This is a genomic window from Chromohalobacter sp. (assembly GCF_039830575.1).
In the GTDB taxonomy this organism is placed as follows: domain Bacteria; phylum Pseudomonadota; class Gammaproteobacteria; order Pseudomonadales; family Halomonadaceae; genus Chromohalobacter; species Chromohalobacter israelensis.
In genome coordinates, this window is record NZ_JBDOOX010000003.1 from 339918 (window position 1) to 395289 (window position 55372).

A 55372-nucleotide genomic window follows, 5' to 3' on the forward strand; every position below is an offset into this window, starting at 1 on the left:
GGCGGCCGGGGCCTGCTCGGTGTTGATCATGGCTTTGTTACTCATGGCATGGCTCCTTGTCGTTATGCGAAGTGCACGTTGCGATGGACAAAAACGGCGACGCCGCCGCACCCGCGTGAGCGGGGGCGCCGAGCATCGCCAAAACGAAACGACCGACCCGCCGCGACAGGGGCGGCGGATCGGTCGCCATGGCGTTAACTGCGAACGCGGGTGATCTTGCCGACGTGGGGCAGGTTGCGCAGTCGTTTCATGATACTTGCCAGATGCACGCGGTCATGGACCGCCAGCGTCAAGTTGACGATCGACAGGCGTGCGTCGCGTTCTTCGATGCCGATGCGCTCGATGTTGGCATCGGCATCGGTCACCAGGCCGGCCAGTTCGGCGACCAGGCCGCGTCGCGTCTCGACGTGGAGACGCAGCGCCACCGGAAAGTCCTGGTCGATCTGCTGCGACCACTCCAGGGCGAACAGCTTGTCGGGGTCGTCGCGCAGCTCCTGCAGGTTACCACAGTCATGGCGATGCACCACGATCCCCTTGCCGACCGAGAGATGGCCGATGACCGGATCGCCGGGCAACGGATAGCAGCAACGCGCGAAGCTGATCACCATGCCCTCGGCACCGTTGATCACGATCGGTCCGCCGGAATGCGGCGAGGTCGCGACCTCCTCGGCGCTCGCAGGCTCGGTGGAGGCCAGCAGGCGCCGGGCGATGGCATAGGCCATGCGGGTACCGAGCCCGATCGATTCGAGCAGATCATCCTCGTGCTTGAGTTCCAGCTCGTCGAGCACCGCCGCCATGCGCGGCTCGGGCAGTTCCTCGAGGCTGGTCTCGAAGGCGCCCAGCGCACGGTTGAGCAGACGCCGGCCCAACTGCACGGACTCGGTGCGCTGCTGATGCTTGATCGCATGGCGGATCGCCGAACGTGCCTTGGCGGTGACCACGAAATTGAGCCAGGCGAGGTTGGGACGAGCGCCGGGAGCGGTGATGATCTCCAGCGTCTGGCCGCTTTCCAGCGTCGAGGAAAGCGGTGCCAGATGACGGTCGATGCGACAGGCGATGCAGCTGTTGCCGATGTCGGTATGCACGGTATAGGCGAAATCCACCGCGGTGGCACCGCCGGGCAGCTCCATGATGTCGCCCTTGGGCGTGAACACGTAGATATCGTCGGGGAACAGGTCGTTCTTGACGTGTTCGATGAATTCCAGGGAGTTGCCGGCGTGGCGCTGCATCTCGAGCAGGCCGCGCACCCACTCGCGGGCCCGGGCATGGCTGCCGGCGCCGATGGGGCGCTCGGTCTGGCCGGCCTTGTAGAGCCAGTGCGCGGCGATGCCGTTGTTGGCCATCGCCTCCATCTCGCGGGTACGGATCTGTACCTCGATGGGCATGCCGTTGGGGCCGAACAGCGTGGTGTGCAGGCTCTGGTAGCCGTTGGCCTTGGGGATGGCGATATAGTCCTTGAAGCGCCCCGGCACCGGCTTGTAGAGGTTGTGCACCGCGCCCAGGATGCGATAGCAGGTATCCACGTCGTCGGTGATGATGCGAAACCCGAAGACGTCCATGATCTCGACGAAGGGTTTGCGCTGGTCGCGCATCTTGCGATAGATCGACAGCAGGTGCTTCTGGCGCCCGACCACGCTGCCCACGAGCGCGTCGTCGTCGAGGCATTTCTGCAGGCTGTCCTGGATCTGGCGCATCATCGAGCGACGATTGCCGCGCGCCTTGGTGACCGCGCGCTTGATGCGCTCGGCGCGCATCGGATGAATCGCCTGGAAGGAAAGATCCTCGAGCTCGACGCGAATGGTGTTGATGCCCAGGCGGCTGGCGATACGGGCGTAGATTTCCAGCGTCTCGCGGGCGATGCGGCGTTTCTTGTCCGGACGCAGCGCGCCGAGCGTGCGCATGTTGTGCAGGCGGTCGGCGAGCTTGACGATGATCACGCGGATGTCCTTGGACATCGCCAGGACCATCTTCTGGAAGTTTTCCGCCTGGGCGACCGCCTTGTCCTCGAAGGTGATCTGGGTCAGCTTGGAGACGCCGTCGACCAGCTCGGCCACGGGGTCGCCGAACTGACGCGCCAGCGCCTCCTTGGTGATGCCGGTGTCCTCGATGACGTCGTGCAGCATGGCGGCCATCAGGCTCTGATGGTCCATGTGCATGTTGGCGAGGATGTTGGCGACGGCCAGCGGATGCGTGACGTAGGGTTCGCCGGAGCGCCGACGCTGGCCGTCATGGGCCTGCTCGGCGTAATAGAAGGCGCGCTTGACCTGCAGTATTTCCTCGGGCGGCAAGTAGCCGCCCAGCCGGTCTGCCAGATCGTCGATGGTGAACATAGCGCGCGCCTGTCGAGAAGTGAGCGAACTCAGTCGTTGAACTCTCGCTCGGGACGCGGCTTGGCGGCGGGCGGTTCGACGGCCTCGTTGAGAATGCTGCGGTCGACCAGGCCGGCGGCGATTTCACGCAGCGCCATGACCGTGGGCTTGTCGTTTTCCCAAGGCAGTTGGGCGTCGCGCGAGCCGCGTGCGAGCTGGCGCGAACGCTGGGTCGCGACCATGACCAGCTGGAAACGGTTATCGACGTTGTCGAGGCAATCTTCTACGGTAACGCGTGCCATGAGTGTGAACCCTGATCGAGAAATGAAAACGGCATAAGCCGGACCTGCGGAAGGACCCTCGAGTCTACTCGACGTCTTCCACGCGTGACAAGAGCGCCGCCAGCAGCGGGGCGTGCTCTGCCTGCACCCGCGGCATGCGGGTACGCTGGGCATGCACCAGGCAGCTCAGTTCGTCGAGCGCATGGTCGAAGGTGTCGTTGATGATGACATGCTCGTATTCGTCGTAATGCGACATTTCGTCGACCGCGTCGCGCATGCGCCGGGCGATGGTCGCCGCGTCGTCGGTGCCGCGCCCGGCAAGCCGTGCGTGGAGCGCTTCCCGCGAGGGCGGGAGAATGAAGATCGAGACGGCCTCGTCGAAGGCCTCGCGTACCTGGCGGGCACCTTGCCAGTCGATCTCCAGGATGACGTCCTGGCCGGCGTCGAGCAGGGCCTGCACGGCGGCGCGCGAGGTGCCGTAATAATTGTCGAAGACCCGCGCATGCTCGATGAAATCGCCGCTTTCGATCAGGCGCTCGAAGGTGGCGACGTCGACGAAGTGATAGTTGATGCCATTCTGCTCGCCGGGGCGCATGGCCCGGGTGGTGTGCGAGACGCTGACCTGGATGCCCGCGACGCGTTCGAGCAGGGCGCGCACCAGGCTGGTCTTGCCTGCGCCGGAAGGCGCCGAGACGATGTAGAGTGTCCCTTTTGACGGAGGCTGGATGGGCATATGGCGTGTCCGGTTGAGCCGCTTCTGGGGTAATCGGACATTATCGCATAGACTTCGTGCCCTGCCGATATCGGGTCTCTTGCGCCTTCACGATAAGGAACTTGTTGCATGTCCCATGCCGATGCGACCCCCCGACTCGCCTTTGCCGGGGTGGCCTTTGCCTTTCTCGTCACCATGCTGGGGACGACCTTGCCGACACCGCTGTACCCGGGGTATCAAACCGCCTTCGGCTTTTCCCAGCTCATCATCACGGTGATCTTCGCCGCCTATGCCGTGGGCGTGATTGCGGCACTGCTGGTGGCCGGTCGCTGGTCCGATCAGCTGGGACGTCGGCCGTTGCTTTTCGCCGGCCTGACGGCAGCGGCGCTCAGCGACCTCGTCTTCCTGGGGGCCGAGGGATTGTCGTCGCTGCTGGCCGGGCGTGTGCTGTCGGGCATGTCGGCCGGCATCTTCACCGGCACCGCCACGGTGGCCGTGGTCGAGTCGGCACCGGTGGCCTGGAAACGCACCGCGACCTTCGTGGCCACCGCCGCCAACATGGGCGGTCTGGGGCTGGGGCCGGTGGTCGCCGGGGCGCTGGCCGAATACGTGGCCTGGCCGCTGCATCTGGCCTATGCCGTGCATCTGGGACTGCTGGTGATAGCCGTGCTGGGGGTCGCCGTGGCGGCGGAGACCGTGACGCGACCGCCCCGGATTCGCCTGCGCGTTCAGCGCCTGAAGGTTCCCGCCGAGGTGCGCGGTGTCTTCATGCCGGCGGTGATCGCGGGCTTTGCCGGTTTCGCGGTCCTGGGGTTCTTCACCGCGACGGCGCCGGCCTTCATGGCACAGGTGCTGGGTCACGATAACCTGCTGGCCATCGGCCTGGTGGCGGGCTGCGTGTTCTTCGCCTCGACCCTGGGACAGCTGGCGCAGGACCGCCTGCCGCCCGCCCGGCGATTGCCGCTGGGGTGTGCCGTGGTGATCGTCGGCGCACTGGTCGTCGGCGCCGGCCTGGCCCTGGCGACACTCTGGGGCTTCCTGCTGGGGGCGCTGATCGTCGGTCTGGGGCAGGGGATCGCGTTTCGTGCCGGGCTGGGTGCGGTGGCCGCGGCCTGCCCGATGAACCAGCGTGGCGCGGTGACCTCGACCTTCTTCGTCATCGTCTATGTGGCGATCTCGATTCCCGTGGTGGGCATCGGCGTGGTGGTACGCCTCGTCGGCCTGCAAGCCACCGGCGTGGGATTCGCCATCGGCGTGGCCCTCCTTGCCGGCGTGGCGCTGGTATCATTGCAACGTCGTCGCGCCGCCGCGGTGGCCGACTGAGTTTCTCGTCCCGTTATCGTCATCAGGAGTCCGCGCATGTCCGAGTCCCCTACCCGCCTGCGAATCCGTCGCCCCGACGACTGGCACCTTCACCTGCGTGACGGCGACGTGATGCGCCTGGTGCTGCCGGCGACCAGCCGTGTCTTCGCACGCGCCATCGTGATGCCCAACCTGATGCCGCCGGTCACCACCCTGGATGCCGCCGAGGCGTATCGCGCGCGGATCCTCGAGGCGTTGCCGGCAGGGCATGACTTCACGCCGCTGATGACCTGTTATCTCAACGAGAGCGTCAGCGCCGAGACGCTGGAGGCGGGGCATGCCAGCGGATTGCTGACGGCGGCCAAGCTGTACCCGGCCAATGCCACCACCAACTCGCAACATGGCGTCAAGCGTATCCAGGACATCTACCCGTTGCTCGAGGTGATGCAGCGCATCGGCATGCCGCTGCTGGTGCATGGCGAAGTCACGCGTGGCGAGATCGACATCTTCGATCGCGAAAAAGCCTTCATCGACGAGGTGATGACACCGCTGCGCGAGCATTTCCCGGCGCTCAAGGTGGTGTTCGAGCACATCACCACGGCGGAGGCGGCGCAGTACGTCCTGGAGGGCAACGACAATCTGGCCGCGACGCTGACGCCGCAGCACCTGGCGCACAATCGCAACGACATGCTGGTCGGCGGCATTCGCCCGCACCTTTATTGCCTGCCGATCCTCAAGCGCGCCGAGCACCAGCGGGCGCTGCGCGCGGCGGTCGCCAGCGGTCATCCGCGGTTCTTTCTGGGCACCGACTCGGCACCGCACGTGGTCGCCGCCAAGGAGACCAGTTGCGGCTGTGCCGGGGTGTTCAACGCCCAGGCCGCGCTCTCGGTCTATGCGGAGGTATTCGAGGAAGAAGGTGCGCTCGAGCACTTCGCGGCGTTCTGCTCGGAGAACGGGCCGCGCTTCTATGGCCTGCCGCTCAACGAGGATCACATCGAGCTCGTGCGCCAGCCGACGACCATGCCCGAACGCATCGAAGGCCATGGCGAAACGTTGAAGCCCTTCAAGGCCGGGGAAACCCTGGCCTGGACGGTCGCCGCCGGGCGCGATTGAGGCGAACGGTCAGGCTCAGGACGAAGCCGTCACGCGCGGCAAGTGGGCCACGTCCTCTTCCTGCAGGGGGCGAATCTCCCAACTGCGAACTCCGCGGGGCGCGACCCACTGCGGAATGGCATTGTCGGTGCGCGGCCCTTCCGGTGTGCCGGTGTCGAGATAGCGAATCACTCGGATCAGGCCGGAATGGCCGACGACCAGCGGCGTTTCGTGTTCGAGGAGCAGGGCATTGAGGGTGGCGACGATGCGCGTGACGAAATCGTCCCAGCGTTCCCCGCCGTCGGGCGCCAGCAGGTACGGCATCGTCTCGGGGATCGGGCGCTCTTCGTAGGTGCCCCAGTCGCGTTCCTTGAGACCGCCGACCAGACAGTGCGGAGCACGCCCGGTGGCCAGTTCGGCGGTGCGCCGGGCACGCGCCAGGGGGCTGGAGACGATCAGCGGCCAATCGATGGTGGCGAGCAGCGTCGCCGCCTGGCGTGCCTCGTGCTCGCCTTGCGCGGTGAGCGGCACGTCGCGTTGACCGGCAATGCGCTGCGCCAGGTTGCTGGTGCTCTGGCCGTGGCGCAGAAACACGAAGGGACGGCGAATCAACTCGGGCATGGCGAATGGCTCCACGGGCGATGATGTCTCGATCCTACCAGTTCATGCGTGTCGCGGCGTGCCCTCCTGCGTCGCGGACGTCGACGTGCCGCGCCATGATGCATCGCTCATGTTTAGACTTAAGTCTAAGTGCGAGACAATGCACCATTCACCACCTCGGCTTTCACAACAGGGAAACGACATGAGCACATCCACGGACAGCTCACGCCATGCCGGCGGGGCCGCGCATCCTCGTCTGGCGGAACTCGCGCTGGCGCTCGGCGGCTTCGGCATCGGCACCGGCGAATTCGTGATCATGGGGCTGATGAGCCGCGTCGCCGAGGACCTTCAGGTATCGGTGCCCGATGTCGGCTACGCCATCAGCAGCTATGCGCTCGGGGTCGTCGTCGGAGCGCCGATCATTTCCGCACTGGCGGCGCGTCTGCCCAAGCGGGCATTGCTGATCGGGCTGATGCTGCTGTTCGCCATCGGCAATTTCGCCAGCATCATGGCGCCGCATTTCGGCACCTTCGTGGGCCTGCGCTTCATCGCCGGCCTGCCCCACGGGGCCTACTTCGGGGTCGCGGCGCTGGTCGCGGCGGCGGCGGTGCCCGTCGAGCAGCGCGCCCGCGCGGTGGCCAGGGTGATGACCGGACTGACCGTGGCAATCCTGATCGGGGCGCCGCTGGCCACCTGGACGGGCAACCTGCTCGGCTGGCAGGCGGCCTTCGCCGGCGTGGGCGGCATTGCGCTGCTGACGGCGCTGATGGTGCGACTGTGGGTGCCGTATCAGCCCGCCGACCACCAGGCCAGTCCCAAGCGCGAGATGACCGCGATGATCAAGCCGCGTGTCCTGTTCACGCTGGGTGTGGCCTGCTTCGGATGCGGCGGCATGTTCGCGGTCTTCAGCTACGTCATGCCCACGCTGACCCAGCAGGCGGGCATGGCCGAGTCGCTGGGGCCGCTGGTGCTGGCGATCTTCGGGATGGGCACCATCCTCGGCAATTTCGCGGGTGCGCGCATCGCCGATTGGAACCTGCTGCGCGGCATCCCGATCATCCTGCTGTGGGTTGCCTGCGTGCAGGGCGGCTTCTACTTCGCCGCCAACACGGTATGGACGGGGCTGTTGTTCGTCGCCTTGGTGGGGACCAGCATGGCCGTCGCCCCGGCGATGCAGACCCGGTTGATGGATGTCGCCGAGGATGCCCAGACCATGGCCGCCTCGCTCAATCACGCTGCCTTCAACATGGCCAATGCCCTGGGCGCCTGGCTGGCCGGCGTCACCATCAAGATGGGGCTGGCGTGGTCTTCCACCGGCCTGGTCGGCACTTCGCTGGCCCTGCTGGGCATCGCGATCTTCGCCACGGGGCGCTGGATGGAAAAGCGCGAGGCACGTCCGCATCGCTCCGTCTCGTCTTAATGTAAGATTTTGCTTATGCTTGCCGATGACGTTTACAGGGCTCTGCCGCCGAGAGGTGTCGCAGGTCGTCGGCACGAGAGCCCGGGATCGTTGAGGACTCACTCGGTGATACCTGTGGAGAAGACGCTATGGCGGGGACGGAGACGGGGAGCGTGGTGCCGGCGGCGGCCGGTCCGGTGTGCGGGTTTGCGTTGTCATGTCGGTTGCAGGGCGCGGCGCCGGACGCCGTGGGACACCTGCTGAAGGCCCTGGAGGAAGAGCTCGAGACGCGTGGCCTGGTCATGGGCGGTGGCGTCGACGCGCAGCGCCTGGATGTCTTCATCCTGCCGCGCAAGGGTGTCGCCCCCTCGCGGGACGATCGCCTCGCGCTGGCCGACTGGCTCGCGCGGCAGCCTGCATGCTTCGAGGTCGCGGTGGGCGACTGGGTGGAAGCTTACTGAGCGTTCGGTGGGTCCTCTGGCCCGGCGGCTCATTCGGCCCCGGCGACGAAATGCCGCTGAAGATGGCGAAATTCATCGCTGACGCGCGCCACGCTCGGTGTCGAGAGGTAATGCGCCACCCGGTCGGCGACATGGGCGATGAGTTGCGGGTCGCTCAGTGCCGTTGACCAATCCTCGCCCCGGGCGAGCGCGTCGCGCTCACGGCGGTGCAGCTGCCACCACTTGGCGCACCAGGTGATCGACCACAGCCACATGGCACGACGCGTGGCGAGCAATGCCACCTCATCGGCCAGCGGGTTGTTCGCCCCTATCTGTGCCTGCCATTGGCGATAAAACTGGATCACGGTATCGGGCTCGAGTACCGCGTGGCTAGCGGGGTCCCAGGTCGTGGAGGTATACAGCGAGGCGTGGGCCAGGTCGAAGCCGGGATGGCTGTAGCGGCATTTTTCCAGGTCCACCAGCACGGCCTTCCCCTCGGGCGTGATCAAGAAGTTGCCGGGATGCGCGTCGAAGCTGATCAGGCAACGCCGGGTATCGATGCCGGCGGCCGCAGCGTCGTTGCCGTCCAGCGAGGCGAGTGCCGCATCGATGTGGCGGCGCGCTTCGCGGTCGAGCAATGTGGAAGGCAGCGTATCGAGATGGTGTGCCTGCGCCATGACCTCCTCGCGCATGGCCTGCCAGGGCGAAGCCGCACTGGCCAGTGGCGGGCGCGTCGCCGCTGCGGGCAAAGGCAACCGATGGATGGCGGCGAGTGCCTCGGCGATGGCGGGAAGATCCTCGGGAAGCCGTGCCGGACGACCATGGATGGCGGTGACCAGCAAACCGCCGCGCGGCAGTGTCGCGTCGATGGGCAGTCGCCCGTGAAGCGTTGGTGTGTGGCCACTCTCGCTGGTGCGTCGATAGCAGTGTGCCTGGAAGTCCAGGTTGTCCTCGACACCGAGCTGCATCTGGCTCTGCTTGGGCAGACGGGCGACCCAGTCCGGGCCGTGTCGGCGGCGGATCCAGATATGGTCGTGGGCGAGGCCGGTGTCGGGCATGGGGTGCAGGTCGACGCCGGTTTCGCCCCGGGACGCGAGATGCGCGCGCACGGCGTCGCAGAGTGCCTTGGCGTTTCGTGTCTTGTCGGTGGTGGCGGTCATGGAGAACGAGGGCTCGATCGAGTCGCAGGAAAGCCGGGCGCTCCGGCTCGTCCCGCCAAATGGCACGGTGGTCACGCGTTGTCGGGAGCACAGGCGCAGAATAGCGGTCGGGCGAGCATCGCGAAACACGCGGATGGCCCGGTGCCAGGGAGCCTGCACGGCGCGGCGGCCACCTGTCGAGAGTGATACGTTCGGGTCGATATATTCTTATCGATGTGGTGATGTTGTGGTATGTCCTGATGCAGGGAATGGGTGGGTGGCCGCACCACGCCCGGGTCGGCGATCAATCGAGGGAGAGAGGCATGACGTATTCGCGAGGCTTGCTGGTAGCGGCGTTGTCGCTGTTGCCGACCATGGGGCAGGCATACGAGTTGTCCGACTGGGAATCGGTGACCGAGGCGGCCCGGGGGCAGACCGTCTACTGGAATGCCTGGGGCGGCGATCCGCGTACCAACGCCTATATCGACTGGGTGGCCGAGCAGGTCGACAAGCGCTACGCAATCGACCTCGAGCACGTCAAGGTGGGCGATACCGGCGAGGCGGTGACCCGTGTGCTGGCCGAGAAGGCGGCGGGTAACGACGAGCAGGGCGCGGTCGACCTGATCTGGCTCAATGGCGAGAATTTCGCCGCCATGAAGGACAACGACCTGCTCTATGGCCCCTGGGCCGAGCAGCTGCCCCACTTCCCGCTGACCGCGCCCGAGCAGAACCCCGAGGTGCGCGAGGACTTCACCCTGCCGGTCGAGGGCTACGAAGCGCCCTGGGGACGTGCGCAGATCACCTTCTATTACGACAGCGCGCGTGTCGATGCGCCGCCGCGCAGCATTCCCGCACTGCTCGACTGGGCCCGGGAGCATCCGGGGCGCTTCACCTATCCCCAGCCGCCGGCCTTTCTGGGCACGACCTTCCTCAAGCAGGCACTGCTGGCCTTGACCGAGCACCGCGAGGCGCTTTATGCACCGGTCGACGAGGCCGATTTCGAGTCCGTCACCGCGCCGCTGTGGGCCTACCTGGACCGCTTGCATCCCGCTCTGTGGCGCGAGGGCGAGAGCTTCCCCGCGGGCGGGCCTCAGATGCTCCAGCTGATGGGCGACGGAGCGTTGAGCCTGGCGTTCACCTTTACCCCCTCCGCCCCGGCCGCCGCGGTCCTCGATTATCAACTGTCACCGACCACGCGCAGCTACATCCTCGACGATGGCACGCTGGGCAACGTGCATTTCGTCGCCATTCCCTTCAATGCCCAGCACAAGGCCGGCGCCTTGACGGTCGCCAACTTCCTGCTCTCGCCCGAGGCCCAGGCCCGCAAGCAGGATCTCTCGTTGTGGGGCGATGCCACGGTGCTGGACATGTCGCGCCTGAGCCCCAAGCAGCGTGAGGCGTTCGCGCGCGATGGCCGGGCCGCCGAGAGCCTGCCGCCGCCCTCCCTGGGCGAGACGCTGCGCGAACCCCATCCCTCCTGGATCGAGCCGCTCGAGAAGGCCTGGCGGCAGCGTTACGGCGCGCAATGACATCGGCCGTTGCCTATCGGCTCGTCGTCGGTGTCCTGCCCTGGCTGACCATCGCCCTGCTCAGCGTGCCGGTGGTCGCCGGTGTGCTTGGGGCGCTGGCACCGGCGTTCGGCTGGCTGCCGGCACTCGGCGGTGAACGCCTGACCCTGGCGCCCTGGCGGCAGCTCTTCGAGGTGCCGGGGATCGTCGACATGGCACGGCTAAGCCTGGTGACCGGGCTGGTCAGCGCGGCGCTGTCGCTGGGTCTGGTGGTGCTGTTTCTGGGCAGTTTCCTGCATACGGCGCTGTATCGGCGCATCCAGCGCTGGCTGTCGCCGTTGCTGGCGGTGCCCCACGCGGCGGCAGCGATCGGCCTGGCGTTCCTGCTGGCGCCGTCGGGATGGGTGGCGCGGGGGATCTCGCCCTGGCTGAGCGGCTGGGCCTACCCGCCGGATTATGCGTTTCCCGGCGATGCCTGGGGGCTGTCGTTGATCCTGGGGCTGGTCGTCAAGGAGGTGCCCTTCCTGCTGCTGATGAGCCTGGCGGCCCTGGTGCAGTGCCAGGCCGGCGAGCGCCTGCGCGTGGCGCGCAGCCTGGGCTATCGTCCGCTGACGGCCTTTCTCAAGGGTGTCATGCCCGAGCTCTATCCCTTGCTGCGGTTGCCCCTCTACGCGGTGATCGCCTTCGCCACCTCGACGGTGGACGTGGCCATGATCCTGGGCCCCACGACGCCTTCCACGCTTGCGGTGTCGGTGGTCGGCTGGCTCAACGATCCTACGCTGTCGATGCGCTTCATGGCCTCGGCGGGGGCGATGCTGCAGCTGCTGCTGACGCTGGCTGCCTTGTCGATCTGGTGGGCGCTGGAGCGATTGGTGGCGCGCACCAGCCGGGGCTGGTGTCGGGACGGGCGGCGCCAGTGCGGCGATCGCTGGCTGGCCGGTATGGCCTGGCTGGCCATGCGCACCGTGCTGGGCCTGATGATGGCCGCGCTGGCGGGACTGGCGCTGTGGTCGGTGGCTGGATACTGGCCGTTCCCGGCGTTCCTGCCCTGGCCGCCGACCGCGCACAACTGGCTGAACGCGGCCGATGATCTGGTCGCCCCGGTGTGGCAGTCGCTCGGCGTCGCGCTCGCCGCGACCCTGGTCTCCGTGGTGCTGGTGCTGGGCGCGCTGGAGGCGGAGACCCAGCGCCGTCGGCCGATGCGCCCCTGGGCGCAACTGATCCTGTACCTGCCGTTGCTGGTGCCCTCGGTGGCGTTTCTGTTCGGGCTGGTCATGATGCAGGCGCAAATGGGCGTCCGGCCCGGCCTGGGTGCGGTCATCATCGGTCACGCGGTGTTCGTGCTGCCCTACGTCTTCCTGTCGCTGGCGGAAAGCTATCGACGCCTGGATCCGCGCTGGAGCCAGCAGGCGAGCAGCCTCGGTGCCGGCCCCTGGCGGGTCTTCTGGCGCGTGCGTCTGCCGCTGTTGCTGACACCGGTACTGACCGCGGCGGCGGTGGGCTTCGCGGTGAGCATCGGCCAGTATCTGCCGACCTTGCTGCTGGGCGCCGGGCGCGTGGTCACGGTGACCACCGAGGCGGTCAGCCTGGCGAGCGGGGGAGACCGCCGGCTGACGGCCATTTACGCCCTGCTGCAACTGTTGCTGCCGGCGCTGGGCTTCATGCTGGCGATGCTGGTGCCGCGTTATGTGTTTCGACGGCGGCGCGGTCTGCTGCCAGGTGCCGACTGACGAAAGGATTCATGCCATGGCGTCACTGATTCTCGACGACATCGTCATCCATCAGGGGCAGCAACGTCTGCTGAGCCTGGACACGGCGGTCGCCCCCGGCGAGGTACTGACCGTCATGGGACCCTCCGGCGTCGGCAAGTCCACCTTGCTGGCGTTCATCGCGGGGTTTTTGAGCCCGGCTTTCCAGGCGCAAGGGCGCGTGCTGCTCGAGGAGACGCGAATCGACACGCTACCCGCCGAGCAGCGCCATGTGGGACTACTCTTTCAGGATCCGCTGCTGTTTCCGCATCTCGATGTGGCGGGCAATCTGGCCTTCGGCATGGTGCGTGAAGGGACGCGCCGGCAACGCCGTGCGCGAATTCATGACGCCCTGTCGTCGGTGGGGCTGGAGGCGTTCGCGGGGCGCGATCCGGCGACGCTCTCCGGCGGGCAGAAGGCGCGAGTGGCCCTGTTGCGGGTGCTGTTGTCGCAGCCGCGCGCGATCCTGCTCGACGAGCCGTTCTCCAAGCTGGATGCCGCCCGGCGCGACGAGATCCGTCACTGGGTCTTCGCGCGTGTGCGGGATCATCGCCTCCCGACGTTGATGGTGACCCACGACGAAGCCGACGCCCGGGCGGCCGGCGGGCGTATCCTGAGGTTGACCGAACGAGGCACCGTCATGGGGCTCACCGATCAGGAGGAAGGTGCATGACGACGCATCGCTGGGTGGGATGGGCGCTGGTTCTGGGCGGCTTGACGCTCTCGACGGGCGCCTCGGCCGCCGACATCGCGTTTTCCGCCCGGGACATGGCGGCGTGGGAGACGCGTTCCTTCGAGGGACAGACGCGTTACGCAGTGGTCAGCGACAACGGCGTCGAGGTGCTCGAGGCCAGCGCTCAGGGTCAGGCGTCCGCCAAGTACCTGGAGCGCGAGGTCGACCTGGACGAGACCCCTTACCTGCACTGGTGCTGGAAGGTGGACGCCCGCTACTCCGGGCTCGACGAGCGCACCCGGGCCGGCGACGACTATCCCGCCCGACTCTACGTGGCGCGCAAGACAGGCCTGCTGCCGTGGCAGGTGCAATCGGTGAACTACGTATGGTCCTCCAATCAGGCCGTCGGGGCGCGCTGGCCGAATGCCTTCACCGACCGGGCGATGCTGCTGGCTCTTCAGGGGGAGCAGTCAGCGGTCGGCGAATGGCGGGCGGAAGTGCGCGACGTGAGCGCCGATTACCAGGCGCTGTTCGGCGAGGACGTGAGCGAGATCGACGGTGTGGCGCTGATGAGCGATGGCGACAATGCGGGCGGCAACGGCACCGCCTGGTATTACGGCGTCGGCTTTTCCGGCTCGCCGACGCCCCCGAATTGTCCAGGGTGAACCAGAGGAGATGGCAGCATGCTGACAATGATACAGCGGTTGTTGGGGGATAAAGACATGCCTGAGCGGTCTCCACAAGCCCAGGAAGAGGCCGATCGCGAAGCACGCAAGCTGGCCCTCTACCATTTCGAGGGATGCCCTTTCTGCTGGAAGGTCAGGCGTGCCCTGACCAAGTTGCGTGTCGATATCACGATGCATGACATCCGCAAGGATCCCGCTGCCAGAGCGCAACTGGTGGCCGGCGGCGGCAAGCAGACCGTGCCGTGCCTGCGGATCGACGAAGGCGGGACGACCACCTGGCTTTATGAGTCCAGCGATATCGTCGAGCATTTGAAGCATCGATTTGCCGTGTCACCGTCCGCATGAGCGAGGTCATGGCACAAGAAAGCCTGACAACGCCATGGTTGAGCGTGATCGTGCCGGTGGTGAATGAAGCTGCGACGATCCAGGCCTGCCTGACCGCCTTGTCGCCGTTGAGGGACCGCGGCGTCGAGATCGTGGTCGTCGACGGCGGCAGCGACGACGACACCGTCGCGCTGGCGCACCCCCTGGCGGATCGGGTGCTGGTCAGTGTGCGCGGCCGTGCCCGACAGATGAACCACGGTGGTCGGGAGAGTCGCGGCGACGGCCTGGTCTTCGTGCATGCCGATACGCGCCTGCCAGATCGCGCCGACCGGTTGATCGACACAGCACTGAAGGGGGCGGCATGCTGGGGGCGCTTCGACGTCGAGATCGAGCGCGGATTCGTGCTGGCGGGGCTGGTCGGCTGGAGCATGAACCGGCGCTCGCGCCTCACCGGCATCGCCACGGGTGACCAGGCGATCTTCATGACCCGCGAAGCGTTCGAGCTCGTCGGCGGTTTCCCCGACCAGCCGCTGATGGAAGACATCGAAATCAGCCGGCGCCTGCGTCGTCTGTCCGCGCCGGCTTGTCTCGCCCCGCGGGTGACCACGTCCGCGCGGCGCTGGCAGCAGCACGGCCCGTTACGCACCATCGTCACGATGTGGTGGCTGCGCCTGCGCTACTGGTGCGGTGTATCGCCCTGGACCCTGGCGGGGGAGTACACCGATGTCCGCTGACGCGATGAGCTCCGGCGCCGAGGTGACGCTGCTGGTGTTCGCCAAGGCGCCGATCCCAGGCAAGGTCAAGACCCGGCTGATGCCGGTACTCGATGCCGAGCAGGCGCGCGACGTGCATGTCGCGCTGCTCGAACGCACGCTCGAGGTGGCCTGCCAGGCCTTTCCCGCCGCACGGATACAGCTGTGGGCGGGGCTGGCGCCGCGCCATCCGCTGCTCGAAGCGCTGGCGGCGCGACATGGCATCGCGCTGCACGCCCAGCCGTCGGGGGATCTCGGGCAGCGAATGCACACCGCCTTGTCCGCCCAGCGCGGCCCGGCGTTGCTGATCGGCAGCGACTGCCCGGTGTTGACGTCGGCGCTATTGGCGCGCTGCGTGCGGGCGCTGAACGCTCACGATCTGGTGATGCTGCCCGCCGAGGACGGCGGTTATGCACTGATCGGGGGCCATCGGCTCCCCGCCCGGCTGTTCACGGACATGGCCTGGGGCGGCAGCGAGGTGGCGGCGCAGACGCACGCAAGGGCACGAGAACTGGGCCTTCGCGTGGCCTGCCCCGGTACGGTGTGGGACCTCGACACCCCGCGCGATCTCGAGCGCTGGCGCATGTTGGACGCCGCGACATGAAGGCGCGTCCGGGCGAGTGGTGGACGACGCGTTTTGTTGCCATGATGGAGACGCATCGATTTGGACAGGGTGCCGCCAAGCCATGATGGCCGGATGACAGCCCGCAGAAGGGGAAAGGGATTGAAACATTACCGCGTGGTGATTCTCGGCCTGGTCCTGGTGGCGATCGTGGCCTTCTTCGCGAGTGGCTTCGACGATTACCTGACGCTCGAGTCCATCAAGTCGCTGCAAGGGCGGTTCGATCGATGGTTCGCCGACGCGCCCTGGCTCGTCGCCGGCGGCTTCTTCCTCGCCTATGTACTGATCGCCGCGCTCTCGCTGCCCGGCGCCGCCTTCCTGACGCTGCTGGGGGGCGCCCTGTTCGGCCTGGGCTGGGGATTCTTGATCATCTCCTTTGCCAGCACGATTGGCGCCACCCTGGCCTTTCTGGTCTCGCGGACCCTGTTTCGGGAACTGATCGAGCGTCGTTTCGCGCGGCAGATCGAGACGATCAACCGCGGCATCGAGCGCGACGGTGCGTTGTATCTGTTCAGCCTGCGCCTGGTGCCGATCTTCCCGTTCTTCGTGGTCAATCTGGCCATGGGCCTGACCCGGCTGCGCACCTCGGTGTTCTATGTCGCCAGCCAGATCGGCATGATTCCGGGCACGCTGGTCTACGTGAATGCCGGCCAGCAACTCGGCGAGCTGCAATCGCTGGGTGGCGTCGTGTCGCCGTCGCTGCTGCTTTCCTTCGCCCTGCTGGGCGTCTTCCCGCTGATCGCACGTTGGGTCGTCGACGGGCTGCAACGCCGCAAGCGCTACCGGGGATATACCAAGCCCCGGCGTTTCGATTACGACATCCTGGTGATCGGCGGCGGCTCGGCGGGGCTCGTGACCAGCTACATCGCCAGTGCGGTGCGGGCGAAGGTCGCGCTCGTCGAACGCGACGCCATGGGGGGCGACTGTCTCAATACCGGGTGCGTGCCTTCCAAGGCGCTGATTCGCGCCGCGCGGGCCGCCCAGAACGTGCGCGATGCCGAGCGGCTGGGTGTGCACGCAGGAGTGCCGCGTATCGACTTCGGCGAGGTCATGGGCCACGTGCGGCGAGTCATCGAGGAGGTGGCGCCCCATGACAGCGAGGAACGCTATACCGGACTGGGCGTCGAGGTGAAACGCGGCACGGCGCGGCTGCTGTCACCGTGGACGGTGGATGTCGACGGCCAGCCGCTGACGGCTCGGCATATCGTCATCGCCACCGGCGCCACGCCCAAGGTACCGCCGATTCCCGGCATCGAGCAGGTCGACGTGCTGACTTCCGAGAACCTGTGGACGCTGACCGAGCAGCCGCGCCGCCTGGTAGTGCTGGGCGGTGGCGCGATCGGCTGCGAGCTCGGCCAGAGCTTCGCCCGCCTGGGCAGCCAGGTCACGCTGGTCGAGGGCGCCGAGCAGCTGCTGGGGCGCGAGGATGACGACGTCGGCGAGCTCGTCACCGGCCTGCTCGCCGAGGAAGGCCTCGAGATCATGACTCGTACCCGGGCGCTGTCGGTGACGGTCGAGAACGGCGAGAACCAGCTCCTCGTCGAGACGGCCGACGGTCGCCAGACGCGCATTCCCTTCGACCGCCTGCTGGTCAGCGTCGGTCGTCAGGCCAACGTCGAAGGGCTCGGACTGGAAGCACTGGGGATCGCCACTCGCGACAACGGGACCCTGGAGGTCAATGAGCAGCTACAGACCAAGCTGCCCAACATCTGGGCCTGCGGCGATGTCACCGGCCCTTATCAGTTGACCCACGCCGCCGCGCACCAGGCCTGGCATGCCGCCGTCAACGCCCTGTTCGGCGAGTTCAAGCGTTTCAAGGTCGACTACCGCATCATGCCCGCGGTGACGTACCTGCAACCCGAAGTGGCGCGCGTGGGGCTCAACGAGCGCGAGGCCAGGGCCCAGGGCATCGCCTACGAGGTCACTCGCTACGCGATGGCCGAGAGCGATCGGGCCATCGCCGAGCGCGCCACCACCGGCTTCGTCAAGATCCTCACCGTCCCCGGCAAGGATCGCATCCTCGGTGCCACCCTGGTCGGCGAAAATGCCGGTGAATGGCTGGCGGAGGTGACGCTGGCCATGAAGCACAACATCGGGCTCAACAAGTTGCTCGGCACGATTCATCCCTATCCGACCCTCTCGGAAGCCGTCAAAGGCACCGCCGGCGTATGGAAGAACGCCCACAAGCCCGAGCGCCTGCTCGGCTGGCTGGCGCGTTATTTCCGGTGGCGGCGGGGGTGAGGCACCTCGTGCGTGCTGTCATCGGCCGTCGGCCCGACCCCTTCAATCCACCCCCTGGGTCGACGCCACCTGCCGGTTGCGCCCCGCGCCCAGCGCCATGACCAGTGCCCCGAGGGCGATCGCGCTCACCAGAACGCCCACCACGTTCCAGCCGCCGCTCCAGTCGTGCAGCACCCCGACCAGCAGCGGCCCCGCTGCCGCCAGGGTGTAGCCGATGCCCTGGGCCATCGCCGAGAGGCTGGCGGCGGTCGTGGCGTCCGGCGCGCGCAGGGCCAGCAGCGTCAACGCCATGCTGAAAGTGCCGCCCTGCCCCAGCCCCAGCACCACGATCCACAGCCACACACTGCCGATCGGCGCGTAGAGACAGCCCAGCAGCCCGATCAGCGTGAGCGTCATCACGACGGCCAGCACCGTCCGCTGGTCGCGCATGCGGCTGCCGATCCAAGGCGCCAGGATCGCGGTGGACACCTGCAGCAGGATCGACACCGATAGCGCCAGTCCTGCGGTGACGGCCGTCAGTCCGCGATCCTGCAGGATCGTCGGCAGCCAGCCGAACACGATGTATGCCAGTGACGACTGCAGCCCCATGAACAGCGATACTTGCCAGGCCAGTGAATCGTGGCGCAGCCGCGCGCCGCGCCGCGCGGGAACGCGAGTGGGCTTGGTGCCCCTGAGCTGCGGCAGCCACAGCAGCGCGGCGATCACCGCCGGCAGCAACCAGAACGCCAGCGCACCCTGCCAGGCACTGAGGGAAGCCCCTTGCGCAACGTCATCCAGCAGTTGACGCAGCGGCTCCGTGGTGCCCGCGGCAGTCGAAGCACCCAGATTGAGCGCCACGGTGTAGAGGCCGGTCATGATGCTGACGCGTCGAGGAAAATCCCGCTTGACGATGCCCGGCAGCAGCACCCCGATGATCCCGATGCAGCCGCCGGCGACCGCCGTGCCCAGAAAGAGCCCCATCGTGCCGATATAGGGCCGCACGAGCAGTGCCACTGCTAGTACCACGAGGGCTGCAAACACGCTGCGTTCAGGGCCGATCCGGCGGACCAGGCGTGGTGCCAGCGGCGCCGCCAGACCCAGAAACAGCACCGGCAATGTGGTCAGGATGCCCTGCCAACTGGGGGAGAGCGCCAGCGCCTCACCGATGTTGCCGAGCACCGGCGACACGCTGGTCAGCGCCGGACGAAGGTTGAGCGCCACCAGCAGCAGCGCGACGAGGGTCAGAACGCCCCGACGGGGCATCGCAGAAGTCGACAAGAGAGCCATCCTTGGAAATCGAAAGAAGCCATATCGGCGGCAAGCCGAGGACGCAAGGGTAGCCGATTACGGCCAAAACCGGGATGGTTCTACGCCAATGGTCGAGGGCCGGCAGTGGTTTAGACTTTCTGGATGGCCACTGGCCGTAGTGGCGTTCTACTTACTGTACGTCGGTCGTCAGGCCAGCGTCGATGGGCTCGGGTTGGAAGCACGGGGGTTGCTGCTCGCGACAACAGGATTCCGAAGATCAGCGAGCAGCTACGGAACACGCCGCCGCGCATCAAGCTTGGCATGTCGTCCTCAACGCCTCACTCGGCGAGTTAAAGTGCTTTAAGACCGATTACCGCATTATACCCGTGGTGATGTGCCTTGCTGTGCCCTCGAGAAGAAGTCTTCTCCTCCGATCTGGCCGCCCTTGAGCACTACCTCCAACCCCTCTATCGGTGAGCCTGGAGCGATTAGGCGACAAAGGTGACCGCCCTGTGCTTCATCAAAAGCAACCAACTCCAAGGCATCAGCGCCGATACGGCGCATGGCATGGCTGGATGTGTCACCGCCGGCGAAGACGATACGGGGGATGGCCGTTTCTCTCCGAAGGTGCTGAGCCAATAGAGCGTATGCTTCTCCCACTGCCAGCGATAAACGATCACTAGCCAGCCCGTCGACGAGATCGGTGTCTTGGAACGTAGTTGCGATACCGACTGTCTGGCTCTGAGTGAAGGCCTCCATTACTTCCTGGGCGAGCCTTTCCGATAGTGCACTGGGGGAACGCAATGCCTCCATGGGTGATATTGCCACGATGCAGCCGCCTTGCGCTTCCATGTGCGCGAGTTGCTTACGGGTCTGAGGCGAGCAACTGCCGGATAGCACCAGTAGCCTATCCACTCCAGGATACGTCGTGGGCAGTGGCTCGCGTTGTTCCATGTCGCGCGTAACCAGTCCACCTAGGGCATCGGCCAGACCCTGCGCCGCTACTGCAAGGGTAGGATGTCGCTCGGCAAGCTTAAGAATAAGCTTGGCGGCATGGTGTATCTCGGCTGCTTGTGTCGCATCCATAACCACGAAGCGTTGCTCTTCCACGGCGGATGCCAAGCACTGCCAGCCGCCATCAGGCTGTTGATAATCCAGTAACGTGACTGCTGCCGGAGGGATGGCGGTCTGCGCCATGAGGTGACGTCGTAGGTCGGCTTCGCCCATTGGGGTCGATGGGTGATATGCCATCGCAGGGTTCTGATCCAGACGGCATATTTCGTTTTCATAACGTGTAAACAGATGGGAAAAGGCCGTGTACCGACCAAAAGCCGGCGTGGCAGGCAAGATGGGAAGAGCACATTCCGGCCATCGGCGTCGGGCTAGATCCATGACATGCCCTATGCTGCCGACCGTGGGCGAGGAATCGAAAGTCGAGCAAACCTTAAACTGCTTGAGGCGGGGACTTAGGGTGTCTAACAAGGCTAGAGCAGGGGCCACTTCTTCTGTCATTGCCGAGGGAGCCAGGCCACGAGCTGTGCCTGCCAACCCCACTACGTCCAGTTCGGAGGCCATCTCAAGAATCGCCTCTCGGTTGCTGCTGGTGAAGAATAACCTGCCCCGAAGCCCATGGCGGCAGAATTGCGCCAAGTTTTCCGTCGAGCCTGTGAAATCATCGCCATAGAAGGCGGCCAAGAGTTGTTTCATGCCATGATCTCTCTATTGACGATCCTCAAGTGCTTTCGCGTGTGATCAAGCGATAGCCGATATCGATCCGAGGTTGAGAAGGCGACCGACCTTCTAGCCGCTCTAGCAGTAGCTTCGCCGCCTCGACTCCCATTTCGAATCGTGGCACCGACACGGTGGTCAGCGTAGGCGATAGGTGTTCGCCGAGAGACAGGCCCAGATAGCTGCCAATGGCGATGTCTTCAGGCACGCGGATTCCCTGACGATTTGCCTCGAGGATCGCGCCGGCTGCGAGGTTGTCGTTGGCAAAGTGAAGCGCATCGAGGTCGGGGCGGGCAGCCAGCGCTTCAAGGAAAACACGGCGTCCTGCTGCATAAGAGGATGGTTCCTCACTCGTAAACAGAAGGTCACTCTCGACCCCTGCGGCAGCCAGCACCTCGCGATGTCCTTCGAAACGTTGCCGGGCACGATAGTCACGCGCCATCCCGACCCCGAGAAAGGCGATGCGGCGATAGCCACGGTCAAGGAGATGCTGGGCCATACAGGCCCCCGCTCGAGGGTTGTCGACACCGACATTCATATCGATGCAAGGCAGTCCCAGTTCCATGATCTCGACCACTGGCCGGCCCCAGGCCTTGAGGCGTTGCACGGTGCTATCGTTATGCCTTAGACCTGTCAAAATGACCCCCGACGGCGAGTAGCCCAGCACCGAATCGATCAGTGAAGTTTCACGATCCAAGTCGAAATCGGTCGAACCCAATAACACTTGATAGCCAGCGTCTTCGAGCGTCTGCTGGATGCCGTGTACTACTTCGATAAAGGTCAGGATGGATAGCGATGGCACCACGACCGGTATGACTCGCGTACCCGCTGATGCGAGACCTCCGGCGATGAGGTTGGGGACATAGCCCAGTGACGTCACTGCTTGATCGACACGTTCGCGTAGTTTGGCCGACACCTTATCAGGCGTGTTCAAAGCTCGAGACACCGTAATCGGGGCCACCCCAGCTTCTTTTGCCACATCGTCGATGGTGACTCGGTTGTCGCCATGATGGCGGCGTCTACCCCGCGGTGATGGCTTCTCGTTTGCCATGAAAGGTGTCCTCGTGCTGTACAGATTGTATTCCTGCTATCCCATTCTGATGGGAATTATCTGGTAGCGCTACCAATAAGTCTAAGTCGAATGCTTGCCCTTTTGGTAGCGCTACCAAAAAGCCCATGCTAGCTTGTTTGATAACAACGACAAACGACCGGTTCTGGTCGGCAGGAGCACGCCAATGGAGTTATCCCGGCATGAAGGGCAATTGCCACGGATCACTGCCCGCTATCGTATCGAGACCCCGTGCGACCCCGAACGGGCTGCCGAGGCGATGGCCGGCGAACAATCCTCCGGCACGTTCCTCAAGCTGGCTGGAGAGACAGAGGCGCTGCGTGAGCGCCATGCTGCCCGGGTCGAGTCGGTGACCTGTCTGGAGGTCGGCACCACGCCCTCCTTGCCGGGGGCTCTGCCCGGAGAAACCTACACATCTGCCGATGTGGTTCTGTCATGGCCACTCGAAAACATCGGGACAAGTCTGCCTAACTTATTGGCCACGGTATTCGGCAACCTCACCGAGTTGCGTGAGCTCTCTGGCATACGCCTAACGGATCTCGTTATGCCGGCTTGCTTTATCGAAGCATTACCGGGCCCGCAATTCTCCATCGAAGGCACTCGACGTCTGTGCGGTACCGAGCAGGGCCCTTTGGTCGGCACCATCATCAAGCCGAGCGTCGGGCTTACCCCAGAGGAAACGGCGACACTGGTCAAACAGCTCATCGAAGGGGGAATCGACTTCATCAAGGATGACGAGTTGATTGCCGATCCTCCCTATTCGCCATTGAGCGAGCGAGTTCCCGCGATCATGCAGGTCATCAACGAGCATGCTCAGCGGACCGGGCGTAAGCCGATGTATGCCTTCAATATCACGGGTGATACCGACGAGATGCGCCATCGCCACGATCTGGTCCGCGATCATGGGGGGACGTGCGTCATGGCCAGCGTCAACTGGATCGGCCTGGGGGCACTGGCTGCGCTGCGACGACACTCGCAATTGGCAATTCACGGTCACCGCAACGGATGGGGCGTGTTTTATCGTCATCCACAACTCGGTATTAGCTATCGCGCTTATCAGGCTTTGTTGCGACTGGCGGGGACCGATCACCTACATGTCAACGGTCTCGCCAGCAAGTTCGCTGAAGAGGATGCATCGGTCATGGACTCCGCTCGCGCCTGCCTTACGCCATTGCTTGAGGGAGCGGAGCGCGATGACCGTGCCATGCCGGTATTTTCTTCGGCGCAAACCGTCCATCAAGCATGCCCCACCTTCCAACAGTTGCAGTCGACCGATCTGATCTACACCTGCGGGGGAGGCATCATGGCTCATCCCGATGGTGTCGCCGCGGGGTGTCGCAGCATACGTGCTGCATGGGAGGCCGCATCCATTGGTGTCTCCCTAGAGGACCACGCCAAGCAGGAACCCGACCTTGCGGTCGCGTTGCGGGCCTTTCACAGCCCGTTTTCAGGATGAAGTAGCGATTACGCTAACTAAGCTCAATCCGCCAAGGAGAAGCCGACATGAAGACAATAAAAGCAAGCGGCATCGTGCTCGCCGGTCTCATCACTCTGGGGACTACATCCAATGCCTCGGCCGAGGAAATGGCCATTGCGCTGCATGTGGAACCTTCACACCCCATGTTCAAGATCGGGGAAAGGATCAAGCAACGTATCGAGTCGCAGACCGACGGTGAATACTCGGTGACCCTGCTGGGTACCGAAGTCGGAGGAGAACGCGACCAGTTGGAAGGGGCGAGTTACGGTGAATATGACATCGCCCTGGGGGGGTCGATGCCCATGACGCTATATGCAGAGAAGTTTGCCGCGGCCGACTTGCCCTTTGTTTACAGTTCCAGCGATGAAGCTCGTGAGGTTTATCGTGGCGAGAGTGGCAAATTGCTCAACGAGCAATTGGTGGCCAATGGCAACCTCAGACTGGTGGGACTCTCGGCACGTAATCCACGCAATCTGACCTCTAACTTCCCGGTTAAAACTCCCGAGGATATTCAGGGAGTGCGTATGCGGGTTCCCGAGATTGCGCCTTGGATCAAAATCTGGAAGCAGATCGGTGCGCTACCGAGTCCCATCGCCTGGCCTGAAGTCTATACATCGCTGCAGACCGGGGTGATCGAGATGCAGGAAAATCCGGTCGATTTGATTCAGGCCGGTAAGCTTTATGAGGTACAGGATTACGTCAATCGGACCGAGCATGTGTATTCGTTCTTCCATTGGCTGATGAACGAGGATTTCTATGAGGGGCTCTCCGATGAGAACCGCGAGATCATTCTCGGTGCCATCGAAGAAGCCACCGCATGGGGCGACGATATGGTAGCCAATGGGCAGGAGGAAACGTACGCCGAGCTTAAAGAAGAGGGAATGGAGGTCGTGGAACCGGACGTTGCCGCCTTCCGTGAAGCGGCGAAACCCGCCATTCGTGAGATCGCCTCAGGCTATAACCCACAGGTACGCGACTACGTATTGTCGCTGATTGAGTAAGTGGCTGGGCGGGCCAGCGCTCATCGGAGCTTCTGGGCCGCCTTCGCTATCCTTTCTGGCCTACCTCTGAACGGAGGTCCACCTGTGAAAAAAGCGGAACGTATCACCTATATGGTCGATCTGTTTTGGAAGCTTTTGACCGCCATCGTCATGACGGCTTTCGCTCTGATGCTGATCATCATGGCGATCCAGGTCATCTCGCGCTATGCCCTGGGCATGGCAGTTCCCTGGACCGATGAAGCCTCGCGCTACCTGTTCCTCGCTGAAATTTTCTTGGGCTCCGTATTAGCGCTGCGCTTGCAGGAACACATTCGGATTACTGTCGTGACCGATATGCTACCGCGTCCCCTGCGTCATCTGGCAGGTATCTTGGCAGATATTGCGTGCATGTTGGTGCTGCTGATGTTGATAGGTGGTGCCTGGAACATGATGGAGCGCACGGCGGGTGTCATGGCTAGCACATTCGATATGAGTTTTTCCTATATCTATTTGGTCCAGATGATCTCCGCTCTCCTGATGATGGGCATCTTACTTGTCAATTTGTACCGACGAATCGTGTCTATCTGTCTGCCCGTTAGCGATCAACGCCGGAGTCTATGACTATGGAAGTATTCACCATCATGTTCATTGGGTTGATCGTCCTGCTAATGCTGGGCGTCCCCGTTGCGTTTGCCATGATCGCGTCTTCTGCCCTCGTATTGGGCTATACGCGAGGCTTCGATGCCATCCCCATAGAAATGATCTCTCAGCGCACTCTCTACGGAGTCAACAGTTTTACCTTGTTGGCTATTCCTGCTTTTCTCTTCATTGGCCGCTTGATGAACTCGGCAGGCATATCGGACCGCGTTTTCGACGTGGCACGTACCATGGTTGGCCATTTCAAAGGGGGATTGGGCCACGTCAATGTGGTAGCCAGCATGCTGTTTGCAGGTATGTCGGGGTCGGCAGTCGCTGATGCCGGTGGCCTTGGAGCGTTGGAAATAAAAGCCATGGAAGATGATGGATATCCAACGGGGTTCAGTGCTGCTGTCACCGCCAGTTCAGCCACTATCGGTCCGATCATTCCACCCAGTATTCCCGCCGTCATTTACGGGGCTTTGGCGAATGCTTCAATCGCTTCCATCTTCCTCGCGTCGATCATTCCCGGTTTGTTCATGGGGCTGGGACTGATGCTCATGGTGGCTATCATTTCACATCGCCGTGGATTCCCTACACGAACTCGGGCACGCCTCAACGATGTCTTGCGGGCGCTTTCGCGTGGGCTGTTACCTATGTTGACCCCGTTGATCATCATCGTGGGGATTCTCTCAGGCGTGTTTACGCCTACAGAAGCCTCGGTGATTGCCCTGTTGTATTGCATGATCATCTCGTTCCTGGTTTATCGCTCGATCACCTTTAGGGAGTTTCTGGGGATTCTCCGAGCCACTGCCATCGATACTGCCGCACTGCTTTTCATCATTGCTGGAAGCGCTCTTTATAGCTGGGTGCTGGCGCGTTACCAAGTCACGGCGTTAGTAGCGGATTTTTTGTTGGCTACTGTGACCGATCCGCTCGGCCTGATGTTGTTGTTGGTCGTGTTCATCCTGCTGATCGGGTTGTTTATCGATTCGGTACCGGCTTTGTTTCTCTTGACCCCCCTGTTGGTGCCGGTAGTGACTCAATATGGCATCGACCCCGTTCACTTTGGTGTGGTCATGATCTTTACCTTGATGATCGGTTTGATCACGCCACCGGTGGGTACGGTCCTATTCACCATACAAAAAATAACCGGGATGTCATTCGTAGGGTTGGTACGGGAGACCATACCTTTCTATATCCCTTTGTTCGTGGTGCTTCTGATCATTACGTGTTTTCCATCTATCGTCATGTTTTTGCCCAGTTTGATTCTTGGTTGACCAGCAAAAGTTAGTAATAACGTAAAATAAGGAGAGTTTTCCATGTCCGTATTGATTACAGGTGGGCTCGGCCACGTCGGCTCCTGGGTGGCCTACCAATTAGCCAAGCAGGGCAAGCAAGTCATTATCTGCGATATGGCAGCAGGCCGTTTCGAGAATTTAGGGCTTGACTATCTGGAAACGGTTCGCGACAAGCTGATTCTGGAAAGTATCGATGTGTTGGACTATCACAGCTTGTTTGAAGTCATGCTGCGACATCGAGGAGACTTAGAGGGAGTGGTGCATGGTGTCTCGGTGATCGCCGGGCCGAATTTTCAAACACGGCCGTACAAGCACACCACTATCAACACCAATGGCACCCTTAATGTGCTTGAGACTTGTCGTATCTTGGGCATCAAAAAAGTGGTCAATATGAGCTCTGGTGCCGTGTATGGCGATGCGTCGGGCCCACAGAGCGAAGCGACACCCTACAAGGCGACCGATCTGTATGGAGCCACCAAGATCGCGGGCGAATTGTTCGGTTTGCAGTACACAGATACTTTTGGCATGGACGTAAGAAATGCCCGGTTGTTCTTTGTCTACGGCCCTGGCAAGCGTCCTTCGGACATGCACCAAGTCTATCAAGCCATGTTTGGTCCCTTGGAAGGGCTGGATAACATTCTAGCGCCCAATGGCTCGGAACAGGCTTTGGACTGGACCCACGTGCATGACACGGCGACCGGCATCGTGCAGCTGTTCGAAAAGGAAAGTGTTACTCACCGCAACTTCAATATCTCCAGCGGCGTGACGGTGGCACACACCGACATCATCAGGCATGTTGCCGACCTGATCGGAAAGACATCCAACGTCCAGCTTGGACCTGGCGTATTCGTGGGCCGTGGCGCACCGCTGGATATCTCGTTGGCGGAGCGAGAAATAGGCTTTGCCCCAAAGTTCACCGATATCCGAGAAGGATTGCACGATTATTGGCAATGGCTGAAGGGCATTCAGGGGCGCGCCTGAAGGTGTTCGTTAGCCTTCATTTTACTCGAAATGCTGCATCTATCCGCTCAACACCTTCGCCTCCATAGCGCAGAGAGTGGCGTTGGTGATCAGATCGCGAATAGGGACAAAACGCTGCCCCGATAGCGAGCTGTGCTGCGCCCCCATGTGGAGGTTGCCGACCATAAGAGGCAGGAAAACGCCGGTACGGATCCGTACCGGCGTTTCAGAGTTCAATGATATGCGAGGCGGGGGTAAGGCCCCCGCCTGCCGTGTCATGGTCAGCTAGCCGAGTCGTACTGTGCAGATGCTTTCGGGCCCCATGCCCAGCGCAATACAAGCACCACCGTGAACAGTGCGGCCACGCCGCTGAGTCCCCCTATCCAGGCTGAGTCCGTCAGCCCGGCGACGAAGAAGGCGATGATGCCGGATGTTCCTGCGCTCATTGCATAGGGTAATTGGGTCCGTACGTGGTCGATGTGGTCACACGAAGAGCCGGCCGAGGAGAGGATGGTGGTATCCGAAATCGGCGAGCAATGATCGCCGAAGATACCGCCGCTGAGCACAGCGGCAATGGCCAGCGATAACGACATGTCCATTGCAGCAGCCACCGGCATGGCGATGGGGATCATGATCGCGAAGGTGCCGTAGGAGGTGCCGGTGGTGAAGGCGACGAGCGAGCCGATCAAGAACAGCAAGACGGGAATCAGGCTCGGCGCGATGCCGGCCTGGGCCAGCGTGACCAGGTAATCTGCAGTGCCCAGCTGTGAGGTCACGCTACCGATCGACCAGGCCAGGGTGAGAATGATGTAAACCAGCGTCATGCTCTTGATGCCGGTGACCACCAGGTCCATCGCTTCGCGAAAATCGAACAGCCGCTGTTGCAGTCCCATGCCCAGCGCTACGCTGACCGCCAGGAAGGTAGCGATCAGGATCGACAGGCCGCCCTCGGCTTCTCCCATCGCCGTGATCAGGTCGTTCTCGGGGAAGTTGCCGGTCCACAGGAACAGGGGCGGAATCATTCCCACCAGCACCAGGATCGGCACGAGCATGTTGCGCTTGCGCGAGCTCTCTTCGGCAACGCCCAGCATCTCGGTCGCTTCGCGATCGGACGGCGGCTGGGCGTCATCCGCCAGCAGCTTGCCACTCACCCGTGCGCGCTGCTCGGCCTTGGCCATGGGGCCGAAATCCGATTGGGTGACGACGATCACCAGAATCAACAGCAGCGCCAGCCAGGCATAGAAATTGAGCGGAATCGACGACAGGTATATCAGATACTCGGAGCCCGTCATGTCCATCTCGCCAAGCTGGGTGCCGATCAGCCCCATGACGAACACCACCCAGGTGGATACGGGCCCCAACAGGCACATGGGGGCCGAGGTCGAATCGACGATGTAGGCGAGCTTTTCTCGCGAGACGCGCATGCGGTCGGTGATCGGCCGCATGACACTTCCCACCGTCAATGCATTGAAATAATCCTCGAAGAAGATCAGTACCCCGAAGCCCAGGGTGGCGCCCTGGGCGCCACGCGGAGAGGCCACCTTCGAGGAAATGGCGCGGGCGATGGCATGAGCGCCGCCGGTTCGCTGCAGCACGGTGATCAGCACCCCGAACAGGCCGCAGTAGATGAGAACGGTAGCGCTCCACTCATCGCCCACGCTGGGAATGATGAAATCCGCGAAGCTATCGTAGAGTCCGGCTGCCGGATTGCCACCACTGAGCATCGTCGCTCCCAGCCAGACCCCACAGAATAACGCGGGAATCACGTTGCGGGTCACCAGCGCCAGCAGGATCGCGAGCAACGGAGGGAAAAGGGAAAACAGGCCAAAGGACATGAAGCGTCTCCATCATGTAATTGTTGTGCGTCGTATCAAGAGCGGGGCGGCAGGCCCAACCGTTGGAAGGGTGTCCCCGGTCCGCGTTCGATCGCCATGGCTACACCCGGCGGCCGTTTGCGGCGATCCCGGGCATGGCCAGCTGAAGCCCACCGGCATTCAGGCCAGCGGGAAGGCCCACGACACAGCACCGAGGGTAATGGTGGCGTAGAACACGTTCGTGTGCGGCAGTGTAAGCGTCCAGCGCCGTGATCGCATCTCGCTTGTCGCCTTGGCTCAAGGCGATCCCGTTCTCGGCGAATGGTCGATATACTACGGACGACACGCAAGTGCATGTCCGGTGATGGAGGGCGCCGTTCTCGGGGAGCGCCAAACATTCCATGAATGGTCTGAACAACCTTTGGGAGCAGGCATGTCGGGTCGTCTAACTTTCCGGGAGCGCCGCGTTTGTGACGGGCTGCTTCTCGTAGCATTGCTGATGCCGTTACCGGCGGCTGCTCACCCGCATGGCTGGGTGGATTATCGGGTCACGCTGCACTTCGACGACCAGGCCCACGTCGTCGCCCTGGAGCAGGCCTGGAAAATGGACCCCTTCTACAGCCTGACCCTGACCGAGGAACTGGCTCGCGCCGAGGGCGAGGAGAGCATGGAAGAGCGCCTGGACATGCTCGGCCAGGAGATCGCCCAGAACCTGAGCCGCTCGAACTATCTGACCCATGTCGCGCATGACGGCGAGAACGTCCCCCTGGGGCAATTGCGCGACTACACCACTCGGCTCGATGGGCAGCGCCTGGAGTTCTCCTTCGTCGTGCCCCTGGCCGAGCCGCTGGCGCTCGACGGCTCGCCCTTGACCTGGAAAGTCTACGACGACACCTACTACATCGAGTTTCTCTACGACGAGGACGTGGCAGAGCCGATCACTCTGCGCAATGCCCCCGAAGGTTGTGCGAGCCGGGTCATCGCCGCCGACCCCGATCCGCAGAAAGTGGCCGAAGCGGCGGCGCTGGACATCGATGCCGACGCCCCGGGCGGTCTCGGCCGATTCTTCGCCGAAGCCGGGGAGGTGACATGTCCCGCACGCTAGGTGTGCTGATCGCCCTGCTGCCGCTGCTGGCCCTTGCCATACTCGCCACGACCGACTGGGGACAGGCCATGGCGCAACTCGTCATGGCCCAGACGCATGACTGGCAGCGCTCGCTGCAGCGCGGCCTGACCCTGTCGACGATGGCCCTGTCGCGGCAGCCGTCGCTCGATACCAGTCTCAGCCTGATGGCGTTGAGCCTGGGGTACGGCGTCTTTCATGCCGTGGGCCCGGGGCACGGCAAGGCGGTGATCACCGCCTACCTGCTTTCGCACCCCACCGCCCTGCGACGCGGGCTGTCACTGACCGTGGCGGCAGCGCTGCTCCAGGGGCTGGTGGCCATTGCGCTGGTCGGCGTGCTGGTATGGGGGCTGGGCCTGCTGACCCGCGATGCCATGGCACAGACCGGCCTGCTCGAGCGGCTCAGCTTCATCGTCCTGATCGGGCTCGGCGCCTGGCTGACCCTGCGTGCCTTGGCCCGGCTCAGGCGGGCACTGGGCCAGTCGCGGCGAGCCCCCCTGGCCGCCGACGCCAGTGGCCATCCTGCATCGTTCGAGGGCATGGCCTTCGAGGTTGCGCCGAGCGCTTCGAAGCGGCCCATCGAGCCGCACGCTGGCGCGGCATGCGATCGCTGCGGCGGTCATCATCACATCGACCCCAACGCCACGGGCACGATCCGCGAGAGCCTGGGCACTTTGCTGGCGATCGGCCTGCGGCCCTGCAGCGGCGCCGTCATGGTACTGGGCGTTGCCAGTCTGCTGGGCTATTGGTGGGTTGGCGTCCTGGCGGTGGTGGCCATGTCGGTGGGGACGGCGGTGACCACCTCCTGCCTGGCAATCTTCGCCGTTTTCGCTCAGCAACGCGCGTCGCGCCTGCTGGCGCGCTCGACGCCTCACTGGCAGCGCCTGGCCGGGCACGGGATTGCCCTGTGCGGGGGCGTGCTGATCCTGGCGCTGGGGATCGGGCTGCTGATCAGTGTTCCAGGCACCTCGGGGGTGGCCCTGCCGGGGATTCGCTGAGGTTCCTGAATTCAGGAACTCGTCTGCGTGCGCCCCCGTCTTCGCAGGCCCTCTGCATATATCCGTGTCCGCTCAGTCAGGCCACCAGCATGCGCCGCTACGTTGCGGTGATGACTTCGTGGCGATGGCTGCGACGTCGGTGACGTGCCAGCAAGTCGCCTGGCGTCAGTCATTCACTCCAGATTCTGGATCTGAAGATGTAATTTGATGTATTTTTTATTTATAAAACAGTTGGTTAGTTTTATTTTGTGCATAGTTTTTTATTTGTTCCTACCCATCTTACTCCCCATCTGGTAGGAGAGAGACAGTCCTAGCTGAGAGCAAATGCAAACCTACCACAATCAGCTCAAGGTGACGCTCTCGCAGGGGGCTTCGTGCGTGCGATGAAATGTCCACCACCTCTGGGCTGGTATTGAGAGTAATGTCAGCAGCGTAGTGGTGAAAATGCCGCTACTGACCTTGGGGGCGTGCATGATGTCCTGTTCAAGGCTTCCCAGACACCGTTCGCTGCGGGGAACCTTCTTCTTGTTCTGTTGCTGAGCCTGAGCGACAGAAATCTGCTTCATCGGTTGGCTTTGGTCAGACAGTGGCAAGAAAGCCAGGTTTTACCCTGCGGTTGACTCTCCGTCAGCTGCGGAGGTGTTTACGCAGCGCTTCCCTAGCCCCACAGCTACTCACTCTGCGACGGAAATGGGGCTCCCTCGCTTTCTTCCGCCTGATGACGTCGTTGCTCCGGCGTCCATAACGTCTTGAGATAGTTCACCACGGAGCGGATCTCGGCGGGGGTCAGGACATTCTCGAAGGCCGGCATCGTCAGTCGCTCGGTCTTGTTCCAGGGGTCGCGCCATCCCTCGGCGATGATCCGGTAGAGCATCGCATCGGAGTGTTTCCAGGTATGCCCCTCCGGCCCGTGAGGGGGAGCGGGCAATTCGCCCTGGGCATTCTGGTGCTCCCAGTTCGGCTGGCCCTCGCCCTCGCTGCCGTGGCAGCTGGCACAGTACTGCTGGTAGATCCTTTCTCCCTCTTCCAGCCGAGAGGTATCGCGCGAAGAGGGGCCACCCCCCGCCATGGCCTGCCCGGCGGCACTCATCAGCAGCCACGTTGTGACGAGGATCCAGAGCTTACGCATCGGGGGGTGTCCAGGTTTGGCCCTGATCTTCGCTGCGCATGAGCTCCCCCTCGCGATCCAGGGCATAGAGCGTTCCCTGCGGCGCAAGCGTAAGCGTGACGAACGTCGGGCCATCACCCTTTACTTGCTGCCACTCCTGGCCGCCATTGTCGCTGCGCCACAGGCCTTGCTCCGTGGCCACATAGACGTGTTCGGGATCGTCGAGCTTGTAGGCCAGATCATAGACTCTGCCGGCATCGAGCTCCCCGGTCGGTCGCCAGCCGCAGAAGCAATCCATCGACAGGCGAACCGCATCGTCGGACACCGCATAGAGCCAGCCAGTCTGCATGCTCCCCTCCATATCGGAGTGGATGAGCCGGCGAACGGGTTGGGCAGGACCGCTATCCATCTTCTTCCAGGTCGTGCCGGCATCCTCACTCTGGTAGAGGCCGTCGTCGGCAATCACCACATAGAGTGTCTCGGGCTGATGGCGGTGCACGTCCAAGGCGGTAACGTCCTGGTTAGGCAAGCCATCGTTGAGTTCCTGCCAGGTTTCTCCATGATCGGTGCTGCGCTGCACCCCGATCGAGGGGCCGGCGATATAGAGGGCCTGTTCGGCTGTTGCCGGTTCCGATACCGTTACCAACCGTCCCTCCGCTACTTCGTCGGGCAAGGGAATCATCGTCCAGGCCGCCCCGCCATCCGTGCTTTCGAAAAGCTGGTTGGCCTGTACTTTGAGCAGCCGTTCGCCTGTTTGGTCATAACTCAGCGACGGCAATGCCTCCTCGGCGGCCCCGGCCATACTGACGAAGCTCAGACTGGCCATGACCCAGCTCGTCAGTGACAGGGCACGCCAGAAGCGACCCGTGATTTTGTTCATTGCAATATTTCCTCGAATAATGGCTAGCCGATGCTGCCTAGCGCCGGAAAGGTGCGCAATAACCAATAGGACAGCTCGGTCAGTTTGCCGGTGATCATCAAGATGCCCATCAGGATCATGATCAGCCCGGCCGCCAGATGCATGACTCGGCCCCAGCGGCGCAGGAATGGCTGGTGGTGCAGGAAGCGATCGAGCGACACCGCCGTCAACAGAAAGGGCACCCCCAGGCCCAGCGAATAGATGCCGAGCAACGCCATTCCGCTCGAGGCATTGGCCGTCGAGGCGCTGACGGTCAGAATGGCGCCCAGGATCGGGCCGATGCAGGGGGTCCAGCCGAAGGCGAACGCCACACCTAGGAGGTAGGCCGCACCAGGCCCCCCGCCCGCTTCCTTGAGGCGGCCGATCAACCGCCATTCCCGCTGTAACCAGTGCAGCGGAATGAGCCCGGTCATGAAGGCACCGAACAGGATGACGATGAGACCGCCGACCAGGTTCGCCTCCTGGCGATAGATCAGCAGCAGACGCCCGATGGCCGTGGCACTGGCGCCCAGCATCAGGAATATCGTGGTGAACCCGAGCACGAACCAGATCGACTGGGTTAACACCCGGAGTCGCTCCCGTCGATCCGCTTCCCGTATCTGCCCCAGCGAGCGCCCGGCGACGAAGGAGAGATAGCCAGGCACGAGCGGTAAGACACAGGGCGAAGCGAACGAGATCAGGCCCGCCAGAAAGGCCGTCGCCAGGCCGATATTGGCAAGCTCCAGCATCCTCCCCTATCCCGCGGCTAGGCTTGGAGCTTGGATATGGGCCGCTCGGACGGCACCTGGTGATTCGCCGCTTGGCGATTGGCGGATGTCGTCTCCGTGGGTACCGCGGTAGAGGCTTCCACCCCGGCTTGTGTATCAGTGACTTCGTCCTGGTCGGTCGACTTGTTTGTCTTGTCCTTGCATTTCATCATGCACAGTCCTAATCCGCACATGACAAGGCAAGGCAAGAGGCTCACCAAGAGAGGCGCGAGCCCAAGCAGGACCAACTGATCCCAGCCCATGGCAAGACCACCAGCCACCGCCACAGCGCCCAGCAGCATCCAGCGGCGTGGGCCTGTTACCAGGCCTTTCAGTCCGGCTTTCTCTTGGCCCTTTTGGGGCTTGTCGTCACAGCAACTCATGGCGCGTCCTCCTGGGTGGTTTCTATGGTTTCGGCAAGAAAGTCGATCATTTCAGGGGTATCCCAGTCGGCCTCCCCGACCAGGCGTCCGATCTCCCTGCCCTGGCGGTCGAGCAGAAGCGTCGTGGGAATACCCACGGCACTGAGGTTCGCGCTGGCCATGCCGGTTGGATCGACGTAGGGAGCGAGATGCTCGATCCCCACCTCCTGATAGAATTCGTTGACGACCTCGATGCCTTTGCGATCGATCGAGAGTGCGACGACCTCGAAATCTGTCCCACCCAATTCAGCCTGGAGGGCATCCAGGGTGGGCATTTCCTCGCGGCAAGGGCCACACCATGTCGCCCAGATGTTGAGCAGGATCAGCTTTCCTCCGAAGGTGGTCAGCGTCAGCGGAGTACCGTCGCCAGCCTCGAAGCTGATTTCCGACACCTCGCGTGGGCTTTCCCAGAGAAGAAACCCATTCGGCCCCACACGTTTGGGTGGTTCGGCGACGGCCAAAGAAGTGATCATTCCCCACAATGCCACCGCTACCCAACTGGTCCCGATCAGTTGTCTCATCACCAAGGCTCACCTTCAGTGGGTGGCGTAAACTTCAGGGGTATCGGTCGGCTGAAAGGCCAGGGTGTAAACCTCCAGTGGGCCCTGTTTCTCGCCCGACATCCCCGGTGAGCCAAGTGGCATTCCGGGTACGCTCAGGCCTTTGATGAAAGGTTTCTCTTCGAGTACCTGGGTGACGCTTTCCACGGGTACGTGGCCCTCGAAGACATAGTTGTCGATGAGCGTGGTATGGCAACCCTGCAGTTTCTCGGAAACATCGTGTTCGGCTTTCATCTTCGCGAGATCGTGAGTATCGATTGTCTCCACTTCGAACCCGTTTCGTTCGAGATACTTGGCATATTCGGCGCAACAGCCACAGTTGGGGTTCTTGTAGAGGGTTGCCGACGTCTCGGCTGCCAACCCTGTCAGGGGGAAGGTCAATAGAGAAGCGATGGTCAGCGCTTTCCAGTGTTTCATACGCTAAGGCTCCATAGAGTTCACGAGAACGTTCGGCAGCGAGGCCGGCTATACTCTCGCGGCATTAATCGAAGGTGTTGACGACAGTATGGCGAATGCGAACCCACACACCGGTGGATAATGTCTCTGGTCCTTCTGCCAACACCTTTACATAGGAAACTAGGTGCTCCGGATCGAATTTGAGCCCATGAAAGCGGGCCCGTATCCGTCCTGATTGGTCGATGACATGAGTCACAACGCCATGCGCCTGGACGCCCTCGGCCACATCGTCGAATTTCAGACCGTAGGCTTCCGCGACCTGGCGTGTGGTGTCGACAAACTCATTTTCGCTTCGATAAAGAAACCGCCAGTTGGCGGGGTCCAGATCGAAATTTTCACCGTAGGCCCGCATGTTGTTGTGCGTGCCGGCAAAGTCCTCGCTGTCGGTAGCGATGGTGATAAATTCAACATCATCTCGTAGGCCGGTATCGTTGACTCGCTCTTGCACCTCGGCAATCAGGTTCATGTGCACCGGGCAGGCTTCCTGGCAGCGGGTGTAGATAAAATTGAGCACCACGACGCGACCTTCCAGGTCGGAAGATGCCACGATGTTGCCCTCAACACCGGCCAGGGAAAAAGTCGGGGCCGGCTGGTCGACAAACTGGGCGTAGCGTTCCCGCTCTTGCAACTCTGCCTCGGCATCTTCAAGGGAATGAGCAAAGGACGAAGCACTTGCCACCAGCCAGAGAATGGCTAATGGAGCATAGATGCATTTACGCAAATGCTGTTCTCCCCTCGCTCCACTAAAATGTAAATGGCTGCTCCTCTGCGGAGCAGCCCCTGGCGATCTCACGTCAGGCGTTACTGTCGGTTTCATGACCCTGTTGCATTTTATCCATCATGGCATTGCATTTTTCCATCATGGTATTCATGTCACTCATCATCCCCATCATGCCACCTTCTTGCATCATGTCCCCATGCATGCCCTTGCCCTCCATTGGCTCCTGCTGCGGATCTTCCTGTGCAAGGAGCGAGCCGGTCCCGAAGGCACTGGTGGCGATGATAGCGACAGTCAGGACTGCAGTGTGACGTTTCCGCATGACACTCTCCTCGATCTTCTTGGGACTCACCTTTCCACCAGCAAGGCTGATGGCACGGCTTGGCTTTGATTTCCACCCTGCAGCAGCGCTGCTTCTTGGAAAGGTATCCTTGAAGCCTACTTCAAGGTCAAGCCCTTATTTTTTGGCGTTTCCGCGTCATGCGGGCGGCCACCCATTGAGCGCTATAACCAGGCCTTGACCTTTGGGCGGCCTCACGATTGTAGGCTGACTGAAACTGAGTAGGTAAGGAAAAGGCAATGCGAGTCACTGAACTGGCTCGGGCTGGTGGGGTCACTGCGGAAACGGTACGTCACTACACACGTGAGGGGTTGTTACGACCGCAACGGGACCCGCGCAACGGCTATCAACTCTATGACGAGGAGGCACTGGGTCGCCTGCGCCTCATTGATTGCCTTCGCTCGTTGGGAGTCGGCCTCCCAGAAATCAAGCAGATATTGACCTGGGCGGACCAAGACAGCCCTCCGGTTGTTGATAGGCACACGCCGCTGGCTGAACAAGGGCGCCACATTTGCATGAGGATTCAAGAACTTCAGGCGATAGCGCGATGGCTGGATAGCATCGGCCACGATGATGGTCCCGAGGCCCCTAGCCTGAAGCAACTGATCGAATCGCTGGGATCGGAGCAACCGGCCATCGTCACGGATGGTCCGCGCATTGGCCATCAGTGATGCGACGGCGCCATGCTGGCCATATCGTCCATGCCGGTCATGGAGTGCAGATGCCAGAGTTGCCAGACGGCAAACGCTATGATCAGCAACGCCGCCAGCGTGCGGGTCGCTGGATGGCGAATCCATAGCGAGACGCGGCGGGCTGCCATACCGGTCGCCAGGACGACGGGCAGGGTGCCGAGCCCGAAGGCCCCCATCATCTTCGCGGCGCGTAGCGGCTCGGCCACGGCCAGACTCCAGGCCAGCATTGAATAGATCAGCCCGCAGGGCATCCAGCCCCAGATCGAGCCCAGCGCGAAGGCCTGGGGCACCTTCACGACGGGCATCAAGCCTCGACCAAGCGGTTCGATACGCCGCCACAGCGAGCGACCCAGGGCTTCGACACGTAGCAACCCCTTCCACCAGTTGGCGATATACAGCGCCATCAGAATCAGCATGACCGCCGCCAGGATACGCAGCACCAGGGCGATGCCGTCCAGGGCATGGTTGAGCACGGAACCGAGCAGCGCCACCAGGGCACCGGCGAGCATGTAGCTGGTGATGCGGCCCAGGTTGTAGCCGAGCAGGAGGCCCGCCAGGCGGCTCGGCTGCCGCATGCTGGGGGGCACGGCAAAGGTCAGGGCACTCATGATCCCGCCACACATGCCGATGCAGTGCGCCCCTCCGAGCAGGCCGAAGACGAAAGCCGCCGCCAATGGCGGTAGGCTCAGGCCGGTGGGATCCATTCAAGGCGCTCTATTTTCGCTATCCCCAGTACCACGAGGAGGAGAATCGAAGGCTGCCGGAGGCGACCCGTGAAGCGCGTCGAGCTCGACCTGCTCGGGTGGATAGCAAAGTCCCCGATCGGAGCAGCCCTGAAAGGTCACCGTGATGGCCAGCGGCCCGGTAGCGGCATCGCTCGCCTCGATGGGCGCACTAAATACCACCTGGTCATAGAACACCTCGATCTCCCCCAGAGACGCGTGCACCATGGGTTCGCCGGGGGGAATTGCCAGCTCACCGAAGCTGACGTCCGCGTCGCGGCTGTCCAGGGCGAATTGGTGGAGATGGAGGTAATAGTCCTCGGCATTGAGGAAGCCGACATAGAGCCGTTCATCGTCTCGCCAGGCGCTAGCCCGGAAGGCTTCATCGGCCGGCAGGAATTCCCGTTGAGCCGAGTTACTGAAGGTGGAGCCTTTGCCACCGCCCACGGGAAACTCTCCACGGGCCGCTACGGGTGTAGCGACGAACAGCAGCACCAGTAGAAAAGCGAAGGCCGTGTTCATGAGGTCGCCGCCGCCTTCGCCCTATCCACTGGCTGACGCCTCGACCAGATGACCAGGGCCAGCCCCGCAATGAGCATCGGTAAGGTCAACAGTTGCCCCATGGTCAGCCAGCCGAAGGCGATGAACCCCAGTTGGGGGTCGGGCAGGCGCACGAACTCCACGCCGAAGCGGAAGGTGCCATAAAGCACCAGGAACAACCCCGAGATGAGCCCTCGCTGGCGCGGTCGGCGCGACAACCACCACAGCACGGCAAACAGTACTACCCCTTCCAGGGCGAACTCGTAGAGCGCTGAAGGGTGGCGCGGCTCCGGCCCCAGCCCCATCATGGGAGGGAAGACCATCGCCCAAGGGATATCGCTGACCCTTCCCGGCAACTCGTGATTGATGAAGTTGCCGAGGCGCCCGGCACCCAGGCCGATCGGCACTAGCGGGGCGATGAAATCGGTCAACTGAAAGAAGGCCAGGCGGTGCTTGCGGGCAAACAGCCATGCCGCGAGCAACACACCGGCCAGGCCGCCATGAAAGCTCATGCCGCCGTCCCAGATTCTGAAGAGCCACAGTGGGTTGGCCAGCAGTTGCTCGAGCCCGTAGAACAGCGCATAGCCCAGACGACCACCGAGGATGATCCCCATGGCACCGTAAAAGATCAGATCGCCGATATCATCGTGATTCAGGTCCAGGCGGTGGGCACGACGACGCCCCAGCCACCAGGCGGCGACCAGCCCGACTACGTACATCAGGCCGTACCAGTGAATCTGTACTGGCCCCAGAGAAATGGCCACGGGATCAATCTGAGGATATTGCAGCATAAGCCTTCCTTATCTGACCGTTACCGGCCGCGTTATCAATAAAAGTAACTTTCAGCACGCTCGATGACTCATTGCTGCCATTTTTCTATCTCCTGAATAACTTTCTCAACATCCTCGGGAGTGATATAGCCCGTATGCTTATAGCGGATAATGCCCTCGGTATCGACGAGGAAAGTCTCTGGCACACCATAGACACCTAGCTCGAACCCAAGATCGCCATCCGGATCAAAAATATTGACTTCGAAAGGTCGTCCAAAATGGTCAAGAAACTCCAGCCCCTTGGCACGGGTGTCCTTGTAGTTGATGCCAATCAAGCGCACACCACGTTCGGCCAGTGTCAGCAACTGGGGCATCTCTTCCTTACAGGTTGGACACCACTCCGCCCAGACATTGACCAGCGTGACCTCACCCTTGAGGAGGGACTCGTCAACACGGCGTGAGGGGGCTTCCAGAGTTGTCAGGGTAAAGGGTGGGAAATGCTTGGCCAGTAGAGCCGAATCGCGAGCGAAAGGATTCATTTCCAAACCACGATAGAGGAAGAACCCCAGTCCCAGGAAAACCAACAGAGGAATAAGCAGTAACAGTCGCCGTTTCACGTATGCGTCTCACAGGATGTCAGCTGTCATGGTTCATGTATTCCGAGCCCAGACGAGTTTTGCCAGGATCGGCAGGAGCGTGATGCCACTGATCAGAATCAACGCGACCGCGAGGCCGTGGGAGTCGGTAGCTATGAGTATCTCCCCGAACATGACGATCAAGTACGCCGTCGGAAGTACGCCAGCCAGCGTGGCAATCAAGAAACGCCAGAAGGCCAGCGGTGTCAGGCCTGCCGCGTAGCTGACGGCATCAAACGAAATGAATGGCACCAATCGCGATGCGAATACGACGAGCATCAACCCCGTCTGAGAGCGTTCTCTGCCCAGCCAGTCGAGGATGGGGCGAGTACGCGACCAGCGATGGATCACCTCATAGCCGAGCAGGCGAGCGATGCCGAAAGCGAGCAACGCGCCGGCCTCGGCACCGATGACCACATACGCCGTCCCCCATAGAGGGCCGTAGATCGCACCGGCCACCATGGCTATCGGCCCACTGGGTATCGGGCTCATGACAATGGCCGCTATCATCATGGCGATAATGGTCAATGGCCCCCAGACCCCCAACTGGCCAACCCACTCACGCAGGACCTGCTTATTGGTGAGCGTCGATAAGGCACCGGTCTCCATCAGGATCCAATAGAGGATCACCAAGCCAATCAGCACAGAAGCTCCCAATATGAGCCTGTGTTTTACACCGAGCGTGCTTGCCATACTCATCTCAGTTGTGTGAGATGACATCTCATGTCACCCCTGTGCCGTTATGGCGCGTCATTCGACACCCAATATGTCGCGAAGCCGGTCGGTCGACACCGCACCATTGATGCGCTGCACATTACCTTCATCATCGCGGTAATAGCTGGTCGGCGTTCCCGTGGCGCCGGCCTCTCGCATGAGCTGGGCATGCCGCCTAAGAAGCGCTCGACTCTCCTCCGACGGCACCACCGGACTGATGCCGCCATTGCGGAAGTTCAATTCATGGGTTTCGAGGGCTTTGGTTGGGGCATTCGACTCAAGGATCGCGGCCGCCTTGCGGAGACTGCCCTCTGACAGAACGCCGACCAGCACATGACGAAGCTGAAGTTCACCTTGATCGATTAGAGGTCGTGAGCTCTTCCACAGTGCATTGCAGTAGGGACAATTGGGGTCGGTCAGCGTATACACGATATGTGATGCATCATCATCCCCTTCCGGAATGAAGCGAGTGTCCTCGAACGCGCTCCAGGTAGCTTCCAGCATCGGTTCCAGCACCAGAGCTTGAAGCTGGTTTTCCATTACAGCGTTGCCCTGAGGATCAATTAAGGTACCGATGATAGCGTGGTCGGAAGTGGAGGGAATATAAGCCGCCACGGGCTCATTATCATAGGACAAGGCATAACCTTGTATATCGTCCGGGGCATTAAAGGTTCCATGGAATTTGAGTCCTTGATCCAATAATGTCGTAATCGATGCGGGCAGGGGAGCTCCAGTATCGGCTGCACTAATGGCCTGGTGGCCTTCAAGGGAATCGCCCCCCGCTTCCTCCGCCAGAGCGGGAAGCGTAATGAGACCGAACAGCCCTACAACAGCAAGGCAATAAGTGGAGTAGATGATTTTCTTCATGAACGGCCTCTTCATCGCTCTCTGATCAACCCGGGGAATAGAACCTGTCGTAGCGATTGGTTGTCAGCTATCGCGCTTCTTGTTGAAAAATAGATATTTGACGAGCGCGGCGACGCCAAGCACCAACGCAATAATCAGCAGGATGGAAATGAGCCCCATCCCCGCCATCCCCCACGTGCATGCTTCGCTTCCCATCATCTTGGTCTCCTATTAAATTTTGCTACTCAGAAAACTTGGGGTATCCGGAATAAGTGGTTGATGCGGCTAACCAGCTTCACGCTCCCTAAGCGTGAAATGGGCATATAGGAACTGCTGTGCTTTTCCTCCCGGCGTTCGGTGCTCTTCGAGATTGCTACTAATTAGGTCGAAAAGGGGACCTAAATGCTCGCACAGCAATTTAATATCGTGGCGGACTACTTCCAACCCACTACACTGTCGAGGCCCTTCTGGCCCGAAGATAGCCATTATCAGATGTCCATGGGGGGCTAGGCTGCGTAGCGCTTGGCGGACATAGGCAGCACGTTGCTCGGGCTCGACCAGGAAGTGGAAGACAGCACGGTCATGCCAAACGGTATATCGCTGTTTGGGAAGGATCGCCTTGGTGACATCTTCCTCGAGCCACTCCACTGTGTTTGCAGCAGCCCCTAAGCGCTGCTGTGCCACTTGGATCGCCTTATGTGATATTTCCAGAACGCTGACATGCTGATAGCCAAGCATCAGCAGATCATCGACCAATGTAGACTCACCGCCACCTACATCAATGATAGCGGCGCTTCGATCCGGTGCTGCCTCTTCGATGAGCTGAACCGACTTCTCAAGGTGTGGACGATACCAACTTACTTCGTCGGGTGCCTTCTCACCGTACACAGCTTCCCAGTGAGTCTTGAATGACATAGCTTCCTCCTATCGACCAGACAGCCTGGGCTGGACTGATTAGTACCACCGTGAGCTACACGAGCGTCTTATCAAGTTATCTGAAGCTTGGTCATAGGAAGCCCCCTATCAACCAATTAATCCGGATACCCCAGACCCTTGGCGGGCCCGAACCGCCTGAGGCTCACCGCCCGTCACCGGCGAAGCGTCATCGATATCCGGCGTGAAGCGGCGTAGCCGCAACGAGTTGGTCAACACGAAGACGCTGGAGACGCTCATGGCGGCTGCCGCCAGCATGGGGCTGAGCAATACGCCGATGAACGGATAGAGTACGCCCGCTGCCACGGGGATCAGCGCCACGTTGTAGCCATAGGCCCAGACGAAATTCCCGATGATGGTCCGGTGGGTACGCTTGGAGAGCGCCACGGCATTGACGATGCCCCTCAGGTCGCCACGCATCAGCACCACATCGCCGGCCTCGATGGCGATATCCGTCCCGGTGCCGATGGCGATGCCCACGTCGGCTTGTGCCAACGCCGGTGCATCGTTGATGCCGTCGCCCACGAAGGCGACCTTACCGCCCTCGGCCTGTAGTCGCTTGATCTCGTCCGCCTTCTGGTCAGGCAGCACCTCGGCGAGTACGCGCTGAATGCCGACCTGTCGGGCGATCGCGTCGGCGGTGGCGCGGTTGTCGCCGGTGAGCATCGCCACTTCCAGCCCCAGCGCCTTGAGTGCTGAAATGGCTTCGGCCGAGCCCTCCTTGAGCGGATCGGCCACCGCGATGACCGCCGCAAGCCGACCGTCCACCGCGGCATAGAGGGGGCTCTTGGCGTCTTCGGCGAGCGCCTTGGCGCGCTCTTCCGCCTTGCCGAGCCCAATCCCGAGCCGGTTCATGTAGCGATCGGCCCCCACGTGAAGCCGGTGACCGGCGACGTCAGCCTCGATGCCGTAGCCCGGCTCGGCGCTGAAATGGCTGACGGCCGGCAGCTCGAGTCCACGTGCTCGGGCGCCGCGCACGATGGCCTCGGCAATGGGGTGTTCGCTCTGCGCTTCCACCGCCGCGACCAGGCGAAGCACCTCGTTCTCGTGCCCCTCGATCACCTCGAAATCGGTCAGCTCGGGGCGACCCTGAGTCAGGGTGCCGGTCTTGTCGAGCACGACGGTATCCATCTTGGCCAACGTCTCAAGCGCCGCGCCCTTGCGAAACAACACTCCTATCTCGGCCCCTTTGCCGGTACTGACCATGATCGCGGTCGGGGTGGCTAGGCCCATCGCGCAGGGGCAGGCGATCAGCAGCACGCTCACCGTGGTAACGAAGGCGAAGGACAGCGCCGGGGCCGGCCCGACGGCGAACCACACACCGAAGGTGATCAGGGCGATGACGATCACCGCGGGCACGAACACCCCGGCGATCTTGTCGGCCAACTGCTGGATCGGGGGTTTCTCGGCCTGGGCCGCTTCCACCATCTTGACGATTTGCGACAGCACGGTGTCGGCACCGACCCGCGTGGCGCGGAAGGTAAGCGCGCCGTTCTTGTTGATGGTGCCGCCGACGACTTCGGCATCCTGCTGCTTGGCAACCGGTACCGGTTCGCCACTGATCATCGACTCGTCGACGAAGGAATGGCCTTCTTCAACGATGCCATCCACCGGGATACGCTCGCCCGGGCGGGCCAGGATGCGATCGCCGGGCACGACGGCCTCGATCGGCACCTCGACCGCTTCGCCATCGCGGATGACGCGGGCGGTTTTTGCCTGCAACTGCAGGAGCTTCTTGATCGCCTCGGAGGTACGGCCTTTGGCGATGTGCTCGAAGTAGCGTCCCAACAGGATCAGCGTCACGATCACCGCCGCCGCCTCGAAGTAGCTCACGGCGGTATCAGCCGGGAAAAAGCCGGGTACCAGCAGAGCGGCGACCGAATAGAAGTAGGCGGCGCTCGAGCCGATCATGACCAGACTGTTCATGCCCGGGTTGAGATGCCGGAGTTCGGCATAGCCACCGCGATAGAAGCGTGCCCCAGCATAGAACTGCACGGGCGTGGTCAGCAGCCACTCGACGCCCATCCAGCCGCGATGCGGCATCATGCTCGCCAAGAGCGTATCAAAGGCGGGAATCACTTTTCCCATGGCGATGATGACCACCGGGATGGTGAGCACTGCCGCGAGCATGACCCGGTGGCGAAGCCGTCGTCCCTCGCGATCCTCGTCGTCCGCCTGCTGCTGCGACTCGGTTTCCTGCGGTTCATAGCCCGCCTCGCGGATGGCATGCTGAATGCGTGCCAGCGATACGGTCCCCGGCAGGAAACGGACGAAGGCCTTCTGGGTCGCCAGATTGACACTCGCCTCCACCATGCCGGGCAGCTTGCCGAGCGCTCGTTCTATCCGCGAGACGCAGGATCCGCAGCTCATGCCGGTGACGGGAATCTCGAGGCTCTCCACCACCGGCTGATAGCCCGCCGTTTCGATGGCGCCGAGCAGGCTGGCCGTCGTGGAACCTCCCTCCATCTGGATCGCCGCCTTCTGCGTGGCCATGTTCACCTGAGCGTGAATCACGCCCGGCTGCTGGCCGAGGGCCCGCTCCACCCGTCCGACGCAGGACGCACAGGACATACCCCGAATCTCGATATCGACGTTTTCCGTCATTACTGTGGTCTCCTGGCTTGGTTACCTGCCGGCCCGGCGTGCGCGCTTCGGGACGCCGGCGTTACACTTCCAGCGGCGACGACGTCGCTCATTCGGCCTTCTCGGCGATGGCCTCGACGATGGGGCAGCCTTCCTGCATCGGCCCTTCGCCCGCACATTCCTCAAGGGTTTGGGACAGCACGGCCTCAATCCGCGAGAGATGCTTGATCTGCTCGCGAATCTTGTGCAGCTTCTCGTCGGCGATGCGCTTTGCCTGTGCCCGGTCGCCGTTGGCATCCTGGAGAATCAGCAGCTCACGGATCTCGTCGAGCGTGAAGCCCCACTGCTTGGCATGAACGATGAATTGCAGCCTGGCCACGGCATCCAGGGGATAACGCCGATAATTGGCTTCCGTCCGTTGGGGGGCGGGCATGAGCTTCTCTTTCTCGTAATATCGGATCGCTTGGCTGGCGATCCCACTACGTTCGGCAAGCTCACCGATACTGAGGGTTTGCATGGCTTCACCTCTCACACTGTGGATCGGAGCTTCCGGCTGCCCGACTGGGCCGGGCAGCCTGAGTCACGAGCCGTGACTTCGATTAGTCCGGTTGACGCACGACCCGCAGATAGGGCGTCTTGGCATCCCAGCCGTCGGGGAAGTGTTGTCTGGCGTCGTCATCCGTGAGCGATGGCAAGATGATGACATCGTCACCGTTTTGCCAGTCGACGGGCGTGGCCACCTTGTGCTTGTCGGTTAGCTGAAGCGAGTCGATGACCCGCAGGATCTCGTCGACGTTGCGCCCGGTGCTGGGCGGGTAGGTCAAGGTCAGGCGGATTTTCTTGTCGGAATCGATAATGAAGACGGTACGCACCGTCACCTTGGGGTCGGCTTTCGGATGGATCATTCCATACAACTGAGCCACCACCTGGTCCGCGTCCGCCAGTAGGGGATAGTTCAGGGCCGCACCTTGGGTCTGCTCGATATCCCTCGCCCAGTCGTGGTGAGAAGCGAGGGGGTCGACCGATACCCCCACCAACTTGACGCCACGCGCGGCGAACTCGTCCTTACGCCTGGCAAACGCGCCCAGTTCCGTGGTACAGACTGGCGTATAATCGGCGGGGTGCGAGAACAGTACGGCCCAGTCCTTGCCCAGCCACTGATGAAAGCCAAGCGTGCCTTCGGTGGATTCGACCGTGAAATCGGGAGCTATCTCCCCTAGCTGTAGGGTCATCTCGCTATCCTTATCTATGGCAAGTGTCGGATGATGCACTACACACGATAACCTTGAAGTCAACTTTAAGGTCAAGGGCTTTCGAGGAAAGGAGTATATCCCTTTGCGTTATATCGAAAGGCATTTATCCATGGTTGACCTTGCAGTAGATGTAACCTTTAGAATCATCCGCCGAACCAAATGCGAAGCCGGCGGCTGGCCCCAGGCTGCCTCGCGCCTAGCACCTTACCCCCAGGAAGCGTAACGCCTTGGAATCTCTCTCTTCTATCGGTCTGATCGGTGCCTTCGCCGGCGGGTTGGTCTCCTTCTTCTCGCCCTGCACGCTCCCGCTGCTACCGGCCTACCTGTCGGTGGTCACGGGCGGTAGTGCCGACAAGGCCGACAGGCGGCTGGAGGCATTGATCCTCAGTGCCTTCTTCGTCTTCGGCTTCAGCATCGTGTTCATCCTGTTGGGACTCGGCGCCAGTGGTATCGGCCAGCTGATGCGGGGGTATCGCCAGGAATTCAACTGGGTCGCCGGCTCGGCGGTGATCGTGCTGGGCCTGTTCATGACCGGTGTGTTCCGGTTGTCGTTTTTCCAGCGCACTCTGCAGTTCACACCGAATGTCCAGGGTGGCTCCCCCCTGTCGGCGACGGTATTCGGGGTCTCCTTCGCCATCGGCTGGACGCCCTGCATCGGCCCCATCCTGGGCGCCATCCTGATGGCCACCTCCAGTGCCGCCAGTGCTCAGGCCGGCATGCTCTATCTCAGCGCCTACTCGGCGGGCCTGGCGCTGCCCTTTCTCGCCAGCACCCTGCTGATCAATCGATTCGCCCTGCATCGGCAACGTCTGGGTAGGTGGAGCGCCTATGCTCGCCCGGTCGCCGGCACGATCGTGATCCTGATGGGCATCGCTATTGTCTCGGGCACCATGACGCGTCTTTCCAGCATTATGGTCGACTTGTTTCCCTCGCTGGCGACACTGGGGTAGCCCGGCCGTATATCGGTCATGCGACAACCACACTGAAGGCGGTTCCTGATGTCCTTCTACGAGAATCACGTTTTGCCACACCTCCTCCACTTGGCATGCGGCAACACGGTGGTCGAGCGACAGCGGGCGGCCGTGGTGCCGCAGGCACGGGGCCGTGTTCTGGAGGTGGGTATGGGGTCCGGGCTCAATATTCCCCACTACGATCCGGACCGGGTCGAGCTGGTCTGGGGGCTCGAGCCTTCCGAAGGCATGCGACGCAAGGCCCGCCACAACGTCGCCAGCGCACAGTTCGAGGTGCGCTGGCTGGACCTGCCGGGCGAGGAGGTCCCTCTCGACGACAACAGTGTCGATACCGTGGTGCTCACCTACACCCTGTGCACGATTCCGGACTGGCACCGGGCGTTGGAGCAGATGCGTCGCGTGCTCAAGCCGGGTGGCCAACTGCTGTTCTGCGAACACGGCACGGCGCCCGACGAAGCCGTACGCCAGTGGCAGCGCCGTATCAATCCCCTGTGGCGCAGAGTGGCGGGGGGCTGCCATCTCAACCGCGACATACCCGAGCTTATCGGGCACGCAGGCTTCGGTATCCAGCGGATGGAGACGGGCTATCTTTCGAAGGTCCCGAGGTTTGCCGGTTTCAATTTCTGGGGGGCTGCTGTTCCCCGCTGATCAAGCCCTCGTGTAATGAGGCGATTCCCCGAACAACTGGCCATCCACTTCGATGGCGGTGCCATCCACGAACACTGGCACATAGCTCAGGGTCTTGACCTGATAGTCCAGGATCGGCGGCGCCAAGTGCCTTGCCCAGTAGCGAGCGATGCTCTGGAGCGCGTCGAGGTGGGCCGTCCCCATGCGTACCAGGTATTTGCCGAGGCGGCGTCCCGCCGGCACGGTCTCGATGCCCAGCAGCTTCGCCGTGACCGGATCCTGACGTAAGGCGTCCAGATCGGACGTGCGCCATTGCCCGTGGCGAGGGAGGCCACCAGGCTCCAGAGTGTCTCCGCATCACTGGCGCCGTGCTTGAAGTGATTTTGCTAGGTGAACTGGCTCAGCAGGCCACTGAATAGCTACTAATGGACATTATTTAACCCTTGAGCGCCAGAATGCGCCTGGCACCGTTAAGCACAATGACCCCCGCGATGGTGCCGATAATCAGATCCGGATAATTGGTTCCGGTCCACGCGACCAAGGCGCCGGCGGTGATGACCCCCAGATTGATCACCACGTCGTTGGCCGAGAATATCCAACTTGCCTTCATGTGCGCCCCGCCCTCTCGATGTTTGGATATCAGCAGCAGACAACTGGTATTGGCAATCAATGCGACGAATGCAATCGCCATCATCATCAGCGATTCAGGCTCGCTACCGAATACAAAGCGCCTGACCACCTCTGCGAGTACGCCAACCGCCAGAATCAGTTGGAGCACACCTGCAAGATGCGCGGCACGCACCTGCATTTTTACGCTATGCCCAACCGCATACAGGGCGAGCCCGTACACGGCCGCATCGGCAAAATTGTCCAGGGATTCTCCAATCAGGCCGGTGGAGTGCGCGATCAGGCCGGCCGTCATTTCCACCACGAACAGGACCGCATTGATACCGAGCAACCAACGCAGGGTGCCGGACTCCTGCGCGGCAGAGGCCGACGTGTCACCGACCGCCTTGATCGACTCAGGATCGGCAGCGGCCGTTTCCTGAAGCGAGGCTCCTAGCCCCAAGGTTGTCAGTTTTGCGGTGATGGGCTCGACCTCGCCGTCATGCACGACCTCTAATCGGCGGTTCGACAAGTCGAAGGACAGCACCCGAATCTCCTCAAAGCCGTTCAGGGCCAGGCGAATCATTCGCTCTTCCGATGGACAGTCCATCTTCGGCACGGCATAAACGCTGACCCATTTCCCCGATGCTTCGGAGGAGCGACGCATATCGGTATCCGCTATGGGCGTCGCATCGCCGCCACAGGGGGCTCCACAGGTTTTGCTCATGATACGACTCCACTTGAATATTATCGGGCTATCATTTAAAACCATATAGTCACTATAAGGTCAACAGAGCGGAGAGAATCCGTTGAGGAGGAGCTTGGTGCGTATTGGTCAGTTGGCAGAGTTGGTAGGGGTCGATACACAGACGATCCGCTTCTATGAACGACAGGGCCTGTTACCGTCGCCTGATCGGCAGGAGAACGGTTACCGTGTCTATACCGAGGAACATGGTGAGCGGCTGGCTTTCATTTGTCGCTGCAGAATCCTGGACCTGTCGCTAGCAGAGATTCACGAGCTACAGAGGTATCAGGACGACCCTCACCAACCTTGTGCCGCCGTGAACGCTTTGCTCGATGATCACATCTCTCACGTGCGCTCGCAGATAACCGCTCTACAGGCGCTTGAGAAACAACTCGTTTCACTGAGAGCGAGTTGCAACGATGGCCGGGAAGTTGAGGCGTGTGGGGTTCTTGCTGGAATTAGCGAGGGAAGCATGCACCAACAGTAGGTTGACGCATCAACCATTAAATCCGGATACCCTCCCCAGCCGTGCATTAGAATGTACGAGAGTCTGAAGAAACGCCCCAGCGATCCTGTTCGCCAGGGCGCCGCTGTGCTGATGTATTGAACGCTACTCAGTCGCGGTTAGTCACCATTGCCCACTCGCAGGGCCACGAAGTAGGTGCGGCCTTCGCGGTTGAGCAGAACAGGCACCGCTTGATCATCTGGCAGGCGGGTCAGCATCTCCTTCAGCTGTTCCGGACTCTCTACCGGCTGCTGGCCCAGTCTGACCAGCACATCGCCGGGGCGAATGCCGGCGGCAGCGGCATGTCCGGCGGGGGCCACCTTGACGATGCGCACCCCGTGATCGATGCCAAGCCGACGCTTCTCCATGTCGTTCAACGGCTGAACCGCGATGCCCAGTCGAACCGGGTCGCCATCGGATTGACCGGGGCCGGCATCCGGCCACTCGCCAACTTCCACCGTGATGGTCTCCTGCTGACCATCGCGCAACACGGAGAGATCAACGTCTTCGCCGGGGGCCGTCTCACCGATCAGGCGCGGCAGCGTGGTGGAGTGGTCCACTTCCTGGCCGTTCACCTCAAGGATGACATCACCGGCCTTGAGGCCGCCTTCTGTCCCAGGGCTGCCGGGCTCGACCTGGGCAATCAAGGCACCCTCGGCCTGCTCCATGCCGAAGGACTCCGCCAGGTCCTTGGATACCGGCTGGATGCTGACGCCCAGCCAGCCGCGGCTCACGTACCCCTCTTCACGGAGCTGGTTGGCCACATCCAGTGCCACATCAATGGGAATGGCGAAGGAGAGGCCCATGTAGCCTCCACTACGGGTCAGGATCTGGGAATTAATGCCCACGACCTCACCGTCGAGGTTAAACAGTGGTCCGCCCGAGTTGCCCGGGTTGATCGCCACATCGGTCTGGATGAAGGGAACGTAGACGTCTTGGGGCAGGGTGCGGTTGATGGCACTGATGATCCCGGACGTCACCGAGTGGTCGAAGCCGAAGGGTGAGCCTATGGCGGCGACCCACTGGCCGACCTGGAGGTTGTCGGAGTTGCCCAGTTGCAGGGTGGGTAGGTTATCCGCCTCGACCTTGAGGACCGCCACATCGGTCTTCTCGTCGGCCCCCACCAGCTCGGCCGAGAGTTCGCGACGGTCGTTGAGGCGCACCAGAATCTTGTCGGCCTCCTTGACCACGTGCGCGTTGGTCATGATGTAGCCGTCTTCATCGAAGATGAAGCCCGACCCCAGTGACCGACGCGGCTCTTCATTGCGATTGGGCGCACCGCCAGGTGGCATCGGGAAGCGGTCGTCGAAGAAGTCACGGAAGATCTCCGGCACCTCCTGCCCCCCAAATTGCCGTGAGGACGTCATGGACTTCTCGACCTTGCGGGAGGTGGAGATGTTGACCACGGCCGGCGCGGCCTCGTCGACCAGTTCCGTGAAGTCCGGCAGCTGTGGCTCGGCGAGGGCTGGCGTTGCCACCATCAGCAGTAAAGCTAAGCTCATCAGCCAGGCGTGCGAGTAAGGCTTGGGTATCACAATGGGCTCCTTCCGGGGGCATGGAACATGGTAGCCAACTTGGTACAGCGCCCACTATGCAAAGTTCCGTACTCCTAACCCCGGCTCGGCCTTCAACAGAGTTCGGGCTTGAAGCTTGAGTTGCTATAGGTTTTATACTGCTGGGTCATCAGGTGACACCACAAGGATGACGCATGGGACATCATCACGATCATCCCCATCTTGCCCCCACCTCTGGTGACCGTCGGGTGAGTATCGCCATCTGGGCCAACGGGATATTGACCCTTGCCCAGATCGTTGGGGGCATTCTGGCGGGAAGCCTCTCGCTGATCGCGGATGCGCTGCATAATTTTTCCGACATGGCTGCGCTTGTCATTGCGTTTGCTGCCCGCAAGATCGCGAGACGACCGCCCGACTCACAGATGACGTTTGGCTATGGCCGAATCGAGGTTGTCGCAGCGCTGATCAACTACACCACCCTCATTATCGTTGGCATTTATCTAATTTACGAAGGCTTCATGCGCATGATCGACCCGCCAGAGATTCAGGGCTGGATAGTCGTTATCATTGGCATTGTCGCTCTTCTTGTCGATGCGCTAACGGCCTTGCTCACCTGGTCGATGCAAAAACATAGCGTCAATATCCGCGCCCTCTTCCTGCACAACCTGTCTGATGCCTTTGCGTCCATCGCCGTGATCATCGGGGGCTCACTGATTCTGCTGTATGACATGCGCTGGGTAGACCCCGCGATTACGATCGGTATTGCACTCTATATTCTCTATCTTGCCTTTACGGAGATAGGTACCCCTATCCGGACACTGATGCTGGGCTCGCCACCCGATGTCGATGGTCAATCCGTCATTGATCTCCTGCGCAGCGTCGAAGGGGTTGAGGATGTGCATCATGTTCACCTATGGCAAATGCAGGAGAATAACGCCGCGCTTGACTGCCACGTGGTGACGACGGAAGCCGGCTGGCAGCAGCTCGAGGCGATCAAGGCGGATATCAAAGCTCAGCTGAAAGCGCGCTTTGGCATTGGCCACTCCAGCTTGGAATTCGAGCATATTGATCATGCACATCAGGATGCCAACCTTTATGGGCATGGATAACACGCCACTATTCGCCGACTTAGGCACCCAACAGCGGCTGAGCTCCACTCAGCAGCATCCTGAGCTTTTTTAAACCTAACTCTTTGAAATTGAGAGAAAAAATGTACAAAAAAGCGACGTTTATCCTGGCCGGAGCGTTGATGCTGACGGCCATCATCGTGATCGTGTCGAGGCCCTCGTTGTTGGGCATGGGCGCCGAGACGGCGAGCCGAGAGGGTGCACAGGCCGAGAATTCGCTGGTGCGCGCACACTCGCCGGTCCTAGGATCGGAAGAGGCACCGGTGACGGTCGTGGAGTTCTTCGACCCGGCCTGTGAGGCCTGCCGTGCCTTCTATCCGCTGACCAAGCGCATCCTGGAAGCCTACCCCGAGAAGGTGCGGTTGGTGGTGCGCTACACGCCCTTCCACGGAGACGTATCCGAAACCGCCATTCGCGTGCTGGAAGTCGCCAGGCGCCAGGACGTATTCCAGCCGGTGCTGGAGGCGTTGCTGGCTCGGCAGAGCCAGTGGGCGGCTCATGGCAGTGTCGATGAGGAAGCGATCATGGAGATCGCCAGCGAGGCCGGACTGGACAGAACCGTAGCCGAAGAGCAGCTCAATTCACCAGAGGTACAGGCGGTCTTCGACCAGGACAAGGCTGACGTCGAGGCCAACCAGATCAGCAAGACGCCGACCTTCTTCGTCAATGGCGAGCTGTTGGACCCCTTCGGCATGCAGGAGCTGGTCGACGCCGTTAACCGTGAGGTAGCCGAGGTCTCCGGCGAAGAGGATGCATCATGACACGACGCTGGTTGCTAGTGGGACTGATGGTCCTTAGCCCCGTGTTGGCCGAAGCCCGTTGGCAAGAGCGTGCCGGATTATCACTGGCCAAGCCGGCACCGGCCAGGGCACAAGCTATCGCGAAGGTGGGTCGCGTCGCCCAAGAGCTCACCGTGGCACCAGGGGATACCCTGGACGCACTGCTGCAGCAGCTTGGTGTGGATGCCGAGCTGCGCGCCCAAGCGGCGACCTCGCTGGCGAACAGGTTCGACCCAAGACGATTGCGGCCCGGAGATCGTATCACTTTCACCTCTCTGGCGACGGGACAGCCGGTGTCGGTGGCCATCGAGCGTGACTCGGGTATTCAGTACGTGGTCACGCTGGGTGAGCGTCCGTCGACGCGCATTGTCCAGCCTCGCCTCGACACCCTGACCCTGGGTCGTGAAGTAGATGTCAAGACGTCACTCTATGCCGCCTTGGAGGCTGAGGAGATACCCAGGCGTTTCGCAGCAGAGCTTGACATGCTGCTGGGCGGACTCATGGACACACGCCGGGATATCTCGGGTGGCGAGCGTCTGCAGTTACTGTGGGAAGAAGATCGCCGTGAGGATGGCACTCGAGTCGGGCCTCCCCGTCTGACCTATATGGGGTTGGCTGACCAGGCGGAGCGGCTGGAGATGGTATGGCCGGCGGACCAGAGAGCCAGCGTGATGCTCTTTAAGGACGGTAGCCTCCAAGACACCTTGCAGTTCCCGATTTTCGGCGCACGCCTGACATCCCCCTTCGGCAACCGGCGCCATCCCGTGTACGGCGGGGTCCGACGTCATGACGGTATCGATCTTGCCGCGCCTCGCGGCACCCCGGTCATGGCGACGGCGCCGGGGCGCGTCTCCTTCATCGGTCGCCGGGGAGGTTATGGACGTGTTGTCGAGGTAAAACATGATACGGACACCATCAGTCGCTATACGCATCTCAACCGATTCGCCGCCAGCCTGGCGGTCGGGGACTCTATCAAGGCCGGCGACAAACTGGGTGAGGTAGGGGCCTCCGGACTCGCCACGGGGCCCAACCTGCACTACGAAGTGAGGGTGGATGACCGCCCCGTGGATCCCCTCGAGGAAGGGCAGCGCCTCATTCTGAGTGAGTCACCCACACGCCAGGAGTATCGCAGCGCACTGTTCGAGGCTCGGACACGTCTGCAAAAAGCCATCGGAACGTCCGCTGCTTCCGATCTGGCCGCATTGGAGAACTGACAAGCCTTTAGGTGGACTTGCTGTGAAACACGCCTCGGTGGGCACAATGTACCTAGCGTCGCGTGACGCTACAGCCTCAGCGGCACTCACTTCACACGGGCAGGGGTTATGGAAGGTGTCTCGCCAGTCACGCTGGGGGTTTTAGGCAGCCTCGCCGCCGGCGCGATGATGTATGTCATTAGCCACGAGATCATTCCCCAGGCCCACCGCAGCGGTCACCAGAACAAGGCGACCCTGGGCTTCTCTATGAAGTTGGTGATCATGCTGTTCCTGAATGTCTCAACTAGGGCACGCTGGGACGCACAGGAGGTTATCCCAAATCGTGAGCGCCTTTGTGGGCTGCCTCACTGATACACAACTGGTGATCACTCAGCACCTCGATGATGCGACAGCTCTCGACCTTGCCGCCGGCACACTGGCTCACCATCCGCCTGAGTTCGTCACGCAGTGCCGAGAGCCGCTGCAGCCGCGACTCCACTTCCTCCAGGTGATGCTTGGCAACGGCATCGACCTCCTGACAGGGCATGTCGGGCTGGTCTGACATCGCCAGTAGCTCACGCACCGCATCCACCGAGAAGCCGAAGTCTCGGGCATGGCGAATGAAGGTCAGCCGCCTGACGGCTTCTTCGCCGTAGCGCCTCTGCCCACCCTCGGTACGCGATGCATCGCCCACCAGCCCGATGCGCTCATAATAGCGCACCGTTTCAGGCTTGCAGCCGGCGCGCCGTGCCAGCTCGCCGATACCGATGGTAGGGCTAATCTCCGGCATCCTGATGCTCCTCTCGCATGACTTGAACCTGTAGTTGCTACAGGGATTATGCTTCCGGACAAGATTAAGACATTCGGAGAGGCAGCGCCATGACCGAACCAACGCAAGGCACCATCCCGTCGACGCTGACACTGCAGGTGGAAGGCATGGACTGCGGCGGCTGCGAGCGCAAGGTAGAGGCCGCTCTGGGCCGCCTGGAGGGCATCGGGGAGGTGTCGGCCAGTTCGGTCACCGGATCGGTGAGGATTCACCCTCAACAGGATACGACGCCTTCTCATGAGGCGATCGAGCGGATCCTTAACGAGCTCGGCTACCAGCTTGCCACCGATGATGAGGGAGATGAGGCGGATGCCGCTCCGGCCTCTTGGTGGCAGACCGCCAAGGGACGCCTGGTGCTCGTCACGGGGGGGCTGCTGG

Annotated in this window: 60 protein-coding genes and 1 pseudogene (2 of these 61 only partly in view); 28 read left to right on the forward strand and 33 right to left on the reverse strand. The window is 62.1% G+C overall.

The genetic code is table 11. The features are described 5' to 3' along the window. The 4 genes from ABGX75_RS02550 to gmk form a co-directional block, all read right to left on the reverse strand. A protein-coding gene (locus ABGX75_RS02550) for a RidA family protein (RefSeq protein ID WP_011508526.1) crosses the window boundary here: on the reverse strand, nt 1-45 show its 5' portion. It extends 345 nt beyond the left edge of the window; only the first 45 of its 390 coding nucleotides appear in the window; its start codon is at nt 43-45; the stop codon falls past the left edge of the window. 149 nt (nt 46-194) lie between these two features. Further along, nucleotides 195-2330 (reverse strand): bifunctional GTP diphosphokinase/guanosine-3',5'-bis pyrophosphate 3'-pyrophosphohydrolase, encoded by a 2136-nt coding sequence (gene spoT / locus ABGX75_RS02555; RefSeq protein WP_011508525.1) that lies wholly within the window; start codon nt 2328-2330, stop codon nt 195-197. 29 nt (nt 2331-2359) lie between these two features. Then, the gene (rpoZ, locus tag ABGX75_RS02560; protein WP_011508524.1) at nt 2360-2611 is read right to left on the reverse strand and encodes a DNA-directed RNA polymerase subunit omega; all 252 of its coding nucleotides are present in this window, start codon (nt 2609-2611) and stop codon (nt 2360-2362) included. Nucleotides 2612-2675: 64 nt separating this feature from the next. Beyond that, complete coding sequence (gene gmk / locus ABGX75_RS02565; protein WP_011508523.1) at nt 2676-3323, reverse strand: guanylate kinase; 648 nt, start codon at nt 3321-3323, stop codon at nt 2676-2678. A gap of 108 nt (nt 3324-3431) precedes the next feature. Between gmk and ABGX75_RS02570 the strand changes: the two genes are divergently transcribed. Next, nucleotides 3432-4625 carry an MFS transporter gene (locus ABGX75_RS02570; protein ID WP_347410802.1) on the forward strand — a complete coding sequence of 398 codons (1194 nt, stop codon included), beginning with the start codon at nt 3432-3434 and terminating at the stop codon, nt 4623-4625. A gap of 36 nt (nt 4626-4661) precedes the next feature. Then, nucleotides 4662-5717: a dihydroorotase gene (gene pyrC, locus ABGX75_RS02575; protein WP_035414145.1), complete on the forward strand. Its 1056-nt coding sequence runs from the start codon at nt 4662-4664 to the stop codon at nt 5715-5717. 15 nt (nt 5718-5732) lie between these two features. On the opposite strand, the gene ABGX75_RS02580 is transcribed toward pyrC, so the two are convergent. Then, the gene (locus ABGX75_RS02580; protein WP_224113390.1) at nt 5733-6317 is read right to left on the reverse strand and encodes a histidine phosphatase family protein; all 585 of its coding nucleotides are present in this window, start codon (nt 6315-6317) and stop codon (nt 5733-5735) included. A gap of 181 nt (nt 6318-6498) precedes the next feature. Here ABGX75_RS02580 and ABGX75_RS02585 point away from each other — a divergent pair, with 181 nt between their 5' ends. Continuing rightward, complete coding sequence (locus ABGX75_RS02585) at nt 6499-7716, forward strand: MFS transporter (RefSeq protein WP_179152383.1); 1218 nt, start codon at nt 6499-6501, stop codon at nt 7714-7716. Nucleotides 7717-7844: 128 nt separating this feature from the next. Further along, entirely contained in the window at nt 7845-8156 is a 312-nt protein-coding gene (locus ABGX75_RS02590; RefSeq protein ID WP_011508518.1) for a 50S ribosome-binding protein YggL, read from the forward strand. A gap of 29 nt (nt 8157-8185) precedes the next feature. On the opposite strand, the gene ABGX75_RS02595 is transcribed toward ABGX75_RS02590, so the two are convergent. Further along, on the reverse strand, nt 8186-9295 hold the full coding sequence (locus ABGX75_RS02595) for a phosphotransferase (RefSeq protein ID WP_347410801.1): 1110 nt from the start codon (nt 9293-9295) through the stop codon (nt 8186-8188). Nucleotides 9296-9597: 302 nt separating this feature from the next. Between ABGX75_RS02595 and ABGX75_RS02600 the strand changes: the two genes are divergently transcribed. From ABGX75_RS02600 to ABGX75_RS02635, 8 genes are all read left to right on the forward strand, one after another. Then, nucleotides 9598-10803, forward strand: a complete 1206-nt coding sequence (locus tag ABGX75_RS02600; protein WP_347410800.1) for an ABC transporter substrate-binding protein — start codon at nt 9598-9600, stop codon at nt 10801-10803. Then, nucleotides 10800-12512 (forward strand): ABC transporter permease subunit, encoded by a 1713-nt coding sequence (locus ABGX75_RS02605; protein WP_347410799.1) that lies wholly within the window; start codon nt 10800-10802, stop codon nt 12510-12512. Before ABGX75_RS02600 ends, ABGX75_RS02605 begins: the two co-directional genes overlap by 4 nt. 16 nt (nt 12513-12528) lie before the next feature. Further along, nucleotides 12529-13203: an ATP-binding cassette domain-containing protein gene (locus ABGX75_RS02610; RefSeq protein ID WP_011508514.1), complete on the forward strand. Its 675-nt coding sequence runs from the start codon at nt 12529-12531 to the stop codon at nt 13201-13203. Further along, a complete protein-coding gene (locus ABGX75_RS02615) occupies nt 13200-13868 on the forward strand; it encodes a DUF3047 domain-containing protein (RefSeq protein WP_347410798.1) in 669 nt (222 codons plus the stop codon). Before ABGX75_RS02610 ends, ABGX75_RS02615 begins: the two co-directional genes overlap by 4 nt. Nucleotides 13869-13886: 18 nt before the next feature. Then, entirely contained in the window at nt 13887-14234 is a 348-nt protein-coding gene (locus ABGX75_RS02620) for a glutathione S-transferase N-terminal domain-containing protein (RefSeq protein ID WP_179152379.1), read from the forward strand. A gap of 8 nt (nt 14235-14242) precedes the next feature. Next, entirely contained in the window at nt 14243-14947 is a 705-nt protein-coding gene (locus ABGX75_RS02625) for a TIGR04283 family arsenosugar biosynthesis glycosyltransferase (RefSeq protein WP_347410797.1), read from the forward strand. Beyond that, complete coding sequence (locus ABGX75_RS02630; RefSeq protein ID WP_287124530.1) at nt 14937-15569, forward strand: TIGR04282 family arsenosugar biosynthesis glycosyltransferase; 633 nt, start codon at nt 14937-14939, stop codon at nt 15567-15569. The genes ABGX75_RS02625 and ABGX75_RS02630 overlap by 11 nt, the downstream gene beginning before the upstream one ends. A gap of 120 nt (nt 15570-15689) precedes the next feature. Next, a complete protein-coding gene (locus ABGX75_RS02635; RefSeq protein WP_347410796.1) occupies nt 15690-17828 on the forward strand; it encodes an FAD-dependent oxidoreductase in 2139 nt (712 codons plus the stop codon). Nucleotides 17829-17870: 42 nt separating this feature from the next. Here ABGX75_RS02635 and ABGX75_RS02640 read toward each other — a convergent pair whose 3' ends face one another. From ABGX75_RS02640 to ABGX75_RS02650, 3 genes are all read right to left on the reverse strand, one after another. Further along, the gene (locus ABGX75_RS02640) at nt 17871-19085 is read right to left on the reverse strand and encodes an MFS transporter (RefSeq protein WP_201771151.1); all 1215 of its coding nucleotides are present in this window, start codon (nt 19083-19085) and stop codon (nt 17871-17873) included. 348 nt (nt 19086-19433) lie between these two features. Further along, the gene (locus ABGX75_RS02645; protein ID WP_347410795.1) at nt 19434-20762 is read right to left on the reverse strand and encodes a four-carbon acid sugar kinase family protein; all 1329 of its coding nucleotides are present in this window, start codon (nt 20760-20762) and stop codon (nt 19434-19436) included. Between the two features lie 25 nt (nt 20763-20787). Beyond that, the gene (locus tag ABGX75_RS02650) at nt 20788-21834 is read right to left on the reverse strand and encodes a LacI family DNA-binding transcriptional regulator (RefSeq protein WP_011508506.1); all 1047 of its coding nucleotides are present in this window, start codon (nt 21832-21834) and stop codon (nt 20788-20790) included. A gap of 184 nt (nt 21835-22018) precedes the next feature. On the opposite strand from ABGX75_RS02650, the gene ABGX75_RS02655 reads away from it, so the two are divergent. The 5 genes from ABGX75_RS02655 (at nt 22019) to ABGX75_RS02675 (ending at nt 27227) form a co-directional block, all read left to right on the forward strand. Further along, the gene (locus tag ABGX75_RS02655; protein ID WP_347410794.1) at nt 22019-23308 is read left to right on the forward strand and encodes a ribulose-bisphosphate carboxylase large subunit family protein; all 1290 of its coding nucleotides are present in this window, start codon (nt 22019-22021) and stop codon (nt 23306-23308) included. A 47-nt stretch (nt 23309-23355) separates the two neighbouring features. After that, complete coding sequence (locus ABGX75_RS02660; RefSeq protein ID WP_011508504.1) at nt 23356-24330, forward strand: TRAP transporter substrate-binding protein; 975 nt, start codon at nt 23356-23358, stop codon at nt 24328-24330. Nucleotides 24331-24414: 84 nt separating this feature from the next. Next, nucleotides 24415-24930 (forward strand): TRAP transporter small permease, encoded by a 516-nt coding sequence (locus ABGX75_RS02665; RefSeq protein ID WP_347410793.1) that lies wholly within the window; start codon nt 24415-24417, stop codon nt 24928-24930. A 2-nt stretch (nt 24931-24932) separates the two neighbouring features. Further along, entirely contained in the window at nt 24933-26225 is a 1293-nt protein-coding gene (locus ABGX75_RS02670) for a TRAP transporter large permease (RefSeq protein ID WP_011508502.1), read from the forward strand. A gap of 42 nt (nt 26226-26267) precedes the next feature. After that, a complete protein-coding gene (locus tag ABGX75_RS02675) occupies nt 26268-27227 on the forward strand; it encodes an NAD(P)-dependent oxidoreductase (RefSeq protein ID WP_011508501.1) in 960 nt (319 codons plus the stop codon). A 260-nt stretch (nt 27228-27487) separates the two neighbouring features. On the opposite strand, the gene ABGX75_RS02680 is transcribed toward ABGX75_RS02675, so the two are convergent. Then, a complete protein-coding gene (locus ABGX75_RS02680; protein WP_011508500.1) occupies nt 27488-29041 on the reverse strand; it encodes a Na+/H+ antiporter NhaC family protein in 1554 nt (517 codons plus the stop codon). 412 nt (nt 29042-29453) lie between these two features. On the opposite strand from ABGX75_RS02680, the gene ABGX75_RS02685 reads away from it, so the two are divergent. Together ABGX75_RS02685 and ABGX75_RS02690 are read left to right on the forward strand one after the other, a co-directional pair. Beyond that, on the forward strand, nt 29454-30125 hold the full coding sequence (locus tag ABGX75_RS02685) for a DUF1007 family protein (RefSeq protein ID WP_347410792.1): 672 nt from the start codon (nt 29454-29456) through the stop codon (nt 30123-30125). Then, nucleotides 30110-31141, forward strand: a complete 1032-nt coding sequence (locus tag ABGX75_RS02690) for a high-affinity nickel-transporter (protein WP_347410791.1) — start codon at nt 30110-30112, stop codon at nt 31139-31141. The genes ABGX75_RS02685 and ABGX75_RS02690 overlap by 16 nt, the downstream gene beginning before the upstream one ends. 670 nt (nt 31142-31811) lie before the next feature. Here the strand turns inward: ABGX75_RS02690 and ABGX75_RS02695 are convergent. From ABGX75_RS02695 to ABGX75_RS02730, 8 genes are all read right to left on the reverse strand, one after another. Beyond that, the gene (locus ABGX75_RS02695; protein ID WP_035414159.1) at nt 31812-32270 is read right to left on the reverse strand and encodes a cytochrome c; all 459 of its coding nucleotides are present in this window, start codon (nt 32268-32270) and stop codon (nt 31812-31814) included. Further along, nucleotides 32263-33129, reverse strand: coding sequence for a YCF48-related protein (locus tag ABGX75_RS02700; RefSeq protein WP_035470136.1), 867 nt, complete (start codon nt 33127-33129; stop codon nt 32263-32265). Before ABGX75_RS02700 ends, ABGX75_RS02695 begins: the two co-directional genes overlap by 8 nt. Nucleotides 33130-33152: 23 nt before the next feature. Continuing rightward, on the reverse strand, nt 33153-33896 hold the full coding sequence (locus ABGX75_RS02705) for a cytochrome c biogenesis protein CcdA (RefSeq protein ID WP_181950017.1): 744 nt from the start codon (nt 33894-33896) through the stop codon (nt 33153-33155). A gap of 17 nt (nt 33897-33913) precedes the next feature. After that, nucleotides 33914-34297 (reverse strand): hypothetical protein, encoded by a 384-nt coding sequence (locus tag ABGX75_RS02710; RefSeq protein WP_035414162.1) that lies wholly within the window; start codon nt 34295-34297, stop codon nt 33914-33916. Next, entirely contained in the window at nt 34294-34857 is a 564-nt protein-coding gene (locus tag ABGX75_RS02715; RefSeq protein WP_084075857.1) for a TlpA disulfide reductase family protein, read from the reverse strand. Before ABGX75_RS02715 ends, ABGX75_RS02710 begins: the two co-directional genes overlap by 4 nt. 15 nt (nt 34858-34872) lie before the next feature. Continuing rightward, nucleotides 34873-35313: a DUF411 domain-containing protein gene (locus ABGX75_RS02720; RefSeq protein ID WP_035414165.1), complete on the reverse strand. Its 441-nt coding sequence runs from the start codon at nt 35311-35313 to the stop codon at nt 34873-34875. A 64-nt stretch (nt 35314-35377) separates the two neighbouring features. Next, nucleotides 35378-36073, reverse strand: coding sequence for an SCO family protein (locus ABGX75_RS02725; RefSeq protein WP_224113378.1), 696 nt, complete (start codon nt 36071-36073; stop codon nt 35378-35380). Between the two features lie 73 nt (nt 36074-36146). After that, nucleotides 36147-36392 (reverse strand): hypothetical protein, encoded by a 246-nt coding sequence (locus ABGX75_RS02730; RefSeq protein ID WP_035414167.1) that lies wholly within the window; start codon nt 36390-36392, stop codon nt 36147-36149. 257 nt (nt 36393-36649) lie between these two features. Here ABGX75_RS02730 and ABGX75_RS02735 point away from each other — a divergent pair, with 257 nt between their 5' ends. Further along, nucleotides 36650-37081, forward strand: a complete 432-nt coding sequence (locus tag ABGX75_RS02735; RefSeq protein ID WP_081919054.1) for a MerR family transcriptional regulator — start codon at nt 36650-36652, stop codon at nt 37079-37081. On the opposite strand, the gene ABGX75_RS02740 is transcribed toward ABGX75_RS02735, so the two are convergent. The 11 genes from ABGX75_RS02740 to ABGX75_RS02790 all read right to left on the reverse strand — a co-directional run bounded on the left by ABGX75_RS02740 (nt 37075) and on the right by ABGX75_RS02790 (nt 46077). Continuing rightward, entirely contained in the window at nt 37075-37806 is a 732-nt protein-coding gene (locus tag ABGX75_RS02740) for a sulfite exporter TauE/SafE family protein (protein WP_035414170.1), read from the reverse strand. The genes ABGX75_RS02735 and ABGX75_RS02740 overlap by 7 nt on opposite strands. Beyond that, nucleotides 37807-38346 carry a protein-disulfide reductase DsbD domain-containing protein gene (locus tag ABGX75_RS02745; RefSeq protein WP_035414171.1) on the reverse strand — a complete coding sequence of 180 codons (540 nt, stop codon included), beginning with the start codon at nt 38344-38346 and terminating at the stop codon, nt 37807-37809. After that, complete coding sequence (gene lgt / locus ABGX75_RS02750) at nt 38343-39155, reverse strand: prolipoprotein diacylglyceryl transferase (RefSeq protein WP_035414172.1); 813 nt, start codon at nt 39153-39155, stop codon at nt 38343-38345. The genes ABGX75_RS02745 and lgt overlap by 4 nt, the downstream gene beginning before the upstream one ends. Nucleotides 39156-39223: 68 nt before the next feature. After that, nucleotides 39224-39751 (reverse strand): DsbE family thiol:disulfide interchange protein, encoded by a 528-nt coding sequence (locus tag ABGX75_RS02755; RefSeq protein ID WP_035414173.1) that lies wholly within the window; start codon nt 39749-39751, stop codon nt 39224-39226. A gap of 33 nt (nt 39752-39784) precedes the next feature. Then, on the reverse strand, nt 39785-40462 hold the full coding sequence (locus tag ABGX75_RS02760; RefSeq protein ID WP_035414174.1) for a TVP38/TMEM64 family protein: 678 nt from the start codon (nt 40460-40462) through the stop codon (nt 39785-39787). Between the two features lie 57 nt (nt 40463-40519). After that, on the reverse strand, nt 40520-41350 hold the full coding sequence (dsbG, locus tag ABGX75_RS02765) for a thiol:disulfide interchange protein DsbG (RefSeq protein WP_052046735.1): 831 nt from the start codon (nt 41348-41350) through the stop codon (nt 40520-40522). A gap of 63 nt (nt 41351-41413) precedes the next feature. Beyond that, nucleotides 41414-41548: a hypothetical protein gene (locus ABGX75_RS02770; protein WP_263433889.1), complete on the reverse strand. Its 135-nt coding sequence runs from the start codon at nt 41546-41548 to the stop codon at nt 41414-41416. A gap of 66 nt (nt 41549-41614) precedes the next feature. Next, complete coding sequence (locus ABGX75_RS02775; RefSeq protein ID WP_022524326.1) at nt 41615-42244, reverse strand: class I SAM-dependent methyltransferase; 630 nt, start codon at nt 42242-42244, stop codon at nt 41615-41617. A 108-nt stretch (nt 42245-42352) separates the two neighbouring features. Next, nucleotides 42353-44866: a heavy metal translocating P-type ATPase gene (locus ABGX75_RS02780; RefSeq protein WP_084075866.1), complete on the reverse strand. Its 2514-nt coding sequence runs from the start codon at nt 44864-44866 to the stop codon at nt 42353-42355. An 88-nt stretch (nt 44867-44954) separates the two neighbouring features. Beyond that, nucleotides 44955-45362 (reverse strand): heavy metal-responsive transcriptional regulator, encoded by a 408-nt coding sequence (locus ABGX75_RS02785; protein ID WP_035414177.1) that lies wholly within the window; start codon nt 45360-45362, stop codon nt 44955-44957. An 82-nt stretch (nt 45363-45444) separates the two neighbouring features. Next, nucleotides 45445-46077, reverse strand: a complete 633-nt coding sequence (locus tag ABGX75_RS02790; protein WP_035414178.1) for a peroxiredoxin — start codon at nt 46075-46077, stop codon at nt 45445-45447. 248 nt (nt 46078-46325) lie between these two features. Between ABGX75_RS02790 and ABGX75_RS02795 the strand changes: the two genes are divergently transcribed. Continuing rightward, entirely contained in the window at nt 46326-47048 is a 723-nt protein-coding gene (locus ABGX75_RS02795; RefSeq protein WP_224113377.1) for a cytochrome c biogenesis CcdA family protein, read from the forward strand. 72 nt (nt 47049-47120) lie between these two features. Further along, a complete protein-coding gene (locus tag ABGX75_RS02800) occupies nt 47121-47717 on the forward strand; it encodes a class I SAM-dependent methyltransferase (protein ID WP_224113376.1) in 597 nt (198 codons plus the stop codon). On the opposite strand, the gene ABGX75_RS02805 is transcribed toward ABGX75_RS02800, so the two are convergent. Together ABGX75_RS02805 and ABGX75_RS02810 are read right to left on the reverse strand one after the other, a co-directional pair. Further along, nucleotides 47718-47939 (reverse strand): hypothetical protein, encoded by a 222-nt coding sequence (locus ABGX75_RS02805; protein ID WP_035414183.1) that lies wholly within the window; start codon nt 47937-47939, stop codon nt 47718-47720. It lies immediately after the preceding gene. Nucleotides 47940-48132: 193 nt separating this feature from the next. Next, on the reverse strand, nt 48133-49029 hold the full coding sequence (locus ABGX75_RS02810) for a cation transporter (protein WP_035414185.1): 897 nt from the start codon (nt 49027-49029) through the stop codon (nt 48133-48135). A gap of 97 nt (nt 49030-49126) precedes the next feature. Here ABGX75_RS02810 and cadR point away from each other — a divergent pair, with 97 nt between their 5' ends. Continuing rightward, nucleotides 49127-49534: a Cd(II)/Pb(II)-responsive transcriptional regulator gene (gene cadR, locus ABGX75_RS02815; RefSeq protein WP_035414187.1), complete on the forward strand. Its 408-nt coding sequence runs from the start codon at nt 49127-49129 to the stop codon at nt 49532-49534. Between the two features lie 137 nt (nt 49535-49671). On the opposite strand, the gene ABGX75_RS02820 is transcribed toward cadR, so the two are convergent. After that, nucleotides 49672-51054, reverse strand: coding sequence for a DegQ family serine endoprotease (locus tag ABGX75_RS02820; protein ID WP_052046750.1), 1383 nt, complete (start codon nt 51052-51054; stop codon nt 49672-49674). A gap of 206 nt (nt 51055-51260) precedes the next feature. On the opposite strand from ABGX75_RS02820, the gene ABGX75_RS02825 reads away from it, so the two are divergent. From ABGX75_RS02825 to ABGX75_RS02840, 4 genes and pseudogenes are all read left to right on the forward strand, one after another. Then, entirely contained in the window at nt 51261-52175 is a 915-nt protein-coding gene (locus ABGX75_RS02825; protein WP_035414190.1) for a cation diffusion facilitator family transporter, read from the forward strand. A gap of 101 nt (nt 52176-52276) precedes the next feature. Then, complete coding sequence (locus tag ABGX75_RS02830; protein WP_035414192.1) at nt 52277-52954, forward strand: thioredoxin domain-containing protein; 678 nt, start codon at nt 52277-52279, stop codon at nt 52952-52954. Further along, on the forward strand, nt 52951-54186 hold the full coding sequence (locus ABGX75_RS02835) for a M23 family metallopeptidase (protein WP_052046737.1): 1236 nt from the start codon (nt 52951-52953) through the stop codon (nt 54184-54186). The genes ABGX75_RS02830 and ABGX75_RS02835 overlap by 4 nt, the downstream gene beginning before the upstream one ends. Before the next feature lie 147 nt (nt 54187-54333). Continuing rightward, nucleotides 54334-54465 (forward strand): annotated as a pseudogene (locus ABGX75_RS02840) (ZIP family metal transporter); the annotation flags it as partial. Nucleotides 54466-54496: 31 nt separating this feature from the next. Here ABGX75_RS02840 and ABGX75_RS02845 read toward each other — a convergent pair. Next, complete coding sequence (locus ABGX75_RS02845; protein WP_035414193.1) at nt 54497-54955, reverse strand: helix-turn-helix domain-containing protein; 459 nt, start codon at nt 54953-54955, stop codon at nt 54497-54499. Between the two features lie 89 nt (nt 54956-55044). On the opposite strand from ABGX75_RS02845, the gene ABGX75_RS02850 reads away from it, so the two are divergent. Further along, on the forward strand, nt 55045-55372 hold the beginning of the coding sequence (locus ABGX75_RS02850) for a heavy metal translocating P-type ATPase (RefSeq protein WP_035414195.1). Its footprint extends 1871 nt past the window's final position; only the first 328 of its 2199 coding nucleotides appear in the window; its start codon is at nt 55045-55047; its stop codon lies beyond the right edge, outside the window.

Coding starts and splice junctions, on each gene's coding strand:
- spoT (WP_011508525.1), bottom strand. CDS start 2,330: ATGTTCACCATCGACGATCTGGCAGACCGGCTGGGCGGCTACTTGCCG.
- rpoZ (WP_011508524.1), bottom strand. CDS start 2,611: ATGGCACGCGTTACCGTAGAAGATTGCCTCGACAACGTCGATAACCGT.
- gmk (WP_011508523.1), bottom strand. CDS start 3,323: ATGCCCATCCAGCCTCCGTCAAAAGGGACACTCTACATCGTCTCGGCG.
- ABGX75_RS02570 (WP_347410802.1), top strand. CDS start 3,432: ATGTCCCATGCCGATGCGACCCCCCGACTCGCCTTTGCCGGGGTGGCC.
- pyrC (WP_035414145.1), top strand. CDS start 4,662: ATGTCCGAGTCCCCTACCCGCCTGCGAATCCGTCGCCCCGACGACTGG.
- ABGX75_RS02580 (WP_224113390.1), bottom strand. CDS start 6,317: ATGCCCGAGTTGATTCGCCGTCCCTTCGTGTTTCTGCGCCACGGCCAG.
- ABGX75_RS02585 (WP_179152383.1), top strand. CDS start 6,499: ATGAGCACATCCACGGACAGCTCACGCCATGCCGGCGGGGCCGCGCAT.
- ABGX75_RS02590 (WP_011508518.1), top strand. CDS start 7,845: ATGGCGGGGACGGAGACGGGGAGCGTGGTGCCGGCGGCGGCCGGTCCG.
- ABGX75_RS02595 (WP_347410801.1), bottom strand. CDS start 9,295: ATGACCGCCACCACCGACAAGACACGAAACGCCAAGGCACTCTGCGAC.
- ABGX75_RS02600 (WP_347410800.1), top strand. CDS start 9,598: ATGACGTATTCGCGAGGCTTGCTGGTAGCGGCGTTGTCGCTGTTGCCG.
- ABGX75_RS02605 (WP_347410799.1), top strand. CDS start 10,800: ATGACATCGGCCGTTGCCTATCGGCTCGTCGTCGGTGTCCTGCCCTGG.
- ABGX75_RS02610 (WP_011508514.1), top strand. CDS start 12,529: ATGGCGTCACTGATTCTCGACGACATCGTCATCCATCAGGGGCAGCAA.
- ABGX75_RS02615 (WP_347410798.1), top strand. CDS start 13,200: ATGACGACGCATCGCTGGGTGGGATGGGCGCTGGTTCTGGGCGGCTTG.
- ABGX75_RS02620 (WP_179152379.1), top strand. CDS start 13,887: ATGCTGACAATGATACAGCGGTTGTTGGGGGATAAAGACATGCCTGAG.
- ABGX75_RS02625 (WP_347410797.1), top strand. CDS start 14,243: ATGGCACAAGAAAGCCTGACAACGCCATGGTTGAGCGTGATCGTGCCG.
- ABGX75_RS02630 (WP_287124530.1), top strand. CDS start 14,937: ATGTCCGCTGACGCGATGAGCTCCGGCGCCGAGGTGACGCTGCTGGTG.
- ABGX75_RS02645 (WP_347410795.1), bottom strand. CDS start 20,762: ATGAAACAACTCTTGGCCGCCTTCTATGGCGATGATTTCACAGGCTCG.
- ABGX75_RS02650 (WP_011508506.1), bottom strand. CDS start 21,834: ATGGCAAACGAGAAGCCATCACCGCGGGGTAGACGCCGCCATCATGGC.
- ABGX75_RS02655 (WP_347410794.1), top strand. CDS start 22,019: ATGGAGTTATCCCGGCATGAAGGGCAATTGCCACGGATCACTGCCCGC.
- ABGX75_RS02660 (WP_011508504.1), top strand. CDS start 23,356: ATGAAGACAATAAAAGCAAGCGGCATCGTGCTCGCCGGTCTCATCACT.
- ABGX75_RS02670 (WP_011508502.1), top strand. CDS start 24,933: ATGGAAGTATTCACCATCATGTTCATTGGGTTGATCGTCCTGCTAATG.
- ABGX75_RS02675 (WP_011508501.1), top strand. CDS start 26,268: ATGTCCGTATTGATTACAGGTGGGCTCGGCCACGTCGGCTCCTGGGTG.
- ABGX75_RS02680 (WP_011508500.1), bottom strand. CDS start 29,041: ATGTCCTTTGGCCTGTTTTCCCTTTTCCCTCCGTTGCTCGCGATCCTG.
- ABGX75_RS02685 (WP_347410792.1), top strand. CDS start 29,454: ATGTCGGGTCGTCTAACTTTCCGGGAGCGCCGCGTTTGTGACGGGCTG.
- ABGX75_RS02690 (WP_347410791.1), top strand. CDS start 30,110: ATGTCCCGCACGCTAGGTGTGCTGATCGCCCTGCTGCCGCTGCTGGCC.
- ABGX75_RS02695 (WP_035414159.1), bottom strand. CDS start 32,270: ATGCGTAAGCTCTGGATCCTCGTCACAACGTGGCTGCTGATGAGTGCC.
- ABGX75_RS02700 (WP_035470136.1), bottom strand. CDS start 33,129: ATGAACAAAATCACGGGTCGCTTCTGGCGTGCCCTGTCACTGACGAGC.
- ABGX75_RS02705 (WP_181950017.1), bottom strand. CDS start 33,896: ATGCTGGAGCTTGCCAATATCGGCCTGGCGACGGCCTTTCTGGCGGGC.
- ABGX75_RS02710 (WP_035414162.1), bottom strand. CDS start 34,297: ATGAGTTGCTGTGACGACAAGCCCCAAAAGGGCCAAGAGAAAGCCGGA.
- ABGX75_RS02715 (WP_084075857.1), bottom strand. CDS start 34,857: ATGAGACAACTGATCGGGACCAGTTGGGTAGCGGTGGCATTGTGGGGA.
- ABGX75_RS02720 (WP_035414165.1), bottom strand. CDS start 35,313: ATGAAACACTGGAAAGCGCTGACCATCGCTTCTCTATTGACCTTCCCC.
- ABGX75_RS02730 (WP_035414167.1), bottom strand. CDS start 36,392: ATGCGGAAACGTCACACTGCAGTCCTGACTGTCGCTATCATCGCCACC.
- ABGX75_RS02735 (WP_081919054.1), top strand. CDS start 36,650: ATGCGAGTCACTGAACTGGCTCGGGCTGGTGGGGTCACTGCGGAAACG.
- ABGX75_RS02740 (WP_035414170.1), bottom strand. CDS start 37,806: ATGGATCCCACCGGCCTGAGCCTACCGCCATTGGCGGCGGCTTTCGTC.
- ABGX75_RS02745 (WP_035414171.1), bottom strand. CDS start 38,346: ATGAACACGGCCTTCGCTTTTCTACTGGTGCTGCTGTTCGTCGCTACA.
- lgt (WP_035414172.1), bottom strand. CDS start 39,155: ATGCTGCAATATCCTCAGATTGATCCCGTGGCCATTTCTCTGGGGCCA.
- ABGX75_RS02760 (WP_035414174.1), bottom strand. CDS start 40,462: ATGGCAAGCACGCTCGGTGTAAAACACAGGCTCATATTGGGAGCTTCT.
- dsbG (WP_052046735.1), bottom strand. CDS start 41,350: ATGAAGAAAATCATCTACTCCACTTATTGCCTTGCTGTTGTAGGGCTG.
- ABGX75_RS02770 (WP_263433889.1), bottom strand. CDS start 41,548: ATGATGGGAAGCGAAGCATGCACGTGGGGGATGGCGGGGATGGGGCTC.
- ABGX75_RS02775 (WP_022524326.1), bottom strand. CDS start 42,244: ATGTCATTCAAGACTCACTGGGAAGCTGTGTACGGTGAGAAGGCACCC.
- ABGX75_RS02780 (WP_084075866.1), bottom strand. CDS start 44,866: ATGACGGAAAACGTCGATATCGAGATTCGGGGTATGTCCTGTGCGTCC.
- ABGX75_RS02785 (WP_035414177.1), bottom strand. CDS start 45,362: ATGCAAACCCTCAGTATCGGTGAGCTTGCCGAACGTAGTGGGATCGCC.
- ABGX75_RS02790 (WP_035414178.1), bottom strand. CDS start 46,077: ATGACCCTACAGCTAGGGGAGATAGCTCCCGATTTCACGGTCGAATCC.
- ABGX75_RS02810 (WP_035414185.1), bottom strand. CDS start 49,029: ATGAGCAAAACCTGTGGAGCCCCCTGTGGCGGCGATGCGACGCCCATA.
- ABGX75_RS02820 (WP_052046750.1), bottom strand. CDS start 51,054: ATGAGCTTAGCTTTACTGCTGATGGTGGCAACGCCAGCCCTCGCCGAG.
- ABGX75_RS02825 (WP_035414190.1), top strand. CDS start 51,261: ATGGGACATCATCACGATCATCCCCATCTTGCCCCCACCTCTGGTGAC.
- ABGX75_RS02830 (WP_035414192.1), top strand. CDS start 52,277: ATGTACAAAAAAGCGACGTTTATCCTGGCCGGAGCGTTGATGCTGACG.
- ABGX75_RS02835 (WP_052046737.1), top strand. CDS start 52,951: ATGACACGACGCTGGTTGCTAGTGGGACTGATGGTCCTTAGCCCCGTG.
- ABGX75_RS02845 (WP_035414193.1), bottom strand. CDS start 54,955: ATGCCGGAGATTAGCCCTACCATCGGTATCGGCGAGCTGGCACGGCGC.